At 36.5% G+C, this 57,671-nt stretch carries 50 protein-coding genes and 1 tRNA gene (2 of these 51 only partly in view); 26 read left to right on the forward strand and 25 right to left on the reverse strand.

Translation table 11 applies throughout. The features are described from left to right. On the reverse strand, positions 1 to 122 hold the beginning of the coding sequence (locus LC814_RS02025) for a DUF3108 domain-containing protein (RefSeq protein ID WP_226064685.1). Its footprint begins 646 nt before the window's first position; the window shows 122 of its 768 coding nt (coding positions 1-122); the start codon lies at positions 120 to 122; its stop codon lies beyond the left edge, outside the window. A 141-nt stretch (positions 123 to 263) separates the two neighbouring features. Between LC814_RS02025 and LC814_RS02030 the strand changes: the two genes are divergently transcribed. The 4 genes from LC814_RS02030 to xth all read left to right on the forward strand — a co-directional run bounded on the left by LC814_RS02030 (position 264) and on the right by xth (position 5,186). After that, on the forward strand, positions 264 to 1,316 hold the full coding sequence (locus tag LC814_RS02030) for an NAD(P)/FAD-dependent oxidoreductase (protein WP_226064686.1): 1,053 nt from the start codon (positions 264 to 266) through the stop codon (positions 1,314 to 1,316). A gap of 41 nt (positions 1,317 to 1,357) precedes the next feature. Beyond that, positions 1,358 to 1,690: a 2Fe-2S iron-sulfur cluster-binding protein gene (locus tag LC814_RS02035; RefSeq protein ID WP_226064687.1), complete on the forward strand. Its 333-nt coding sequence runs from the start codon at positions 1,358 to 1,360 to the stop codon at positions 1,688 to 1,690. 125 nt (positions 1,691 to 1,815) lie between these two features. Continuing rightward, a complete protein-coding gene (locus tag LC814_RS02040) occupies positions 1,816 to 4,335 on the forward strand; it encodes a cation-translocating P-type ATPase (RefSeq protein WP_226064688.1) in 2,520 nt (839 codons plus the stop codon). 74 nt (positions 4,336 to 4,409) lie between these two features. Further along, complete coding sequence (xth, locus tag LC814_RS02045) at positions 4,410 to 5,186, forward strand: exodeoxyribonuclease III (RefSeq protein WP_226064689.1); 777 nt, start codon at positions 4,410 to 4,412, stop codon at positions 5,184 to 5,186. 95 nt (positions 5,187 to 5,281) lie between these two features. On the opposite strand, the gene LC814_RS02050 is transcribed toward xth, so the two are convergent. From LC814_RS02050 to LC814_RS02065, 4 genes are all read right to left on the reverse strand, one after another. Next, a complete protein-coding gene (locus LC814_RS02050; protein WP_226064690.1) occupies positions 5,282 to 6,406 on the reverse strand; it encodes a DNA topoisomerase IB in 1,125 nt (374 codons plus the stop codon). Positions 6,407 to 6,409: 3 nt separating this feature from the next. Beyond that, positions 6,410 to 6,574: a lipoprotein gene (locus LC814_RS02055; protein WP_226064691.1), complete on the reverse strand. Its 165-nt coding sequence runs from the start codon at positions 6,572 to 6,574 to the stop codon at positions 6,410 to 6,412. A gap of 34 nt (positions 6,575 to 6,608) precedes the next feature. Beyond that, positions 6,609 to 7,046 carry a DUF6526 family protein gene (locus tag LC814_RS02060; RefSeq protein ID WP_226064692.1) on the reverse strand — a complete coding sequence of 146 codons (438 nt, stop codon included), beginning with the start codon at positions 7,044 to 7,046 and terminating at the stop codon, positions 6,609 to 6,611. Positions 7,047 to 7,264: 218 nt separating this feature from the next. Next, complete coding sequence (locus tag LC814_RS02065) at positions 7,265 to 8,812, reverse strand: M20/M25/M40 family metallo-hydrolase (RefSeq protein ID WP_226064693.1); 1,548 nt, start codon at positions 8,810 to 8,812, stop codon at positions 7,265 to 7,267. Positions 8,813 to 8,941: 129 nt separating this feature from the next. Here LC814_RS02065 and LC814_RS02070 point away from each other — a divergent pair, with 129 nt between their 5' ends. The 4 genes from LC814_RS02070 to LC814_RS02085 are packed head-to-tail and all read left to right on the forward strand — an operon-like array spanning position 8,942 to position 13,765. Then, positions 8,942 to 9,286 carry a phage holin family protein gene (locus tag LC814_RS02070; RefSeq protein ID WP_226064694.1) on the forward strand — a complete coding sequence of 115 codons (345 nt, stop codon included), beginning with the start codon at positions 8,942 to 8,944 and terminating at the stop codon, positions 9,284 to 9,286. A 42-nt stretch (positions 9,287 to 9,328) separates the two neighbouring features. Beyond that, positions 9,329 to 11,218: a M1 family metallopeptidase gene (locus LC814_RS02075; protein ID WP_226064695.1), complete on the forward strand. Its 1,890-nt coding sequence runs from the start codon at positions 9,329 to 9,331 to the stop codon at positions 11,216 to 11,218. 10 nt (positions 11,219 to 11,228) lie between these two features. Next, positions 11,229 to 11,720 carry a PH domain-containing protein gene (locus LC814_RS02080; RefSeq protein WP_226064696.1) on the forward strand — a complete coding sequence of 164 codons (492 nt, stop codon included), beginning with the start codon at positions 11,229 to 11,231 and terminating at the stop codon, positions 11,718 to 11,720. A gap of 47 nt (positions 11,721 to 11,767) precedes the next feature. Beyond that, positions 11,768 to 13,765 (forward strand): S9 family peptidase, encoded by a 1,998-nt coding sequence (locus LC814_RS02085; protein ID WP_226064697.1) that lies wholly within the window; start codon positions 11,768 to 11,770, stop codon positions 13,763 to 13,765. Between the two features lie 114 nt (positions 13,766 to 13,879). Here LC814_RS02085 and LC814_RS02090 read toward each other — a convergent pair whose 3' ends face one another. After that, positions 13,880 to 14,428 carry a hypothetical protein gene (locus LC814_RS02090; RefSeq protein WP_226064698.1) on the reverse strand — a complete coding sequence of 183 codons (549 nt, stop codon included), beginning with the start codon at positions 14,426 to 14,428 and terminating at the stop codon, positions 13,880 to 13,882. A 130-nt stretch (positions 14,429 to 14,558) separates the two neighbouring features. On the opposite strand from LC814_RS02090, the gene LC814_RS02095 reads away from it, so the two are divergent. The 7 genes from LC814_RS02095 (at position 14,559) to LC814_RS02125 (ending at position 20,633) form a co-directional block, all read left to right on the forward strand. Next, positions 14,559 to 15,206 carry a hypothetical protein gene (locus LC814_RS02095; RefSeq protein WP_226064699.1) on the forward strand — a complete coding sequence of 216 codons (648 nt, stop codon included), beginning with the start codon at positions 14,559 to 14,561 and terminating at the stop codon, positions 15,204 to 15,206. Between the two features lie 193 nt (positions 15,207 to 15,399). Further along, on the forward strand, positions 15,400 to 16,449 hold the full coding sequence (gene queA / locus LC814_RS02100; protein WP_226064700.1) for a tRNA preQ1(34) S-adenosylmethionine ribosyltransferase-isomerase QueA: 1,050 nt from the start codon (positions 15,400 to 15,402) through the stop codon (positions 16,447 to 16,449). 98 nt (positions 16,450 to 16,547) lie between these two features. Beyond that, the gene (locus LC814_RS02105; RefSeq protein ID WP_226064701.1) at positions 16,548 to 16,895 is read left to right on the forward strand and encodes a four helix bundle protein; all 348 of its coding nucleotides are present in this window, start codon (positions 16,548 to 16,550) and stop codon (positions 16,893 to 16,895) included. Between the two features lie 41 nt (positions 16,896 to 16,936). After that, positions 16,937 to 17,971: a dual-specificity RNA methyltransferase RlmN gene (gene rlmN / locus LC814_RS02110; RefSeq protein WP_226064702.1), complete on the forward strand. Its 1,035-nt coding sequence runs from the start codon at positions 16,937 to 16,939 to the stop codon at positions 17,969 to 17,971. Continuing rightward, entirely contained in the window at positions 17,971 to 18,687 is a 717-nt protein-coding gene (locus tag LC814_RS02115) for a YoaK family protein (RefSeq protein ID WP_226064703.1), read from the forward strand. The genes rlmN and LC814_RS02115 overlap by 1 nt, the downstream gene beginning before the upstream one ends. Continuing rightward, positions 18,687 to 19,562: a YjiK family protein gene (locus LC814_RS02120; RefSeq protein WP_226064704.1), complete on the forward strand. Its 876-nt coding sequence runs from the start codon at positions 18,687 to 18,689 to the stop codon at positions 19,560 to 19,562. Before LC814_RS02115 ends, LC814_RS02120 begins: the two co-directional genes overlap by 1 nt. A gap of 93 nt (positions 19,563 to 19,655) precedes the next feature. Continuing rightward, on the forward strand, positions 19,656 to 20,633 hold the full coding sequence (locus LC814_RS02125; RefSeq protein ID WP_226064705.1) for a polyprenyl synthetase family protein: 978 nt from the start codon (positions 19,656 to 19,658) through the stop codon (positions 20,631 to 20,633). A 21-nt stretch (positions 20,634 to 20,654) separates the two neighbouring features. On the opposite strand, the gene LC814_RS02130 is transcribed toward LC814_RS02125, so the two are convergent. From LC814_RS02130 to LC814_RS02145, 4 genes are all read right to left on the reverse strand, one after another. Then, positions 20,655 to 23,168, reverse strand: a complete 2,514-nt coding sequence (locus LC814_RS02130; RefSeq protein WP_226064706.1) for a copper-transporting P-type ATPase — start codon at positions 23,166 to 23,168, stop codon at positions 20,655 to 20,657. Positions 23,169 to 23,225: 57 nt separating this feature from the next. Next, a complete protein-coding gene (locus tag LC814_RS02135) occupies positions 23,226 to 23,624 on the reverse strand; it encodes an acyl-CoA thioesterase (RefSeq protein ID WP_226064707.1) in 399 nt (132 codons plus the stop codon). Positions 23,625 to 23,638: 14 nt separating this feature from the next. Beyond that, the gene (gene yaaA, locus LC814_RS02140; RefSeq protein WP_226064708.1) at positions 23,639 to 24,397 is read right to left on the reverse strand and encodes a peroxide stress protein YaaA; all 759 of its coding nucleotides are present in this window, start codon (positions 24,395 to 24,397) and stop codon (positions 23,639 to 23,641) included. 124 nt (positions 24,398 to 24,521) lie between these two features. Further along, a complete protein-coding gene (locus LC814_RS02145) occupies positions 24,522 to 25,133 on the reverse strand; it encodes an L-threonylcarbamoyladenylate synthase (protein WP_226064709.1) in 612 nt (203 codons plus the stop codon). Between the two features lie 89 nt (positions 25,134 to 25,222). Here LC814_RS02145 and LC814_RS02150 point away from each other — a divergent pair. Then, positions 25,223 to 25,295, forward strand: a tRNA-Met gene (locus LC814_RS02150). Positions 25,296 to 25,526: 231 nt separating this feature from the next. Here LC814_RS02150 and LC814_RS02155 read toward each other — a convergent pair. The 3 genes from LC814_RS02155 to LC814_RS02165 all read right to left on the reverse strand — a co-directional run bounded on the left by LC814_RS02155 (position 25,527) and on the right by LC814_RS02165 (position 28,437). Continuing rightward, positions 25,527 to 25,895 (reverse strand): glyoxalase, encoded by a 369-nt coding sequence (locus LC814_RS02155; protein ID WP_226064710.1) that lies wholly within the window; start codon positions 25,893 to 25,895, stop codon positions 25,527 to 25,529. Between the two features lie 119 nt (positions 25,896 to 26,014). Further along, the gene (locus LC814_RS02160) at positions 26,015 to 26,899 is read right to left on the reverse strand and encodes a Rieske (2Fe-2S) protein (protein WP_226064711.1); all 885 of its coding nucleotides are present in this window, start codon (positions 26,897 to 26,899) and stop codon (positions 26,015 to 26,017) included. 146 nt (positions 26,900 to 27,045) lie between these two features. Next, positions 27,046 to 28,437, reverse strand: a complete 1,392-nt coding sequence (locus LC814_RS02165; protein ID WP_226064712.1) for a mercuric reductase — start codon at positions 28,435 to 28,437, stop codon at positions 27,046 to 27,048. A 376-nt stretch (positions 28,438 to 28,813) separates the two neighbouring features. Here LC814_RS02165 and LC814_RS02170 point away from each other — a divergent pair, with 376 nt between their 5' ends. Next, complete coding sequence (locus LC814_RS02170; RefSeq protein WP_226064713.1) at positions 28,814 to 30,586, forward strand: ABC transporter ATP-binding protein; 1,773 nt, start codon at positions 28,814 to 28,816, stop codon at positions 30,584 to 30,586. Between the two features lie 137 nt (positions 30,587 to 30,723). On the opposite strand, the gene LC814_RS02175 is transcribed toward LC814_RS02170, so the two are convergent. The 3 genes from LC814_RS02175 to LC814_RS02185 all read right to left on the reverse strand — a co-directional run bounded on the left by LC814_RS02175 (position 30,724) and on the right by LC814_RS02185 (position 34,434). Next, positions 30,724 to 31,401 carry an SDR family NAD(P)-dependent oxidoreductase gene (locus LC814_RS02175; protein ID WP_226064714.1) on the reverse strand — a complete coding sequence of 226 codons (678 nt, stop codon included), beginning with the start codon at positions 31,399 to 31,401 and terminating at the stop codon, positions 30,724 to 30,726. Between the two features lie 588 nt (positions 31,402 to 31,989). Next, complete coding sequence (locus LC814_RS02180) at positions 31,990 to 33,963, reverse strand: DUF2075 domain-containing protein (RefSeq protein ID WP_226064715.1); 1,974 nt, start codon at positions 33,961 to 33,963, stop codon at positions 31,990 to 31,992. 258 nt (positions 33,964 to 34,221) lie between these two features. Further along, positions 34,222 to 34,434, reverse strand: coding sequence for a hypothetical protein (locus LC814_RS02185; protein ID WP_226064716.1), 213 nt, complete (start codon positions 34,432 to 34,434; stop codon positions 34,222 to 34,224). A gap of 350 nt (positions 34,435 to 34,784) precedes the next feature. On the opposite strand from LC814_RS02185, the gene LC814_RS02190 reads away from it, so the two are divergent. Beyond that, a complete protein-coding gene (locus LC814_RS02190; RefSeq protein ID WP_226064717.1) occupies positions 34,785 to 35,435 on the forward strand; it encodes an SOS response-associated peptidase in 651 nt (216 codons plus the stop codon). Positions 35,436 to 35,826: 391 nt separating this feature from the next. Here LC814_RS02190 and LC814_RS02195 read toward each other — a convergent pair whose 3' ends face one another. The 4 genes from LC814_RS02195 to LC814_RS02210 all read right to left on the reverse strand — a co-directional run bounded on the left by LC814_RS02195 (position 35,827) and on the right by LC814_RS02210 (position 41,706). Further along, on the reverse strand, positions 35,827 to 37,221 hold the full coding sequence (locus LC814_RS02195; RefSeq protein ID WP_226064718.1) for a trimethylamine monooxygenase: 1,395 nt from the start codon (positions 37,219 to 37,221) through the stop codon (positions 35,827 to 35,829). A gap of 456 nt (positions 37,222 to 37,677) precedes the next feature. Next, positions 37,678 to 39,255 carry a glycoside hydrolase family 10-like protein gene (locus tag LC814_RS02200; RefSeq protein WP_226064719.1) on the reverse strand — a complete coding sequence of 526 codons (1,578 nt, stop codon included), beginning with the start codon at positions 39,253 to 39,255 and terminating at the stop codon, positions 37,678 to 37,680. Positions 39,256 to 39,402: 147 nt separating this feature from the next. After that, entirely contained in the window at positions 39,403 to 41,208 is a 1,806-nt protein-coding gene (typA, locus tag LC814_RS02205) for a translational GTPase TypA (protein ID WP_226064720.1), read from the reverse strand. A 261-nt stretch (positions 41,209 to 41,469) separates the two neighbouring features. Then, complete coding sequence (locus tag LC814_RS02210) at positions 41,470 to 41,706, reverse strand: HP1242/YdcH family protein (RefSeq protein WP_226064721.1); 237 nt, start codon at positions 41,704 to 41,706, stop codon at positions 41,470 to 41,472. Between the two features lie 466 nt (positions 41,707 to 42,172). On the opposite strand from LC814_RS02210, the gene LC814_RS02215 reads away from it, so the two are divergent. From LC814_RS02215 to LC814_RS02245, 7 genes are all read left to right on the forward strand, one after another. After that, positions 42,173 to 42,724, forward strand: coding sequence for a ferritin (locus LC814_RS02215; protein WP_226064722.1), 552 nt, complete (start codon positions 42,173 to 42,175; stop codon positions 42,722 to 42,724). 147 nt (positions 42,725 to 42,871) lie between these two features. Next, entirely contained in the window at positions 42,872 to 43,963 is a 1,092-nt protein-coding gene (gene ychF / locus LC814_RS02220) for a redox-regulated ATPase YchF (protein ID WP_226064723.1), read from the forward strand. Between the two features lie 121 nt (positions 43,964 to 44,084). After that, complete coding sequence (locus LC814_RS02225) at positions 44,085 to 44,633, forward strand: NADPH-dependent FMN reductase (RefSeq protein ID WP_226064724.1); 549 nt, start codon at positions 44,085 to 44,087, stop codon at positions 44,631 to 44,633. Positions 44,634 to 44,756: 123 nt separating this feature from the next. Further along, a complete protein-coding gene (locus LC814_RS02230; protein WP_226064725.1) occupies positions 44,757 to 46,655 on the forward strand; it encodes a DNA topoisomerase IV subunit B in 1,899 nt (632 codons plus the stop codon). An 18-nt stretch (positions 46,656 to 46,673) separates the two neighbouring features. Then, the gene (locus LC814_RS02235; protein WP_226064726.1) at positions 46,674 to 47,141 is read left to right on the forward strand and encodes a hypothetical protein; all 468 of its coding nucleotides are present in this window, start codon (positions 46,674 to 46,676) and stop codon (positions 47,139 to 47,141) included. Positions 47,142 to 47,160: 19 nt separating this feature from the next. Further along, positions 47,161 to 49,773: a DNA gyrase/topoisomerase IV subunit A gene (locus tag LC814_RS02240; protein WP_226064727.1), complete on the forward strand. Its 2,613-nt coding sequence runs from the start codon at positions 47,161 to 47,163 to the stop codon at positions 49,771 to 49,773. 322 nt (positions 49,774 to 50,095) lie between these two features. Next, positions 50,096 to 50,836, forward strand: a complete 741-nt coding sequence (locus LC814_RS02245; protein ID WP_226064728.1) for a DUF3891 family protein — start codon at positions 50,096 to 50,098, stop codon at positions 50,834 to 50,836. A 113-nt stretch (positions 50,837 to 50,949) separates the two neighbouring features. On the opposite strand, the gene LC814_RS02250 is transcribed toward LC814_RS02245, so the two are convergent. After that, entirely contained in the window at positions 50,950 to 53,172 is a 2,223-nt protein-coding gene (locus tag LC814_RS02250) for a M20/M25/M40 family metallo-hydrolase (protein WP_226064729.1), read from the reverse strand. Positions 53,173 to 53,241: 69 nt separating this feature from the next. After that, the gene (tamL, locus tag LC814_RS02255; RefSeq protein ID WP_226064730.1) at positions 53,242 to 55,809 is read right to left on the reverse strand and encodes a translocation and assembly module lipoprotein TamL; all 2,568 of its coding nucleotides are present in this window, start codon (positions 55,807 to 55,809) and stop codon (positions 53,242 to 53,244) included. Here tamL and LC814_RS02260 point away from each other — a divergent pair. Next, entirely contained in the window at positions 55,795 to 56,520 is a 726-nt protein-coding gene (locus LC814_RS02260; protein ID WP_226064731.1) for an RNA methyltransferase, read from the forward strand. The two genes, tamL and LC814_RS02260, sit on opposite strands and share 15 nt — an antisense overlap. Before the next feature lie 26 nt (positions 56,521 to 56,546). On the opposite strand, the gene LC814_RS02265 is transcribed toward LC814_RS02260, so the two are convergent. The 3 genes from LC814_RS02265 to LC814_RS02275 form a co-directional block, all read right to left on the reverse strand. After that, a complete protein-coding gene (locus LC814_RS02265; RefSeq protein WP_226064732.1) occupies positions 56,547 to 57,044 on the reverse strand; it encodes a phosphoribosyl-ATP pyrophosphatase in 498 nt (165 codons plus the stop codon). Positions 57,045 to 57,047: 3 nt separating this feature from the next. Then, the gene (locus LC814_RS02270) at positions 57,048 to 57,356 is read right to left on the reverse strand and encodes a hypothetical protein (RefSeq protein ID WP_226064733.1); all 309 of its coding nucleotides are present in this window, start codon (positions 57,354 to 57,356) and stop codon (positions 57,048 to 57,050) included. 77 nt (positions 57,357 to 57,433) lie between these two features. Further along, positions 57,434 to 57,671: the 3' portion of a YtxH domain-containing protein gene (locus LC814_RS02275; protein ID WP_226064734.1), read on the reverse strand. Its footprint extends 146 nt past the window's final position; 238 of the gene's 384 nt are visible here — the last part of the coding sequence; the start codon falls outside the window, past its right edge; its stop codon occupies positions 57,434 to 57,436.

Genomic DNA, 57,671 nt, shown 5'->3' on the forward strand with positions numbered 1-57,671 from the left:
GCGTTAAGTAATCCATAATGGATTCTATATCGAAGAACTTCACCAGACTGAATATCATTTAGCTTCTGGCCGTACGTATGAGAGAGTAAAATAAGGCCGAAGAACAAAAAAATCTTTTTCATGGTCATGCATTTGCAAATTATTTGCCATACTGCAGAAATTTAGAAATGTGGACGAAACTCTATGAGAATAATCATTTATGCAGCGCTTAAGATTCTTTTAATTTTCGTAAATTTGTGCCATTATTCTCTAAAAAATTTTTAATGATTACAACTGATATATTGATTATAGGAGCTGGTCCGACGGGACTTTTTACAGTTTTTGAAGCCGGTTTACTAAAATTAAAATGTCACCTCATCGACGCTCTTCCGCAGCCAGGTGGTCAATTAACTGAACTTTACCCTAAAAAACCCATTTTTGATATTCCAGGATTCCCCGCAATAAATGCAGGTGCATTGGTTGATAATTTAATGGAACAAATTAAGCAGTTTCAGCCTGGTTTTACATTAGGCGAAACCGCACAAACATTGACCAAACTTGAGGACGGAACTTTCGAAGTCATCACCAATAAAGGAACTGTACATCATGCTAAAGCGGTCGCGATTGCAGGCGGATTAGGAACTTTTGAGCCGAGAAAACCTGTACTGGACAACTTGTCAGCTTATGAGGAAAATGGGGTGGAGTATTTTATAAAAGAACCTGAGCATTTGCGTAATAAAAAAGTAGTGATCGCTGGAGGTGGTGACTCCGCTTTAGACTGGAGTATTTTCTTGGCAGATATCGCCAGTGAAGTAACTTTGATTCATCGACGTAATGAATTCCGTGGAGCATTGGATTCTGTAGAAAAAGTTCAGGCGTTGAAAGATCAGGGAAAAATACACATGATGACTCCGGCAGAAGTAAGAGGTTTGAAAGGCGACGGAAAACTGAGCGCCATCACCATTGAAAAAGAAGGGGAAATTTTCGATCTCGAAACCGATTATTTTATTCCACTTTTTGGTTTAACTCCAAAATTGGGAGATATTGCCAATTGGGGTTTAGAAATTGAAAAAAATGCAATTGTTGTAAATAACGCTCTGGATTATCAAACGAATATTCCTGGAGTTTACGCCATTGGAGATGTTAACACCTATCCTGGGAAATTAAAACTGATTTTATGTGGTTTTCACGAAGCTACATTGATGTGTCAAAGTGTTTACAACATGCTGAATCCTGGTAAAAAGTTCGTCTTAAAATATACCACCGTGAGCGGAATCGATGGTTTTGACGGAAGTCGCAAGGAAGCAGAGAAAGCAGTGGTAATGAAAATTGACTAATAAAGAGGAAGTAAAAAGTAAAAAGAATCAAGTACAAGACAATGCAGGACATTACGCTCAAAATTACTGACCGAAACGGAGATTTACATGAAGTGGTTGCGCCCACCGATATGTCGATGAATTTGATGGAAGTTATCCGGTCTTACGAATTGGCAGAAGAAGGTACAATTGGTGTTTGTGGCGGAATGGCGATGTGTGCATCATGCCAGGTTTATGTGGTGGAAGGTTCAGATAAACTGACCGAAATGGGCGCTGAAGAAGACGCGATGCTGAGTGAAGCATTTTATGTTCAGGAGAACAGCAGACTTGGCTGTCAGATACATATTACAGAAGATATTGACGGTTTAGAAGTTGCCATTGCACCGTATCCATAAAGGAAATCGTTTTTACTAAAAGTTTAAAGGGAAGGAAATTGAGGTTTTCTTCCTTTTTTATTTTCAGTCCCTAAATCGGAATTGAGCAATACTTTTATTATCTTTAGTTGACAAATATTCAACGTATGTTTTTTCATATTCCCGAACATTTAAAAGGTTTAACGGACGAAGAAGTTCAACGCTCTCATCAGAAATTTGGTTATAATCAAATGAAGCAAATTGAGAAAAGCAGTTGGCTGAAATTGCTATTCGACATCTTGCGCGAACCGATGTTGATTTTATTAATCATCATTGCAATTATTTATCTGGCTGTTGGAAATTACGGTGAGGCACTCTTCATGTTGGCGGCGATAATTCTAGTTTCCGGGATTTCTTTTTATCAGGACAATAGAAGTCAGAAAGCGCTGGAAGAATTAGAAAAACTCAACGAACCTTTAAGCCGAGTCATCAGAAATTCAAAGATTGTAGAAATTCCTACGCACGAAATTGCAGTTGGAGATCTGTGTATTACTGAGGAAGGAAAAATGATCAATGCCGATGGAAAAATCGTTCATAGCAATGATTTCTCTGTGAATGAATCCTCACTTACGGGTGAAAGTTTTTCTGTCTTTAAAGATAATACTTCGGAAGATCGGCAGGTTTACAATGGAACTTCCACCGTTTCTGGTCTGGCTGTTTTTGAAGTCGAACATATTGGTAAAGAAACCAAACTTGGTAAAATTGGTGAATCTATTTCCGCCATAAAAGATGAAAAATCTCCTCTACAAAAGCAGATTGAGCAGTTTTTGAAATACATGGCGATTATAGGAGTCACCGTTTTCCTTTTAGTTTGTGCCGTTAATTATTACCATACCCGAAATATTGTTGATTCCTTATTAAATGGATTGACTTTGGCAATGTCGATTTTGCCTGAAGAAATTCCCGTTGCTTTTACAACCTTCATGGCTCTCGGCGCCTGGAAATTAATGCGGGACGGCATCATTATTAAAAAAAGTAATATCGTTGAAACCTTAGGAAGTGCCACGGTTATTTGCACTGATAAAACGGGAACTATAACGGAAAATTCCATGCATCTAAAAGCCGTTTATGATTTTAGAGGTGACAAAGTTTTTAATGACCAGCAATTTAATGACGAATCGGTGACAGAACTGATCCAATATGCGATGTGGAGTAGTGAGCCCGTTCCTTTTGACCCGATGGAAAAATCCCTTCATCAGGTTTACGGCGAAACTCAAAAAGTAGATCTTCGTCCGGAATTTGAGATGTTTCATGAATATCCATTAGATGGAAAACCACCGATGATGACGCATCTTTTTAAAAATGAAAAAGGCGAACGAATCATTGCGGCAAAAGGTGCTCCTGAAGCCATCATTAATGTTTGTCAACTTTCTGAAGAAGATCAGATTAAAATCAGAAAAGAAATTGATGAGTTTGGAAAGCAAGGGTATCGACTTTTAGGAATTGCTAAATCAAACTTTCAAGGAGATGATTTTCCAAAAAAACAACAGGATATTCAGTTTGAATTTTTGGGAATGGTGGTTTTCTACGATCCGCCAAAGAAAGGAATCGACGAAGTTTTTAGAAAATTTAAAGAAGCCGGAATTAAGATAAAAGTAATCACCGGAGATAATGCTCAAACAACAAAAAGTATCGCTTTACAAGCCGGAATTAGAGGAGTTTCAAATCCAGTTAATGGTGTTGAAATCAGTCATCTGAGCGAAGAAGAATTAATGAAAGTAGTCGATCAAAAAGTATTGTTTACCAGAATGTTTCCGGAAGCAAAACTTTGCGTCATTAATGCTTTAAAAAAGAATAATGAAGTAGTAGTCATGCTTGGCGATGGCGTTAATGATGGACCAGCCTTAAAAGCCGCACACATCGGAGTTGCGATGGGCGAGAAAGGAACTGAAATCGCAAAAGCCGCTGCAGTAGTTATTTTGACAAATGATGATTTGGGAAAATTAGTGACTGCGATTGCGGCCGGACGTAGGATTTATACCAACATTAAAAAAGCAGTTCAGTATATTATTTCGATTCATATTCCAATTATTCTGACGGTTTCCTTGCCCTTATTTTTAGGTTGGGCTTTTCCCCAAATTTTTACGCCGGTTCACGTTATATTTTTAGAATTGGTGATGGGTCCAACCTGTTCCATCGTTTATGAAAATGAACCGATGGAAAAGAATACGATGACGCAAAAACCGCGGCCAATGTCGGAAACCTTCCTAACGATGAGGGAATTGATCATCAGTATTATTCAGGGATTAGTGATTACCGCCGGAGTTCTGTTCATTTACCAGTTAACGTATAGAAATGGAGGTAATGAAGTTATGACGAGATCGATGGTTTTTACCACTTTAATTTTCGCGAATATCTTACTGAGTTTTGCGAACAGATCGTTTTACTATACGATGTTTGAAAGTTTCAGGAATAAGAACAATCTTTTAATTTATATTACTTTAGGAACCTTAGGTATGTTAATGATTATGCTGTATGTTGGTCCGGTTACTCAATTCTTTAAGTTGAACTCATTGAATCTGAACCAACTTTTAACGGCAGGTTCTGCAGCAATTATTTCGGTCATGTGGTTTGAAATCTATAAACTGTTAAAGAGGATATTTAATAGTAAGAAAGATGAAATTTAATTCGCGTTCGACTACCTTTTTTAAGTGGAATTTAAATCAAGATTTTTTTAATAATTTTATATAAAATACGAATCATGAAAATCGCAACTTATAATGTAAATGGAGTAAACGGTCGACTGCCGGTTCTTATAAAATGGCTCAGTGAAGAAAAACCTGATGTCGTTTGTTTGCAGGAATTGAAAGCTCCGCAAGAAAAATTCCCTGAAGCAGAAATTTTAGAAGCAGGTTATCATGCTGTTTGGGTCGGACAAAAAAGTTGGAATGGAGTTGCGATCTTAACGAAAACGCAAAAAGCAACAGTTGTCAGAACTGCCTTACCAGGCGATGAAACCGACGAACAAAGCCGTTACTTAGAAGTGAAGATGAATGATTTAACAATCGTTTGTGTTTACGTACCTAACGGAAATCCAACTCCCGGTGAGAAATATGATTATAAATTGAGATGGTTGGAAAGACTGGATGCTCAGGCAGAACTTTTAATAAGTTCGGGAAAACCGGTCATCATCACGGGAGATTTTAATATTATTCCAACGGAGAATGATGTTTATAAACCGGAAAAATATAAAAAAGACGCTCTTTTTCTACCTGAAGTTCGGACTTCTTTTCAGAATTTAATTGCGCAAGGTTGGACCGATGGTTTGCGCCATCTTTATCCCGAAGAAACAATTTATACTTTTTACGATTATTTCAGAAAAGCCTACGAAAGGAATGCCGGAATGCGGATCGATCATTTTCTGCTTTCTCCTGATATTTTACCTCATTTAAAAAATGGTGGAGTAGATAAGGAAGTTCGCGGCTGGGAAAAATCAAGTGATCATGTTCCGACGTGGATTGAGTTGGAGAACATTTAGTTCCTGATCTTTCACATAAAACCAAAAAAAATCTCTTTTTTAAAAGAGATTTTATATTTTCAAAAATTGAAGTTTGGTGTTTTTTCTGAAATCTTCTAAATGGTTGGTTTTTCTGTTTTCAAAATTTTCATGACGATAAGTTCTTCTTTGGTCAGTCCAGATTTTCCGTCATCAACTTCAAGGTCATCCAATTCTTCAAGGTATTTAGTGATGGAATTGTTTTCATATAAATTAATCATGAGCGGATGAATATAGTATTTTCTACACACCGTACTCGTATTTCCCAGTTCACAAGCCACGAGTTCTATCGCTTGTTTTATTTTAGATTTCTGAGTTAATTTTTCTTCAGGATCGGTGGCAGCGTCAATTTCTCTAAAGGCAATTAATGCATTTACGGTTCCAGACCATGTTCGGAAATCTTTTGCTGTAAAATCTTCACCACTAATTTCTTTTATGTATTCGTTTACCATTCCGCTTTCTATAGCATGGCGCTTCCCATCTTCATCGTAATATTGAAATAATTCCTTACCAGGAATGTCGCGACAGTTTTTAACCGCCTTTGCAAGTTTTCGATTTTTGAGGTCGATATCATGGTAAATTCCTTTTTTACCTTTGAAAGAAAATTTAATTTTCTGTCCCGTAATATCAACATGTTTGTCCTTCAAAGTCGTCAGGCCAAATGATCCATAAAGTTTTTCATATATATTATTTCCAATCCGAATATTGGTGCGTTCCATCAAACTGACAACCAGCGCCAAAACTTTCTTCTTATCTAGATTTCTACGAGATAAATCCTTTTCCAGTTGCAGGCGAATAACAGGTAATGTTTCCCCGAATTGCAGCATTCGGTAAAATTTTGTATGATTTCTCAAAGCATTCCAAACGGGATGATAGCGGTATTGTTTCCGTCTTTTCGCATCAATTCCCGTAGCTTGTAAATGGCCGTTTTGTAAGGCACAAATCCACACGTCTTCCCAGGCAGGAGGAATTGCAAGCTTTTTAATTCGCTGCAATTCTTCCTTGTCTTTAATGCGTTCATCTCCCAGAAAATAAAAAAAATTCTTTCCTCTTTTCTTGCGCAAAATACCGTCAATTTCACTATCATTTGTATAAACCAGTTTTACTGCTTTTGCAGATTTTACTGGGTCCTTCATGATTTTAATAATTTTTGCCGGACTTATTTTCGCGATGAGATCTACGCTGGGAATATCTGTGTTCATTTGCTAATTTTTACCCCGGGTAAATAACCAGATAATTACGGCGATAACTGCACCTATTAAAAAGAATGCCCACCACATACCGGCTTTAAAAATGGTACCAATGGCATCACATCCAGTTAATGTAAATAGTGCAAAAATAGCTAATGTTAGAAAGGTGAACTTTTTCATAATGTTAAAATTTTAATGTTTATAATGTTTTAAATTAAACTCTCTGGTGATCGGGACGCCAGTTGGTTATTGATTTTTTGATCTCATCTCCGCTTATATTTTCGGTAAGTGCCTTTTCTAAAAGAATAGAAAATTCATCATCATATGCGAATCGAAGTGCTGCGATCTGACCGAAAGAAAGTTTGTTTTCGACATCATCAGATCTTTTTCCAAAGATTTCAAAATACCTCTGTTTAAATTCAAGGCGTATAATTCGATCCTGATTTCCCAACGCGTAGTGCTGCCTAAGCATTAATGTTAAATAAATAAAAAGAAAAATAATAACTGAAAATAAGGTCCAGATTAACTCGTTGGATTCATCAGTTAAGATCTTACGAATACCTAAAATAAATAAAAATCCGAGAATGGGCAGAAAGATAAAATGGTGCGGTGGATAGAATTTTCGATGGTTTTTGTAGTTTTGATTTTGCATTTTTTAAGCACATCAAATTATTAACCATACTGCATTACTTCGCTGAAAAAAAGTAATATTTGAATGTCTTTTAGAACTATTATTTTAAATTAAGCCGAATTATTAGTTTAAATTTGAGCTGGTATTCATCAAAACTAAATAAAAAAACCGTTACTGATTGTTAGATAAATACCTAATTATCAGTAACGGTTTATATTTTTTCTTCCTAAAAATACGTCCTAATCAAAGCCACCATTACGAGTGGGTTCTTTAACTTCCGGCCATTTCATGGGTTCACCATTTCGGTCAAGTGGAAGTTTTATTTTTTCAGCCGATGCTTTTTCTGGATCTTCACTTGCCATATAAGTTAAGATGGCGATTGTTGCCACATTGCTTTTTACATCATCAAATACTATTTTGTCATAAGTATCTCGATTCGTGTGCCACGTATAATTGCCATAACTCCAGCTGAGAGAACTCATACTAAAAGCTGGAACACCTGCTGAAACAAAAGAAGAATGGTCAGATCCTCCGCCGCTAGGAAAGCCTGGATAAGAAGTCTCTATATCTTTAGTAAGTTCTTTTGGAACAGCGCGTAGCCATCTTCCCATATAATCATAGGAATTTAAAAAACCTTGGCCGCTGATATTTGCAATTCTTCCCGTTCCATTGTCCTGATTAAAAACAGCTTGCACATTTGGCATTTGATCTTTGTGCGCCGAAACGTAGGCACGCGATCCATTCAACCCCTGTTCTTCACTTCCCCAAAGTCCTACGATAATTGTTCGCTTCGGATTTGGATAATATTTTTTCAAAATTCGGGCTACTTCCATCATTGTAATGGTTCCTGTACCGTTGTCTGTAGCGCCAGTTCCACCGTCCCAAGAATCCAAATGGGCTGAAAGAATCACATATTCATTCGGTTTTTCGGAACCTTTGATTTCAGCTACGGTATTGAAAGTAGGAGCAGAACCTTTATCTTTTGATTGTGCATTCACTTTTAATTTTGGCGTTGTAGCGTGCTGAATCATTCTGTATAACTGACCGTACGCTTCCAGAGAAACATCAAAAACGGGGATCTTTTTTGTGCCGGCAGCAAAAATTTTATTCACTCCAAATCCACGGGACCAATAAGACGACAGAATTCCCGCAGCACCAGCATTTTCTAATTTCGCATTTAAAGTTCGGGAAGTTTCTCCAGTGGTAGCGATTGATTTTCTCCACTCTTCAGCAGCCTCTGCAGATTCCTTTTTCATTTTTTCAAATGATTCCGGCGTGGCATATTCTTTCCAGTTATAATCGGGTCTACCGCTGGGTTGATATTGGGAAACCATGACCAATTTACCTTTCACTTTCGGTAACCATTGGTTGAATTCTTCTTTATTTTTAAAAATAGGCAGCATCACTACATCTGCAGTAAGGCCTTTGGTTGATGTGGCAGGACTAAATGCCAACTGCATTCCTTCAATTGATTGTACATAAGGATAAACCATTTCAATCGTCGATGTTCCTCTTTCCCAGGATTTCCAATCGCCCCATTTTTCGTTTTTCGCCGCAATTCCCCAGTTTTCAAAACGTTTCACCGCCCATTCATGCGCCTGCTGCATTTTTGGACTGCCGACTAATCGGGGACCAATCCCATCCATCAGTTCATACGCCAGCGTTTCCAGCTGTGAATTTTTGTACGTTTCATCCATGATGGATTGTACCATTTGGTCTTTGGTCTGCGCGTTTAAGCTGATTGCAAAAACGGTTGAAACCATCAATAACTTAGCATAATTCTTCATTGAAAATAAATTTCGGATGAAGATAATAAAATTTCAATGATAATAGTGCCTGACAGCGCGGAAAAGAAAAAGAGCCTTCCATCGTGATAAATCATAAATATTTTATATTTTTATAAAAAATACAGAATTATGAACTTAATTATCAGATTACTCGTAACCGCAATCGTCGCGTTTCTTCTTACCAAAGTTTTAACCGGAGTCCATATCGACGGATTTTCTACAGCGTTAATTTTTGCCCTTATTTTAGGACTTTTGAATTTAATTGTAACTCCAATTCTGAAGATTTTAGGGTTGCCGTTAACGATTCTTACGCTCGGTCTTTTTTCATTGGTCATTAATGCATTGGTTGTTTTATTGGCGGCAAAATTTGTTTCAGGAATGTCGATTGACGGTTTTGGCTGGGCATTTATTTTCAGTATTGCACTTTCATTGATAACTTCTTTGCTTAGCAGTATTATTTCTCCGGGGAAATAATTATGTAATTCAGTAAATTTCAAATCATTAATTAGTATACTTATGGCGTTTTTAGGCTGTCCAAGATTTTGTAGAAGTGCAGTTTTTAGCGCTGTCTTTTTAATGTTGAGCAGTTTACTATTTGCGCAGGAATTATACATTCCTAGGAATATTGTTGAAGCCTATAATAATAAAACACGCTCCCTGGATGGAAAGCCTGGTGCAAATTACTGGCAGAATGGTGGAGATTATTCCATTAACTTTCATATTGATACTAATAAAAAAATCGTTTCTGGAAATGAGACGATCCAGTATCGAAATAACGCTCCGGATGTCTTAAAAACAATGGTTCTGAGATTTGTAAATAATGTTCATAAACCAACTTCCCCACGTGCTGCAAAAGTTTCTCCGGAGTTTTTAAGTGAAGGTTTACTGATAAAATCACTTTCTATAAATGGCGATAAATACGACATCAATTCTAAATTTTGGGAGACCTTTTATGAATTGAAATTAAAGAATCCGCTTCTGGCCAAATCAACCAATATTATAAAAATAGAGTGGGAGTTTCCTTTATCAAAAGAAAGTGGAAGAGAAGGCCAAATTGATGATAAGACCTTTTTCTGTGCTTACGCATATCCGCGAATTTCGGTCTATGACGATTATAACGGCTGGGACAAATTACCACATAACGGACGGCAGGAATTTTATAATGATTTTAATAATTACGAGGTATCCATCACGGCTCCGAAAAATTTCATTGTTTACGCAACGGGTATTTTTCAAAATCCTGAAGAAGTTTTGCAACCTAAAATTCTGGAAAAGTTTAAATTTTCGCTGACTTCAGACCAAGTCGTTCATGTCGCCACGAAAGACGAAGTCAATAACAATAAAGTCACGCAACAAAAACCTTTCAATACCTGGAAGTTTACAGCACAAAATATAAGCGATTTTACATTTGGTCTTAGTTCATCCTATAGTTGGGATGCGTCAAGCATACTTTTACCAACAAAAAGAGTCAGCACTCAGGCAGCTTATAATGCTGGAACTGCGGATTTTGAAAAATATGTAGAATGGGAAAATTACAGCATTCACTGGTTTTCCACACACTGGCCTGGAATTGAATATCCCTTCCCAACCATGACGGCGTTTCAAGGGTACGCAGATATGGAATACGCCATGATGGTGAACGATACGGCAATACCCGATAATTTTGCAGATTCCCGACAAACCGTAGATCACGAAATCGCACACACTTATTTCCCTTTTATGATGGGAACCAACGAAACGCGGTACGCCTTTATGGATGAAGGTTGGGTCACTGCCTTCGAATATTTGATTGGCGAAGCTGAAAATGGGAAAGCTTTTAATGATAAAATGTTTACCGATTTTCGTGTAAAAAGATATACCAGTGACACTTCGGCAGAAGAGGATCAACCTATAATTTCCATGAGCAGTCAATTGTCTGGAATGGGTTATGGCAGCAATGCGTACATTAAACCAGCGCTCGCTTATTTGGCTCTGAAAGATTTGCTTGGTGATGAAGTTTTTAAAAAATCGCTTCATTATTATATGAATTCTTGGAAAGGAAAACATCCAACGCCTTGGGATTTTTTCTACAGCATGAATTTTGGTAGTGGTCAAAATTTAAATTGGTTCTGGAACAACTGGTTTTTCAGTAATCATTATCTGGATTTAAAAATATCTTCCGCTGAAATATCAGATGATGATATCAATTTATCTCTTCAAAATGTTGGTGGATTTGCAATACCTTCGGATCTTAAGATTACGTATGAAGATGGTAGTTTTGATACCAAGCATTTGTCGCCTGAAATCTGGAAAAATGGGCCATTCTATCAGACAAAATTTGAAATCAGCACGAAAGTAAAATCGATAAAAATCGATGGTGGAATTTTCATGGATTACACGCCGGCCGATAATGTAATAAATTATTAAAACCTTACAAATGCAGGAATTTAAAACAGCAAAAATGGACGGCAAAACAAAAACCATCACCATTATTTTGATTATTTTTTTGATTTTCTTTCCAATAAGTTCTTTTTTCTTTCAACCACCTAAACCTACCATTTCCATCCTCAGTATCATCATCATGTACGGCGGAATCATTGTTGCTTATGGCTTTATTCCGAAAAGAATTGCACTTTCTGAAGACCAGATTTTAATAAAAAATTTATACGGCTCTATTCTTATCGACATTAATAATGTTACAGAAGTCCAGGCTTTTCGCAACCGCAGTTTAAATTTTCGGACTTTCGGCGTTGGAGGATTATTTGGCTATTTTGGTTTATTTAATGGTACCGATACCTGGTATGTGACGAATACGCAAAAACAAGTGAAGATCACGCTTAATAAAGGCAAAAATTACATGATCAGTCCCGAAAATCCCGATGAATTTATAAGTTCTCTCCTTAAATTAAGGGATAAAGAAGCGAATTAATTTCCTGGACAATTCTCTATATTTGTACGACTCAAAATAAATTTCTAATGAAAATAAAAAATACATTGATTGCTCTTGCAGCACCATTTCTTATGAATGCACAGCATGTTATGACTCCTGAAATTCTTTGGACTTTGAATAAAATTGGAGTTTCTGCAGTATCACCTGACCAAAACGCTTTAATTTATAGTATTGGTAAAACCGATCTGAAAACTGAAAAAACCAACAAGAAGAATTACTTTTTCAATATCAAAAATTCTGAAGCCACAGTTCTTGATTTGGGTAAAAAGTCTTTAATTCAGTGGGACGATAACGGTATTTATGCGCAGGAAGGTGAAAAGCTTTATATTTCTAAAGATGCTGGAAAAACATGGGCTGAATTTTATACGATTGGTAAAGTTGATAATATTGTGATTTCTCCCGATGGTAAAAAAATCGCCTTCAGCAAAGAAGTTTTAATCGAAAAAGTGATGGGCAAAGAGAAGTACGACGACGTGCCGAAAACAACTGCTCAAATTTATACCGATCTTAATCACCGACACTGGGACTATTTCAGCGAAGGAAAATACAATCACGTTTTTGTAGTCAATGTTTCTGAACCGGTTGATTCAGCCAAAGATTTATTGGAAGGGAAACCGTATGATTCGCCCCAAAGACCATTTGGTGGCAGTGAAGATTTTGTCTGGAGTCCTGATTCTACACAATTGCTTTATGTAACAAAACCACTGAGTGGAAAAGAGTATGCAACTTCAACCAATACTGATATTTTTGCTTATAATTTATCTTCCGGAGCAGTAAAAAATGTTACCGAAAGTAATAAAGGTTATGATGTTTCACCAAAGTTTTCGCCAGACGGAAAATATCTTTCCTGGTTATCGATGGAGCGGGAAGGTTATGAAGCCGATAAAAACGATATTAAAATTTTGGAATGGAAAACGGGCAAAGTTTCTAATCTTACTTCAAAGTGGGACGAAAGTGTTGCTGGATCTTTTTTCTGGGCAAAGGACTCCAAAAATATTTTCTTTACAACGGCGTGGAGAGGCACCAATCAACTTTTCTCTTTAAATCCAAAAACAGCTAGAGTTAATCAGATCACCAGTGGTAATTTCGATGTGAATGATATTTACGCCCAGGATAAAAACACTTTATTGGTTTCCCGAACCGACATGAATCACAATGCTGATTTATTTAAAGTTGATCTCAGAAAAGGAACAATGACGCAAGTGACTGAGGTGAATAAAAAGAACTACGAAAATTTGACGCCGTCGAAAACCGAGCTGAAAATGGTGAAAACTACAGATGGTAAAGAAATGGGCGTGTGGTTTATTTACCCACCGAATTTTGATCCGGCGAAAAAATATCCAACCTTACTGTATTGTCAAGGTGGTCCGCAATCTGCGCTCACCCAGTTTTTTAGCACGAGATGGAATTTTGCTTTGATGGCAGCAAACGATTATATTATCGTTGCACCAAACCGCCGAGGAATGCCGGGTTGGGGCACGAAATGGAACGAGGATATTTCCAAAGATTGGGGCGGCCAACCGATGAGAGATTACCTTTCTGCTGCTGATTTTGCCAAAACATTGCCTTACGTAGATGGTGACCGAATGGGCGCTGTAGGTGCGAGTTATGGTGGTTATAGTGTATTTATGTTGGCAGGAATTCATGAAAACCGTTTCAAAACATTTATCGCTCATGACGGACTTTTCGATATGAAATCCTGGTATTTAACGACCGAAGAATTGTGGTTCGCGAAATGGGATTTGGGTGGCTCTCCTTACGATATCCCAACGCCGAAAGCCTACACCGTGTTCGATCCATCACAATACGTTAATAAATGGAACACTCCAATAATGATCATTCAAGGTGGAATAGATTATCGCGTTCCTTATGAGCAAGGTCAGGAAGCTTTTCAGGCGGCACAGTTGAAAGGTTTAAAATCTAAATTTCTTTATTTCCCGAATGAAAATCACTGGGTTTTACATCCACAGAATGGCCTGGTCTGGCAACGTGAATTTTTCTCCTGGTTGAAGGAAACATTTTAACAAAAAGAAGTTCAGATTATTCTGAACTTCTTTTTTTTTGTAATTTTTAAATTTGAATTTGTCTAATGAATCAGCCGCCAGATATTTTATTTTTAGCGTTTAAGCTTCTATAAATTAAAGTTCCGCTTTAACTTTAAAACCTGCATTTATTTTCATTTTGATTTGATCGGCGCTTACTTTATTTCCCTGAATTTCTATTATTAGCGAGTTTCTATCGCTTCGGAAATATTCTGCGATTTCCGCATCTGTAGTCGTGAAAATAATTTCATTAGGATCCGTATTATTTTCTGCAGTCGCGATGAGTTTGTCTTGAAGATTACTGCCTTTAATATAAATCCGCGCATTTTTAATGACATCTAGTTTGTTTCCCAAAGTGGAACTTACGTAACTCACGCTCAGTTTGCTCAATTTTACAGACTTTAAATTTACAATTGAAAAATTGGGATTGTTAGCCTTAATTTCATTGTTAAGATTAATATCCATATGGATTTCCGGCGCTTTCGTGTAAGAAGTTGTACTTACCGTCGCGAAGGGAACTTCAATCTGGGAACTGAAAGGAACCTCAAAGGGAGGCAAAACTTCCAATACTGAGTTTACGATTTCACGGCAGCTCATTACAAAGAACATTGTCAGTACACTGCTAAGAAGAATTAATTTTTTCATATTTCAATTTTTTTAGTCCTCTGCATTTATCATTCCATTCAGATTTTTATTCGTAAAATTATATATTTGTTTAAGATCTCTCTTTTATTTTAAAGGAAATGGTATACTATAAATTCATAAAATATTCTCAATGACAAAAATTTATGTGCTCTTTTTATTGTTGCTTTTTAGTAGAAGTTTTAGCCAAACTTATGAATTCGATTTTTTAACAAAGTATTCCATGGAAAATTTTAAAAATAAATCCACCTACGATTTTGTGAGTTATCATAATTCAGATGATTTTTCTTATGTGTTAAGGTTAAGAAAAACGGACTCAGATTTCACAGCAACAATTTATGATAGTCAAAGAAATTTAGCCCATGATTTTGATGTTATAGAATCAAAAGTTTCGGGAGAAATTCAGTTTCAATTTAATTATATCACCAGTTCTAAAATGGAAAAAATTAAAGCTCCCAAAAATTACCGATATGAATTTTCTGAAATTTCACCCAATATACCCAAGATTATCGCTTTAAAAGTTTATCCTTCTAAGAGATCCAATAATCCAATAGCTGAATGTACCATCACTTTAGCGAATGCCAATAAAAATTTGATGCCAATATACGGATCAGAAGTGTGTCATATTTCTAGAAATGACAACAATCCTATTTCAAATGCAGGTAATTATATCGTTTCAAAAACTGTAGCAAAAAATAAGAACTATCAGTACGAAACTAAGCTGACAGAGTATAAGAATGTTAGTTTCAAAATCGTGGTTGGTGAAAAAACAGAATTGTAAGTCAGCTAACTTTCTAAATTATTTTAGATGGGTAAACGTTTTATTTTCATTTTAAATATCCTTAAAAATTCTTAAATAACCCTCAATAGTATTAAAGAGCGCATTTACTTGACTTTGCCTTTTCAATGTCGTATATTTGCAGACCGAAATTTCACAGGTTCGGACTTAATTTTTAAACCGTAATTTAAAAAGAATGAAAACATCCCATTTTGACTTTGATCTTCCAGAAGAACTTTTAGCAGAACATCCATCCGTACATAGAGACGATGCTAAATTGATGGTTCTTAACCGCAAGACGCAAACTATAGAACATAAACTATTCAAAGATGTCGTAGATTATTTCGATGAGAAAGATCTCTTTATCTTCAACAATACCAAAGTATTCCCTGCAAGATTGTACGGAAACAAAGAAAAAACCGGTGCAAAAATCGAAGTTTTCTTATTAAGAGAATTGGATAAAGAAACCCGCGTTTGGGACGTATTGGTAGATCCAGCAAGAAAAATCAGAATCGGAAATAAATTATTTTTCACCGAAGATGAAGGTTTGGTTGCAGAAGTAATCGATAATACGACTTCAAGAGGTAGAACTTTAAGATTTTTATACGATGGTTCTTATGAAGAATTCCGTACGAAATTGAAAGAATTGGGTGAAACTCCACTACCGAAATATTTCAAAAGAGAAGTTGAGCCCGAAGATGCTGAACGTTACCAAACGATTTATGCAAAACATGAAGGTGCCGTTGCGGCTCCAACAGCAGGTTTGCATTTCTCCAGACATCTCATGAAAAAATTAGAAATCAAAGGAATCGATTTTGCAGAAATTACACTTCACGTTGGTTTAGGTACTTTCAATCCAATCGAAGTTGAAGATTTGTCAAAACATAAAATGGAATCTGAGGAAGCCATTATCGATCAGAAAAACGCAGATATCATCAACAAAGCTGTAGCAGAAGGCAGAAGAGTGTGTGCTGTAGGAACTACAACCATGAGAACGATTGAAACATCAGTTTCTTCTAACCGAAAAATTGGACCGTATCACGGCTGGACGAATAAATTTATTTTTCCTCCGCACGACTTCGGTGTTGCAAACTGTATGATCACCAATTTCCACATGCCAAAATCTACTTTAATGATGATGGTTGCAGCATTTGCAGGAAAAGATTTCCTAATGGAAGCTTACGCAGAAGCCATTAAGCATAAATATAAATTCTATTCTTACGGTGACGCCATGTTGATCATCTAATTAAATAAAAGAGCCAGGTAAAAGCAAAAAGGATACTTGGAAACAAGATTATTTTTTAATTTCGAAAGGTTTATTTTAATCGGTCAAAATTTTTTATAATGAAAAAGAATGATTTATTAGAGCGAACCTTTTGGTCTGGAATTAATTGTCTTAAGTTTTTAAGAAAACTTCCAAATGATTCTGAATATAGATTAATCAGATATCAATTGGGGAAATCTGCAACTTCAATTGGTGCTAATTATGAAGAATCTCAAGCTGGATCTTCCAAAGCAGATTTTAAAAATAAGGTTAAAATTTCTTTACGAGAATCAAGAGAATCCAACTATTGGTTGAGAGTAATTAAAGCACTCGATGAAAAACAAAATCAAGAATTGGATGACTTACTTGCTGAAAGTACAGAATTAAAAAACATTTTTGGTGCGATCGTAAATAACACGAAGCTCTAAAACTTTTACCATTTACCTTTTTACTTGGCTCTTATTATATTATGAAGGATATTCGAACTTTAACACTTGATCAACTCCAGGAATATTTTGTCTCTTTAGGAGAGAAACCTTTTCGGGCGAAACAAGTGTACGAATGGTTATGGAGTAAGAATCTACATTCCATCGAGGAGATGACGAATCTTTCAAAAGATTTGCGAGACCGTATTTCGCAGGAATACATGATTAACCCAATTTCGGTTGATCAGCTCCAAAAATCTACAGACGGCACGATTAAAAACGGGGTAAAATTACACGACGGACTATTAGTAGAATCGGTATTAATTCCCACAGAAACACGAACCACAGCTTGCGTTTCCTCCCAGGTTGGATGTTCCTTAAATTGTGAATTCTGCGCAACGGCCCGACTGAAAAGAATGCGAAATCTTGAAGTCGCAGAAATTGTAGATCAAGTTGCATTGATCGACCGGCAGAGTAAACTGTATTTCGACCGACCACTCTCAAACATTGTTTTTATGGGAATGGGTGAGCCGATGATGAATTACAAAAACGTGGTTGAATCCATCAGAAAAATTACTGAACCTAAAGGAATGGGAATGTCAGCACGACGAATTACTGTTTCTACTTCTGGAATTCCGAAGATGATTAAGATGTTGGCTGATGAGAATTTGCGCGTTAAATTAGCGCTATCTTTGCATTCAGCGATCGAGAAAAAAAGGAATGATATCATGCCTTTTTCTGATAAATTTCCTTTAACTGATATTATGGATTCCTTGAAATATTGGTATGAAAAAACTGGGAATATCGTCACTTTTGAATACTGTGTCTGGAAAGGTATTAATGACGAAGATGAAGACATTAAAGCTTTAATTCGTTATTGTAAACAAATTCCCAGTAAGGTAAATCTCATTCAATATAACCCGATCGGTGATGGAAAGTACGATCAGTGCAATAAAGATGCAGAAGAAAATTACGTCCGTCAACTGGAAAAAGCTGGAATTACCGTTTTAATTCGCAGAAGTCGAGGTGGCGATATTGACGCAGCCTGCGGACAACTCGCTAATAAAAGCAGTGAGTAATGTTTTCGCACATCGGGAAATCCAGAACGCCCAACCATAATCTGGCAATTGCGTCCTTACTTTCTTTTGTAGCTGGTCTGGTAAATGTAGTCGGATTTTTTGCCGTGGGAAAGCTAACAACCAATGTTACCGGTCATTTTGCCTTTTTTGTGGATGAGGCTTTCAAGGTGAATTTTCGTGATGCATTTCATGTAGCACTTTTCATTTTCTTCTTTTTTTTAGGCGCATTCAGTGCCAATTTCATGGTTGAAACCTTTTCCCGAATACGGGAAAGTCAAACCTACGTGTTACCTATAGTTACAGAAGCTTTTATATTAGCGGTAATTGCCTTTACCGGCAGTTATCTGATCCAAACAAATCCAGATCTTATTGCATACAGTTTACTTTTCGCGATGGGAATGCAAAACTCCCTGGTAACCAGTATTTCAAAATCAGTGGTGAGAACTACGCACTTAACAGGAATGTTTACCGATATGGGAATTGAGTTTTCCCAACTCTTTTTTTATAAAGATAGAAATCACAAAAATAAACTTCTCCGGTCAATTGGTTTACGTTTGACTATTATTTGGCTCTTTTTTGGTGGTGGAGTGTGCGGCGGAATTTTATTTGAACGATTTGGAATAAAAACCCTTTTTTTAGGAACTCTTATACTGCTTAGTGGTGTACTTTATGACTTTATAAAAATTAGAATTCTCGTCCGCAAACGCAAACGATAATGAAGAAAATACTTGTCTTTCTTTCTTTTTTTTATGTTCTGAATATTTCAGCGCAGCAAAACTATGAATGGCTGAAAATAAACCAGTTTCGTACGGCTACACTGGGAGATTCTCTGAAAGAAAATTCATCGCTGGATTTTTTTAAGGGAAAACTTTTAACGTTAAATGACGGTGGAAATCCGGCAGAGTTATTTGAAATTGATAAATCCTCCGGCAAAATAAAAAAGAGTTATAAAACAAATCTTCAAAACGTAGACTGGGAAGCACTCGCCTCAGATTCTGTAAATATTTATATCGGTGATATTGGCAATAATGTGGGCGCCAGAAAAGATTTAGTTATTTATAAAGTTCCTCACAGCGATTCTTTAGAACTTGATTCAATCTATAAAATTCCTTTTTTCTATCCTGAGCAAAAGAATTTTACTCCTCAAAATCTCAACACTGATTTCGATGCAGAAGCTATGATTTTTTTGAATGGTAAAATTCACCTCTTTACGAAAGAATGGATTTCAAAATCCACCACGCACTACGTAATCGATCCGCAAATATTTGAAAACCAACCCGCTCAAAAAATTGAAACGTATAATATCGGATTTTCAGTTACAGACGCGGCTTATTTTGATGGAAAGCTTTATCTGGTCGGGTACACAAAAAAAGCAGAAGTTTTTCTCACCATCTTCACAGAAACAGATCCCGATCTATTTTTCGAACAAAAACCTAAAAACTATTATCTCGGTAGCGCTTTAAATATTGGTCAAATTGAAGGTATTACTGCCGATGAGGAGGGAATTTATATTTCCGGCGAAGAATTTATTATTCCTTTATTTAACGTAAAACCTTATCTTTATTTTATACCCTACGAAAAAATCAAATAATAGTCCTTCATGCCTCTGCTTTATGGGGGAAAGTGTTTTATTATAATTATATTTGTTCGTATTTACAAAATATTTAACTTTTATTAATAATTCGTGGCCAATATTGTAGCAGAAATAAAAAAACCTATCGATGCAGAGATGAAACTTTTTGAGCAAAAGTTTTATGAATCAATGCAAAGCAATGTTGCGCTTTTAGACAGGGTCACGCGGTTTATTGTAACGACAAAAGGTAAGCAGATGCGCCCGATGTTTGTATTTCTCTGCGCAAAGTTAACAGGAGATGTTAACGAGAAATCCTTTCGGGGTGCGTCTATGATTGAGTTGATACATACCGCAACCTTGGTTCATGATGACGTTGTAGATGAAAGCTTTAAACGTCGAAATTTCTTCTCGATTAATGCATTATGGAAAAATAAAATTGCCGTTTTAGTAGGTGATTATCTATTATCCAAAGCCGTTTTACTGTCGACAGATCACAAAGATTACGATTTACTCGCCGTCATTTCACGTACCATTCGGGAAATGGCTGAAGGAGAACTTTTGCAGCTTGAAAAAGCCCGTAAACTGGATATTACCGAAGATGTTTACTATGAAATTATTCGTCAGAAAACAGCCACTTTAATTGCGGCGTGTTGCGAGATTGGCGTGTTGTCAACCACTAATGATGAAACGCTGTCAAAAAAAATGATGGAATTTGGTACGTATACGGGAATGGCATTTCAAATTAAAGATGATCTTTTCGATTATTTAACATCAAACATTATCGGTAAACCTGTAGGAATTGATATCAAAGAAAAAAAGATGACTTTGCCGCTAATTCATGCGCTTCGGATTGCCAGTGATAAAGACCGCTCTTATTATTTCAATACCATTAAAAGGTATAATAACGACAGCAAACGCGTTAAAGAACTTATCGAATTTGTGAAGAAATCCGGAGGTTTGGATTATGCAGTTTCAAAAATGAAGGATTTCCAGCAAAAGGCCAAAACCATTCTGGATGAATTTCCGGAATCGGAAGCAAAAAAATCTTTACAATTGATGTTGGATTATGTGATTGAAAGAAAGTTCTAATTTCGTTCAACCTTCACTTTATTACTTAATTTTCAGGTTCGTATTATTCAATCGTAGCGAATTTAGTATTACTGAGACAGAGCTAAAACTCATTGCGGCCGCGGCAATCATCGGACTCATCAGTATTCCAAAAATAGGGTAGAGCAAACCCGCTGCTACCGGTATTCCCAAAGTATTGTAGAGAAAAGCAAAGAACAGATTTTCTTTAATATTCTTTAATAATTTTTCACTTAGAATTTTTGCTTTTGCCACTCCCAAAATATCGCCTTTCAACAACGTAATTTCGGCACTTTCGATGGCAACGTCAGTTCCAGTTCCCATCGCAATTCCTACGTTTGATTGCGCTAGAGCAGGCGCATCATTAATTCCGTCTCCAGTCATTGCCACGATTTTTCCTTCGGCTTGAAGTCTTTTGATTTCCGCCATTTTTTCCTGTGGAAGGCAGTTCGCAAAATATTTTTTTATCCCCAATTCATCTGCGACTGCTTTTGCGGTATTTTCGTTGTCACCCGTCATCATAATGACTTCCACATCATTTTCCTGCAGAAACTGAATTGCTCGTTTCGAACTTTCTTTAATATTATCTGAAAAAGCCAACAGTCCGAGAACCTCATTTCCTTTCGCTAAATAGGAAATTGTTTTTGCCTCGTCTTGACTGGATTTTACCTTCTCTGCAAAATCGTTTGGAATTTGGATCTTAAATTGCCTTAAAAGTGAAGCGTTGCCTAAAAGTATTTGCTCATTTCCAATCGTTCCTTTAACTCCTTTTCCAGATATATTTTCAAAATCTGTTACTTTTTCAAACGCTGATTTTTCATTTTTAAATTCTGCCAATACCGCATTAGATAGTGGATGGTCGGAGTTTTGATTTAAAGATGCTGCCAGTTTTAGTACCGAAGATCTATCAAAATTTTCGGTGGTAATCACTTCATCTAGTTTTGGTTTTCCTTGAGTTAAAGTTCCTGTTTTATCGGTAATTAGAACATTTACTTTATGCATTTGTTCAAGTGCTTCCGCGTTCTTAATCAGGATTCCGTTTTTTGCTCCTTTTGCAATTCCGACTGTTAAAGACATTGGCGTTGCCAAACCAAGCGCACATGGACAGGCAACGATTAAAACTGCGACAGCATTTACAAGCGCGTAAATTAATGCATTTTCTCCGCCAAAAATTCGCCAGAGGATAAAGGTTAGTATTGAAATTCCAATCACGGTTGGAACAAATATTTTTGATATTTTATCTGCTAATTTCTGAATAGGCGCTTTACTTCGGCTGGCTTCATTCACCATTTTAATAATTTGAGAAAGCAACGTTTCATCGCCAACTTTCTCCGCTTTCATTAAGAATGTTCCATTTCCGTTAATGGTTCCGGAAGTAACGATTCCGCCGCTTATTTTCTCTACAGGAATGGGTTCGCCTGTAATCATACTTTCATCCACCGAGGAATTACCTTCGATTATCTTTCCATCAACTGGAATTTTTTCGCCTGGTTTTACCCGCAAAATGCTGCCAATTTTAACTTCAGAAAGAGGAACCTTCTTTTCTGTTTTATCAACTATTAAATTAGCTTCAGCTGGAGAAAGATTCATAAGTTCTTCAATCGCCTTTCCGGTTTTTTGATGCGCTCGAGCTTCTAACATTTGGCCCATGATAACCAATGTGAGTATGACACAAACCGATTCAAAGTATAAAGGTATATTCCCGTCATGTCTTATTTCGTGCGGTAAAATATCGGGAAAGAACATGGCCAATAAACTAAACAGAAATGCGGCAGCTGAACCAAGTGCGATGAGTGAAAACATGTTCAGATTCCAGGTTTTAAAGGAAACCCAGCCTCGTTTTAATAAAAACCAACCCGCATAAAAAATAACGGGTAGCGAAAGTGCCAATTCAAAAATCGCTTGTGTCTGATGGGAGAATGGAAAGTCAAACCACATTCCACCCATCGATAAAATGAAAACTGGAATCGTAAAAATTAAAGCAATTAGAAACTTATTTCTTAACAGTTTATACGTATCATCGCCAGCATTTTCTTCTCCTTTACTGGGAATTTTGACCAGATCCATTCCACAAACGGGGCAACCAACGTTGGAATCATACACTTTATCACCTTCGCAAAACATAGGACAATAATATTTCCCCGCATTACTTTCCTGATTAATAACGACAGGTTTTACCTTTTCTCTGTCATGATGATGCGTTGACGAATTCACCAGTTCTTGGGTAATTTCCTCTAAATGCATATGGCAAACAGGACAACCTACATCGGAAGCATAGGTTTTATCGTTCTCGCAAAACATTGGGCAAAAATATTCGCCGATTTTATCTTCGAAACTTTCCGGCAGATTGGTCTTTGAAAAAGTTTGTGGTCTGTTTTGATAATCTGCCCTTTCCTCAATAGGAACTAAAAACATATTGCAGACTGGACAGCGCTTTCCCGGTTCGAAATATACTTTTTCGCCTTCACATTCCATGGGACAATAATAAACGGAACTCGGGGAAATCCTCTCGGCTGGAGGAATATTATTTTGAGACATTTTTCTTTGATTTAACAGGATTTTTCCTGTTGTTAATTAAACAGACACTTTGGGAGTTTATTTATCCTGACCGTCTAAACGATCGGAAATAAATTCGATTTTCGTTTTACCGTGGCGGGTTGGTTTACCATCGAGATTTACACCTACGAATATAATTTTGTCAATGGTAATAATGGTTTGGCGTGTCATCATATTCCGAACTTCACAAGTTAATGTAATGGAAGTATTTCCAAAATCTGTTGCTTCAATTCCAATTTCGATAATATCACCTTGTTTTGCAGAACTTATAAAATTAATCTCCGAAATATATTTGGTCACGCAACGTGGCGTTTCAAGCTGTACAATGGCATAAAGCGCTGCTTCTTCGTCAATCCACTGAAGCAGTCGACCACCAAATAAGGTATGATTGGGATTTAAATCTTCAGGTTTAATCCATTTTCTAGTATGATAGTTCATGTTTATTTTTTTAATTATCTTGTAAATACAAGTTTTTTTTCTGTGGAAAGATCGTCTGCGATATAGTATTTTTCCAGGTTGAACGCTTTTACTTCATCCAGCGTTTTTACTTTGTTTTCTGCGCAAAAACGGGCAACCAATCCACGAGCGTGCTTGGTGTACACTACGATTTGTTTCAGTTTTCCTTCTCGGTATTCGTAGAATTCGAAATCGATGACCGGTGCTTTAATCTTGTCTTTATCCAACACTTTAAAATATTCCTTGCTTGCTAAATTCAACACAAGATCTTTTGATTTTAATTCGCTGTTCAGTTGCTCCGTTACTTTTTCTCTCCAGAATTCATAGAGGTTTTTATGACCGTCAAATTTAAATTTCCGGCCCATTTCTAAGCGGTAAAGCATAATTCGATCGGATGGTTTCAGCAAGCCATACAGTCCAGAAAGTATTCTAAAATTTTTCTGAAGATAATCAATCGCTTTTTCATCCAGAGATTTTGCATCTAATCCGCGATAAACTTCCCCCGTAAAAGCCATCAATGCCGGCGCTGATTCTTTGTTGGAAGGTTTGGCTTTCCAGTTTTGATTTCTTTCCCAATTTTCATCGGCGAGCTTGGAAGAGATTTCCATGAGTTCCGACAAATTTTTGGGTGATTTATGTTTGAGCGTTTTTTGAATTAATTCAGCTTGGTCAATGAAATGGGGTTTGGTCGATTTCAAGAAAGGACTTGAATTTTCGATATTCATCAATTTGGCCGGAGAGGTAAGGATTTTCATATTTTGAAATATTTGAAAATTAAAATTTAAAAATTAAGATTTGAAAGCAGCGAATTTTCCATCCCGATCTGAGTGGATCCCGATGTAAAATCGGAAGGAACGGAGCGAATTATGGCCAAAAAATTTATAACTCACCTTTTCCTTGCCTGATAATTTCTGGCTCGCCACTGGTTAAATCCACGATCGTAGAAGCTATATTATCGCCATAACCGGAATCAATTACGATATCGACCAAGTGGTCATATTTCTCGGCTATCAATTCCGGATCGGTAGAATATTCAATAACTTCATCATCATCTTTAATCGAAGTAGACGCAATCGGGTGGCCTAATTTTGCCACAATCAACTGCGGAATAATGTGATCTGGAACGCGTATGCCGACGGTTTTATTTCCTTTGTAGGCGAGGGGCAAACTTTTGTTGGCCTCGAGAATAAATGTAAATGGTCCTGGCACATTATTTTTCAAATACCGAAAAGTACTGGTGTCTATCGGGCGTGTAAATTCTGAAAGATGGCTCAAATCGTTGCAAATGATGGAAAAATGAGCCTTTTCTAATTTTATTTTTTTTATTTGGGCCAATTTTTCCATGGCGCGAATATCGAAAATATTACATCCCAGCGCGTAAACCGTGTCGGAGGGATAGATAATTAAACCACCGTTATTCAGTGTTTTAACGACTTCTGCAATGAGGTTTTCCTGCGGATTTTCGGGATATATTTTAAGGATTTTAGCCATACCCAAATTTAAGAAAAAATAGGTGAATAAAGAATTTCTACAGAAAATTTGGAACTTTATGAAAAAGTTGTATATTTGCACCACAATAACGCGGGGTAGAGCAGTAGGTAGCTCGTCGGGCTCATAACCCGGAGGTCGCACGTTCGAGTCGTGTCTCCGCTACTAAGTAAAGAGAATCATTTTAATGGTTCTCTTTTTTTGTGCATCATGGTGAAGGTTTTGGGGGATTATAATGTTACATGCCCTTACAAAAAATTTACAAAACCAACATTGAATGAAAAAAGACATCCTTCTTGGCATGTCTTTTTATCAATTGATATAACGCCGTCACAATATTTTTTAATCATTGAAAATGAACGCTGAAAATTTTATTTCACTTACTTCTTCCAGACGCTAAATTATCTGACTTCTGATTCTTTCAATAAGCATCGTGATAATCCTTTTATTATATGCTTTAGTATCCAGGAAATAGGTTTCCAATTCTTCTAAAGTTAACATTCCAATCGTCATTCCAATGAAGGTGTTTTTCAAAACACTGTCTTTCTGTAAACTGGCCTCAATAAAGAGCGTCTTTTTTTGTTTTGATAAAGTTTCCAAATCTACTTTCTGACGTGAAGCATAGTTTAGAAAAACAGATTGATAGAAATCATTTTGCAATTTTAAGATGGGTCGTAAAGTTTCATTTTGAAAATTTTCTGCCTCGCTACTATTTTCTAATTTGGGAATCTCCAGCGATTCTCGTAAGTCTAATTTATCGGACATATTCCTTTTTTGTCTTTTTTATTCGTGAATTTGATATCATATTAACTTGTCGAAAATTTAAATTTTGATCTTTTAGCAGATAAGAAGTTCTTTTGATGCTGTAAAAGGTTACCATTTATTTAGTTGGATTTTTTCACTTCGATCTGGCCATTTCTCAGGCGGATTTCAAACTGCGGTTGTTTCTCCGACGCAGGTCCATTAATAACACAGCCATCTTCCAGAGAAAATACCGAATCATGCCAAGGGCATTTAACTTTACCACCTTCCAATAATTCGCCTTCATTGAGCGGACCGCCAAGATGAGAACATGTATTAGCGATTGCGTAAATTTTGTTATTTTGCTTTGCCAACAATACGGAAATTTCTCCGGCCTTTACCGACTTCATACTGTTGTTTTGTAATTCGTTTTCTGCCAGGACTGCTACGAAATCCGTCGGATATTCCTCTGAAGTAGCAGTATGATCCACACCGACTTGTTCTCCGAAAACCAAATGTCCACCTAGATAAGCTGCGAGGGAAACCACGCCATAACCTGCCATGGACAGTGCGATCGCGGTGCCTCTCGTTTTTTTATTTTTCCGGAGCACATAAGACGTGGCGTATAGAGCGGTGGCTCCAATATTGAGCATCCCGTGCATAAGTCCAATTTTGCGCTTCTTCGTAGTGGTGCCTGTCCAGTCGGTTAAACCGGTGACTGCAGCACCAAGAGCGCCAACAATTCCAATTGCAACGGCTGCATCGGCACCGTTCTTATATTTTCTACTTCCGGTTAACTCTGCTACATCTAAAATCGCCGTCATGGTCCACGCGCCAATGGGAACGTCCTTTATCACAGGATGTAAGGGATGTCCTAACCAGGTTCCATGTAAAAAGTTTTTAATTTTTTGTCCTGCGTCTCCGCCTGCTTCAAAAGTGTTGATGATTGCGGGTTGTAGCGCGTCGCCCGCAGTTTCTAACCATTCCTGTTCTTCGATAAGCCTAATTGCGTTTTTCTGGATCATCATTTTATATTTTTATGTTAAAAATTTTTTTTTACTGATTGAGTTGATCATCAGTTTCAGGAAAATTTGTAGCAACAATAATTTGTCCAAAATTTTTTACGAGGTCTGAATTGATCTATAATCGTTGTAAGGTTTTTTGAATTGTCATCTTACTTTTTATAAATTTCTGTAAAGAGCGTGTTCAAAGATTCGGAATAGGTGGGATGAGAGAAAATAGCGGTAGCCATATCGTTCGCAGGTATTTTGCCAAGCATCGCCATTTGAATGACCGACGCAATTTCGCCCCCTTCAGAGCAGATGATTGCGGCTCCTAAAATCTGTCCCGAATCTTCGTCAACAAGAGCTTTCCATAATCCCTGAGGCTCGCCCGTTTCTATTCCTCTCGTAATTCTTTTACCTTCGATTTTAAGGACTTTAAATTTTAATCCTTTTTCCCTGGCTTGACTTTCCGAAAGACCCACACGCCCTAATTGAGGATCCGTAAACATGGTGTAAGGAACAATTCTACCTTTCGTAGATGCATGGCCTTTTTGCAGAATATTTTCCCGCAGGATAACAAAGTCATTGTAAGCAATATGCGTGAACTGCGGTCCGCCATTAATATCACCTAATGCATATACGTTTTCGATATTGGTTTGTAGTTGATCGTTGACTTTGATATATCCTTTATCGTCTAATTCAATTCCGGCTGCTTCTATATTTAAACCATCTGCATTGGATTCCCGACCCGTTGCCACTAAGAGATGGGTTCCGGTCACTTCTTTATTTTCACTCTGTGATTTGTAAGTTACTGTGATTTCCTTTCCAGCACTTTCCACTTTCTTTACTGACGAATCCAGGATAAATTTCAATCCGTCCTTTTCTAAAAGTTTCTTTAATGATTCGGCAATATCATGATCTTCAGTACCCATGATCTGATCAGCAGTTTCGATAATCGTTACTTCGCTACCGAAACGACTGTACATCTGACCTAGTTCCAAACCAATATAACCGCCACCGATTACAATGAGTTTTTCCGGAATTTCATCCAAGGCGAGAATTCCTGTAGAATCATACCATTTAACATCATCCATCCCTTCTATCTTCGGAACTGCAGGACGTGAACCTGCATCAATAAAGATATAAGGTGCCGTATATTCATCCTCTGTACCATCCTGTTTCTTGATCACGACGATTTTTTCTCCACTGAAAGAAGCGGTTCCATAAATCAATTCCAGATTTTCAGCCTCCTTCGTTCTTTTTAGGAGTCCGTCTTTGGAATCATCTACAATTTTATCTTTTCTTGTTTGTGTCGTATTGAAATCAATTGCCAGATTTCCAACAGAAATTCCGTGTTTTTCTGCGGTTTTAATAGCGTGCATCACCTTCGCAGACGCAATTAGCGTTTTGGTCGGTGTACAACCAACATTCAGGCAAGCTCCGCCGAGTTCAGCCTCAGACTTTTCGATCATGATGGTTTTCCATCCGGCATCCGAGAGTTTTTGTGAAAGTGGTTTTGCGGCTTGACCTGAACCGATAATGATGGCATCTACTTTTTTCATTGTAAAAATTTAAACCTGAGTAATTTGGATAGGATAATGATCTCGACCAGAAAAAAGATTCAAATTTGCGAGCTGAAATCTTTTTAACGACGCGATCATCTCTGTTTAGGATAATGAAAGTTAAGTCTTTTTTAAACAGCTGTAAATTGGTCCTATTTCAGAAAGTAAAAAAACAGACTTTAAAAGAATTTTTGAGCTGAAAGGAAAAAATAATTTTTAAAAAAAATGGTGAGTTGGTGGAGAGGAAAAGGTAAAATAATTTGACTGAGTCGATAAATTGGTCAAAATCAAATCACTACAATAGGAAGTTTAAAATACGATCTGTCGATTAACCTTTTCGCAATGCGTATTTTTGCACCTTTATTACGAAAAAACAATGCAGCATTATAAAGAAAAATCTACCAGCAAAAAGCACCAAGAACCCAAAGTCACCATGTTATCGGCTTTCAAAACCATAATTTGGCCCCGCCGGAATTTGGTTTTCATTGGTTTATTGCTCATCATTATAAAAAGCGCCTCAGGCCTTGTGTTGCCCTGGCAAAGCAAAGTGCTGCTGGATCAGGTAGTGCCGAATAAAGACATGTCTCTTCTGTATTCACTTATTGCGATCGTAATCGCAGCGATTACGGTGCAGGCTGTTACTTCCTATTTATTGACCAGAATTTTGAGCGTCCAATCCCAGTTCTTAATCAGCGAATTGAGATCGCAGGTCCAGAAAAAAGTACTGTCCTTACCGATCAGTTTTTTTGACAATACAAAATCGGGTGCCTTGGTTTCCCGTATTATGAACGACGTTGAAGGGGTGCGGAACCTCATCGGGACTGGTTTAGTACAATTGGTGGGTGGAACATTTACCGCCGTAGTTTCCTTGATTATCTTAATAAAACTAAATCCCTGGATGACGCTTTTTGTCTTCGTGCCGTTGACTTTATTTGGTTTAATTGCCCTGAAAGCCTTTAAATTCATCCGTCCGATTTTCAGAAATCGTGGAAAAATCAGTGCAGAAGTTACCGGCAGATTAACCGAAACACTCGCAGGCGTTCGCGTCATCAAAGCTTTTAATGCAGAAAATCAGGAAAATATAGTTTTTGAGGAAGGCGTGGATAAACTCTATCAAAATGTGAAGAAAAGTTTGACCGCCACCGCTTTAATGACGAGCTCCTCAACGTTTTTAATTGGAGTCGCTACCACCGGAATTATGGGAATGGGCGGTTACTATATGATGATCGGCGAAATGACGACGGGAGATTTTCTCTTCTTTACTTTGATTCTGGGCTTTATGATCGCGCCCATTGTGCAGATGAGTAATATAGGAAGTCAACTTACAGAAGCTTTGGCAGGTCTGGACCGAACGGAAGAACTCATGAATATGACCGCAGAAGAGGACAATCCAAACAGAACCATTGAACTGAAAACCTTAAAAGGCGACATCGAATTTAAAGAAGTATCATTCTCTTATGAAGAAGGAAAAGAGGTCTTGCACCATATCAATTTCAAAGCTGCAGCGGGAAGTGTCACCGCACTTGTGGGAAGTTCCGGCTCTGGAAAATCTACAATTGCAGGGTTATCCGCAACTTTTTTAACACCAGTTTCCGGCGTGGTCACCATTGACAATCAGGATTTATCGAAGGTCAAATTAAGCACGTATCGTCAATATTTGGGCGTCGTTTTACAGGATGAGTTTTTATTTGAAGGCACCATTCGCGAAAATATTTTATTTCCACGGCCGAATGCGACCGAAGAAGAATTACAAAATGCCGTCAAAGCCGCCTACGTCAATGAATTTACAGACCGATTTGAAGAGGGTTTAGAAACATTAATCGGCGAACGAGGCGTGAAATTATCTGGCGGTCAGCGGCAGCGTTTGGCGATTGCACGTGCGATTCTGGCCAATCCAAAAATCATCATTCTGGACGAGGCCACGTCGAGTTTAGATACCGAGAGTGAAGCCCTGATTCAAAAGAGTTTAGCCGAGCTGATCAAGGACCGAACCACCATTGTCATTGCCCACCGTTTGAGCACCATTCGCCAGGCGGATCAGATTTTGGTCATCGAAGCCGGCCATATCGTCGAGCGCGGAAATCACGAGGAACTCATCGCAAAAGAGGGCAGGTATTACGAATTGTATACCTATCAATCGAAAATTTAATTGTAGAAATATTCATTTGAAGCTTAATCCTGCTTTTCGTTGCAATCTTTTTTCTGCCGATTTACATCGGCAGAAAAAAGGATTTTCACTGCAATCAGGGCTAGGGGAGTTTCGCTAATTTTTAAGCGATGATGATTTTACCACAAAATAGTTGATTCTTTTTCAGCATTCCAAAAGGTGCCGCTTTCAAAATCATTCGTAATAAACCGATAAATATTTTCCGCAGATTTTTCTGGAGTTAAAGTTCCATTCACCAAATTACTTTCCCGAATCGTTGTTTTCACCCAACCTGGATGAACTGCGGCAACTTTTACTTTACCTTTTAATCTGTTCGTTAAAATCTTGGTGTACATATTGAGCGCACTTTTAGACATTCGGTACGCCACGGAATCCGCTGTTTCGCACTCATCGAGCGAACCCATTCTGGAGGATATATTGATGACTTTTCCCTGATCAGAAATTAAGTTGATCAAAGGTTCCGTAAAGAAAACAGTTCCAGAAACATTTACTTCAAAAGTTTGGGCAAACGATTTTCGGTCCGGTTGTTGCGTGCCTAAATCTGGTCCAACTCCCGCATTATTTATCAGAATATCAAGATGGTCAAATTTTTCTAAAATGGTTTTTTGGGCCTCATCAATACTTTGCGGACTGGTTAAATCCAGCGCCAGTGCATAAAAGTTGTCACCTTTAAATTCCTTGATTTCTCCCGTTCTACTTGTTCCGATAACGAAATAATTCTCCGCTAGCATTTTCTCGGCAAGCGCTTTTCCTATTCCTTTGCTGACGCCGGTGATGAGTACGATTTTCTTTTTCATCTTGATAATTTATTATGATTATACAGTTTCTACTTTCGAAGGTAAGATAATCGATTAATTAAATGTGAGATAAATTTCTTCAAATTTTCATCCTTATTCAACTTGCATTAATTTATACAGAAAGCTAATCTATATCCCTATTAGAATTCACAATTCCGAACCATCCAATTTCCTTTAGCTTTAGTAATCTGTCACATTAGAAAATACTAATCAATTTTGTAATTACTATTAACTTAGGTATTTTTATAGAATTTCTGCTATTTAATCCATGATTCTTAAAATATTACTTATTGCAGCTAACGGTGATGAAATCTTAACTGGAGGTTCTGATTACAGGATATGTTTGGTTCTATTCCTTTTACCAATAATCGAAGGGTAAAGCTACAATGTTGAGTGTTTTAATTATTGAAACTGTGACTTTTTTGCTTTACATTTTAGATGTAAAGAAGGTTATTCAACTGGAGTTTTTGTGCCTGAATTCGATCGGGTGTTCGTCTATGATTGGTGTTGCAAGTTTGTTAGAGCCGTTTACGAAAAGGTAATAATATAAAACTTACGATTTTGTTTCTTCAATTTTACTAATAATCACTACAATATTTTGAAACCAACATTTGAAAGATAATTAAAAGTGTCATCATAAAATTCTGGAAGTCGAGTTTTATCTTCAATATTACCTTCAGGAACTACAATCACCATTCCTTGCCTTGCTCTTGTTAGCAAAACTCGATATGCATTAAGCAAATATTTTTTCCGAGATTCTTTATGAACATTTTGCCATTTAGTCCCAACAAAAGAATAACTTTTCCAACCATCTTTCGAAAATCTTAAATCTCCATCCCAAGTTACACATGCCCAATCTAATTCTAGACCTTGAACCTGAAACTCTGTTGCAACATCCTCTAAATAAAAAGAAGATCTCACGTCATCCTTTCCATCTAAAAACCAATTCACATGATTTATCGGTGTCTTAACATCAATAGCCATCGGTTTTAATCGATATGCTTGAGAAGAAACTACAATTCCATATCGTTCACTTCCACGCGCTTTTTCCTTCAACCAACTTTTTGCTTTATCCAAATTTCGAGTAATAACAATTGGATATTTATCTTGAAGTTCTTTCAAAGTTTCCTTCGCATTTGCATCAATATCTAAAATTTCCTTTATTAATTTTGATAAATATTCTGCTCTAAAAGACCTCATAGAAACAGAAAGATGTAAATCTGGATTGAAAACAACAACACTGTCTTCTTCCAAAGATTTAATTGCTGAAATAGCTGCATATTCACTTTCATATAAATTTGGAGAAATATGAGTTTCCCAGTTTTGAAAATTATTCATTATTGCATGCAACCATTCAGAAATTCCTGCTTCTCCTGTATTTATTTCTTGCCCACCACCAACTAAGCAAATTACAACTGCCCAATCTTGGTGTCTATCTAAACATGAAATTAAAAACTCGGGTTCTGAATATGGAAAATTTGGAAAATTTTTCTTTCTCGCCATAAAGTTTACTGTCTGCTCCTTGGTCCAAGCTCTTTGTGCTTCGTCAAAAATAGCAACATGATCATATGGCGCTTTTTTATCTCTTAAGTATTCATCTCGATAATGATGAATAATTTGTATAAAAGATTTCACACTTTCTCTAGCAACTTTTTTAGTTAATTTCACACCTCTTGTTTTCTCTTGCAAAACTCTATCTCTTACTAAAGCTTCTTGCAAAATATCTACTAAAGGTTTATTTCCAGAAAGAAAGACACTTGAATCTCCCTTACTTTGATCCAAATGTTCCGTTGCAACTTTTAAACCTACTAGTGTTTTTCCAGCTCCTGGAACTCCTGTTACAAAACAAATAATTTTTTTATTTTCATTTTTTGCCAACTTAATGACCTCAGAAATATAACTGGTAGTTTGTTTTAAATTTTTAGCATCAGCATCACTTCTCGTAATTTCATCAACATTATGATTATTGTATAAACTGATAGCTGCCTCAATAATAGTGGGTGTTGGAGAATAACTACCTGCTAAATATGCTTCGTCATCAATCAAATTTTCACTAGAAAAAAAGTTTAAAACTTCAGAAATTACTTGACCTAAATTAGTTGCGTTTGTACTGATCGGATTTACCAAATTATCATCATGACTTGTGGTAATAATTTCCATTGTAGAATTTTTCGCATGAGTTGCTATTAAAATAGGAACAAGCATTAAGTCATGACTTGGTTTATGAAAATTTTTCAAGTCTAATGCATAGTCCCAAACTTGCTCAACATTGTGATTGAGAAAATTTTTCTCACCAACTTTAAATTCTAATACAAAAACAATATTTTGAATGATTAAAAGGCAATCGACCCTTTTACCCATTCGAGGAATAGAAAATTCGAAAAATATCTTTCCAGAATAAGGCTCTAAAATTTCCTTCAATATTTGAATTTGAAATTCCCAAGCGTAAAGTTCAGTATTTATGTGCCCTGTTCTGCTGTTGATAGCAATTTCACCTATTATGGTTTCTGCTGATTTTTTTTTGAAATCGGTAATTTTATCAGAGTAGTAGAAATTCAGCATACAATTATCATAATTTCAAATTAACGATAAAAATATAGAAAATTCAACATAATTAAAAACTAATTAGTATAATCGAAAAAGATTGATTGAGAATTGTAAAATTTAAAACCAAACTCATAAATTGAAATCCGAAATTTGAAACTTTCATATTTACCACAGAAATGTTCGCATATTTGAAAATGGCTGGATTTATATTGGTGCTAGTTATTAAATTAATTACCATAAACGTTAAATAAACAATCTTTTCCTGTAATTAATTTAATACTCTTCGGTATTGTCTATTATTTCAAGATTTGAAACTGAGTAATCTTGGAAAATTTCTTCTGATAATTTTTTACTAAAATCTGAATTTCCAATAAGAATTGTTCTAAAGATTTCAATTCTATCATCAGCTGTTAGTTCATTTAATTTTTCATCATCACGAAAGAATTTTACAAAATCTTCTCTACTTATTTGTTGATAATTTTCCATATTATACTAGGTTTTGCGTGAGGGATTGCAGAGGAAATCCTTTTAGAAAAAAATAAACACCTCAAATATAAAAATCCAACACTATAAGATTTTTTTGACTGCTGTCCAAATCAATACCTTTGTTTGAATTCGCAATCCCGCGCAAAGGATCGCAGCGGCATCCTCCGCGAGCGCCAGCGAGCGGAGATACAGCGGAGAGCCTGACTTGAGCCTGACGATCTTCTTCTAAGGAGAAAACTTTCCAGGCGGGCGAAGGATGCGCCCAAAAAATTCTTACGCGTATAATTTAAATGTACATCCGCTAAGTTTAAAGGCAATTCCCTAAATTTGAATAAACCCTAATCAAAAATATGTGCTACTACGTTTCCAACCAACTCACCCGCAAAGAAATGAAAGATACCTTCGGCGTTACCTACGAAGGACCGGATTTTCAGGGCTCTGAATTTACGAATGGTTTTTCTTACCCGAAAACTCCAATTGTCTTGGACGACAATCCGGATGAAGCTATTTTGGGCGATTGGGGATTAATTCCGGTTTGGGCAAAAGACCGAAATATGCAGAAAAGTACGCTGAATGCCAGAATAGAAACTTTGGTGGAAAAACCCAGTTTCAGAGATTCAGTGTCCAACCGATGTCTGGTTTTGGTCAAAGGTTTTTATGAATGGAAATGGCTGGATTCTAAAGGAAAGAAGAAAGAGAAATATTTTATTCATCTTGATAATGGCGAGGAACCTTTTGCCTTGGGTGGAATTTACAATATCTGGACCGATGAAGAAACGGAGGAAACCCTCACCAGTTTTTCAATTGTAACTTCCAACGCGAACGAACTCATGGCCGAAATTCACAATACAAAAGACCGAATGCCTTTGGTCCTATCAAAAGAAGCGGAAGAAGCCTGGCTTTCTGATCGATCTATCGACAATTTTGCTTTCCCAAATTACAGTCCGGACCTGATCGCCATCAACCTGGATGTGGCTGGGTCGCAACCGACTTTGTTTTAGGAGGGAATTAGAGGTCAGAAGTAAGAAGTATGAAGTAAGAGGTCAGATGTAAGAAGTAAGAGGTCAGAAGTAAGAGGTCAGAAGTAAGAAGGAAGAAGTCAGAAGGAAGAAGTATGAAGTATGAAGTCAGAGGTCAGAGGTCAGAGGTGAGAAGTCAGAAGGAAGAAGTATGAAGGAAGAAGGAAGAAGGAAGAAGTAAGAAGTAAGAAGTAAGAAGTCAGAAGTAAGAAGTCAGAAGTAAGAGGTCAGAAGTTAGAGGTAGGAGGTCAGAGGTCGAGATTCACAATTCATAATTTAAAATTTAAAATTTAAAATTTCCGAGTTGAAGAGTTGTACCAGCAAAAACCCCTAAGCTGAGCTCAAGGGTTTTTTGAATTTGTAAAATTGAAATTTAAAGTCGTTCGGGAATCATTTCTTCTTCCTCGGCTTCGAAAAGATAGCGTTCCTTGCTGTCATCCAACTCATCCATCCAGTCGGTGTGATGTTCCGCGGCCATGGTTCCGGTCACCACACTTTGATAGGTTTTATCGCGGTAGGTGAGGATATTGTCGTCTTTATCCTGCAGCCACTCCTTAAACATTTCAGCTACTTTATCCAGATTAAAATGCGGATAATCAGAGTGCGCCAACAAATCTTTAATATAATCGGTCTGGAAATCTACATTTTCCCAACTCGTTTTCAGTTGATCATTTCGCTCCAACCATTTATTAATATCAACTCGTCTTTCGCCTTCAGAAGGAAGTTCTAAACGGTTTATCATAAAGTCCCGCGCCACCCAAGCCTGCGTATCAAACATGTTGAAGGTGTAATACTGATCATGCATTCCCAGATAGATCAGTTGCGGCAGATCATTGAAGAATATGCCTTTGTATAAATTATCCGGGTATAAATTATTCTTGGTTTTTAAACGAAGTTCGTCTGGCAAGAATGGGAATTTGTGCTGGTAACCTGTACACATAATCACCGCGTCGTAATCTTCGCTCGTGCCATCTTTAAAGTACGCCGTGTCGCCATCGAAATGCGTAACTAAAGGAACTTCTTTTACGCCTTCCGGCCAGTCGTGCCCAATAGGATTGCTTCTGTAACTGAGTGTAACCGCTTTCGCGCCATGTTTGTAACATTGAATTCCGATATCTTCCGCGGAATAACTGCTCCCGATCAATAGGAGTTTGCGGTCTCTAAACTGATCCGCTCCCCGGAAATCGTGTGCATGCATTACGTTTCCACTAAAGGTTTCAATTCCTTTAAAGTAAGGCATATTGGGCGTTGAGAAATGTCCAGAAGCCACGACTAAATAATCGAACTCTTCTGAATAAGTTTTATTAATTTTTAAATCATCCAGAACAACAGTGAATTTCTGGGTGTCTTCATCATAACTCACCCAACGAACCGTGGTATCGAAGCGAATATAATCCCGAGCGCCACTTTTTTTAATCCGACCTTCGATATAATCAAAAAGTACAGGTCGCGGTGGATAAGAAGAAATGGGTTTTTTAAAGTGGTCATCAAAAGAATAATCGGAAAATTCCAGACATTCTTTCGGACCATTGGACCAAAGATATTTGTACATACTGCCATGAATAGGCTCGCCATATTTCCCTACACCCGTTCTCCAGGAATAATTCCACATACCGCCCCAATTACTCTGCTTTTCAAAACAAATGATTTCGGGCATATTTTCACCTTGATCTTTCAAGGCTTCAAAAGCTCGAATTTGCGCCAAACCACTTGGGCCTGCACCAATAATACCGATACGTTTGTTTTGTAAATTGTCTTTGTTTTTCATGAAAAATATTTAAAAGTTAAATAAGAATCCCACTTAAAAAAGTGTATTCTTTTAAATTAATGTGCCTGTGAAATTTTCTGCGAATTGCAGAAGATTGAGTATTGAACTCAATGTTGGATTTTAATTGAAAATATCAATGAATTGACTATCCAACGAATATTATAATAAGCAATAACGCTAAAATAGGGGTTTTTTTCCGTAATTCCAAATTTTGAGAACTTTTAAAGTATTGAAAAAAGTGGAGATTAACAATTTCAGCGGATTTAATGGCTTAGAATTACAAACGTTGACATTTAAAAATAATTGAAAAACCAGAAAAAGACTACTTTCAAAATAATTCGGATTATTAGTCAAAAATATTAATCTATAGAAAAGTACATTTACTTCATCTTGAAATTTATTTATAAAAAAATCCTGAAAATATTTCAGGATTCGTTGATTGATAAGTCGGTATTTCTAATTGATTTTTTTCGCTTCATATTCACTTTCATTTCCCAAACGGTCTACCGATTTCACGGCAATGGTGTTGAGTTTTTTTCCATTTTGAATTAAAGGAATATTTCGGGTAATAAGATCTTTTTCTAAAATTTCAGTTTCCCAGGTTTCGCCATATTTCAGGTATAAAATCCATTGGAATACACTTGGCGAGTCGCTTGCGTTCCATTTTATCTTTGCTAAATTACCGCCAGTTTCTACAAAAAGAATGGGTTTGTTTAAAGGTTTTGTTTTGATCCACGGTGTTTCAGGGATCAAAGCCGGTGTTTGATAGGCACTTTTCACCGCATTGTACATGGCAGTACTTTTAGATAAACCATCAACACTGTAATGAATGGTGCCGGCAGAGTTTTTTAAAATGTTTCTCGTAGAATTGATTTGACTTACAATTTCACTCGGCCGATCTGCAACATCACGAAGTCCGATGGTATTTAAACCCGGCCAAAGATGGCGTTTTTGTGTATTTTCACTTTCCCACCATTTGAGAAGAGCGGGGAAACTTTGCGGACCGTCATTTTTCCAGTAGAGTTGGGGCGAAAAATAATCTAGCCAACCTTGGTTCAACCATAATTTCGCATCGGCATACAATTCATCATACTGCGAAGATCCTTTGATTCCTTCCGGAAAACCCGGTTTCCAAATTCCAAAAGGACTAATTCCAAACTGTACGTAACTTTTTTCAGCTTTAATTTCATCGTGAATTCTTTTGATAAATTTATTCACATTTGCACGTCGCCAATCAGCACGGGAAAGGTTTCCACCTGATTTTTGATAAATATTCCACGTTCTGTTGTCCGGGAAATCTTTGCCGCCATTATATTCTCGATAAGGATAAAAATAATCATCAATGTGAATAGCATCAATATCATATCTTTTTACCAAATCCTTGATGACTTTGGAGGTGTGATCTTGCGTCGCTTCATCGGATGGATCCATCCAATACATTCCATTTTTGAGTTTGATGATTTGGTCCGGCATTTTCTTCACGATAGATTCGCTATTGATCGGTCCGCCAGTTGTATGGTGTGCGCGGTACGGATTTAACCAAACATGCAATTCCATTCCGCGTTGGTGCGCTTCTTTAATCCAAAATTCCAAAGGATCATAAAATGGAGTAGGAGCTTTGCCAATTTCTCCTGTTAAAAAATAAGACCAGGGCTCCAGATCACTGTTATACATGGCATCTGCAGACGGACGTGCCTGAAAAATCACCGCATTGAAATTGGCATCTTTCAACAAATCCAGAATTTTTATGGCTTCGTCTTTCTGTTGTTGGGTCGATAAATTGTTCTTTGATGGCCAGTTGATATTGGCGACTGTAGCAATCCAGGCAGCGCGAAATTCGCGGTTAACCTTAGGAAGATTTAAGTTGGAAACAGGTTTCTCCGTTTCCGTTTTTGGAAGGGAAGGTTTAGTGACTGGTTTTGTGGTCGTTGGTTTTTTAGTGCTTTTGGAGACCGGCTTTTTTGCGGTACACGAAACAACTAATAAAAGAAATAGAAAAAGGGCAGAAATTACTTTGACAAAAGTGGAACTCATAGATAGAATTTGAATAGAAAAAATTTTTAGAAAAACATCAAGGGCAAATATATTAAAAGCTTCCTGAAAAATAGAGTGGTATTAGGGCAAAAAAAAATCTTTAAAGTATTTCTACTTTAAAGATTTTTTATATTAAATCAAATCTACTTATGCTTTCGCGCCTCTTTCGATTCTTTTTCTTTCATCTTCTGACAAAACTTTCTTACGCATTCTGATAAAGTTAGGTGTTACCTCGATCGCTTCATCTTCCTGGATGTATTCCATACATTCTTCTAATGAGAAAAGTTGTTTTGGAGCGATGTTACCATCTTTATCTTTTCCAGAAGCACGCATGTTGTTCAACTGTTTCGCTTCCACGATATTTACAACCAAATCTCCCGGCTTGTTTTGCTCACCGATGATCATTCCTGCGTAAATTTCTTCACCTGGATCAACAAAGAACTTGCCTCGATCCTGTAATTTTGCGATAGAATATTCAGTTGCCGGTCCTTGACCTTTACTGATCAATACTCCAACCGATCTACCTGGAATCGCACCTTTGAAAGGTTTGTAATCTGTAAAACGGTGAGCCATAATCGCTTCACCTGCAGTTGCTGTCAACATTTGAGAACGCAATCCGATCAAACCTCTGGAAGGGATTTCGAATTCTAAATGTTGCATTTCACCTTTAGTTTCCATGATGTGTAAATCACCTTTTCTTTGTGTCGCCAAGTCGATTACTCGGGAAGCATATTCTTCCGGTACATCAACTACCATCGATTCATAAGGCTCACATTTAACACCATCGATTTCTCTGATGATTACTTGTGGCTGACCAATGGTCATTTCATAACCTTCTCTTCTCATCGTTTCGATCAAAACAGAAAGGTGAAGAATCCCACGTCCGAATACTAAAAACGTATTGGCATCTTCGGTTGGTTCAACTCTAAGTGCTAAGTTTTTCTCTAACTCTTTCATCAACCTTTCTTTCAGGTGATTTGAAGTTACATATTTACCATCTTTTCCGAAGAAAGGTGAGTTGTTAATGGAGAATGTCATGTTCAAAGTTGGCTCATCAATCGCTGTTCTTGGCAATGGATCTGGATTTTCAAGATCTACAAATGAATCTCCAATTTGAAATTTGTCGAATCCTACGATCGCACAAATATCTCCAGCTTTTACTTCCTGAACTTTCTTTTTTCCAAGACCTTCAAAAACGTATAATTCTTTAACTTTTCCTCTAATAATTTTGCCATCTTCCTGAGCAAGACCAATCCATTCTGATTCTTTTACAGTACCTTGATTGATTTTCCCGATTGCAATTCTCCCCAAGAAAGAAGAGAAATCCAAGGAAACGATTTGCATTCTCAATGGTCCTTCTTTAGCTTCTGGAGCCGGAACGTGTTCCAAAATTCCATCTAATAAAGGAAAAATATTTTCTGTTTGTTCTAATGAGGTGTTAAACCAACCTTGTTTAGAAGATCCGTAGAATGTTGGGAAATCCAATTGTTCTTCGGTCGCATTTAAGTTAAAGAATAAATCGAAAACTTGATCATGAACTTCATCCGGACGACAGTTTGGTTTATCAACTTTATTGATCACAACAACTGGTCTCAAACCAAGTTCTAAAGCTTTCTGAAGCACGAAACGCGTTTGCGGCATTGGTCCTTCAAAAGCATCTACTAAAAGTAAAACACCATCTGCCATTTTCAAAACTCTTTCTACTTCACCACCGAAATCGGCGTGACCAGGAGTATCGATTACATTAATTTTGGTGTCTTTGTAGGTTACCGAAATATTTTTTGATAAAATGGTAATTCCTCTCTCACGTTCCAAATCATTGTTGTCCATGATAAGGTCACCTGACTCTTGATTTTCACGGAAAACACTGGTAGCGTGAATGATTTTGTCAACCAAAGTCGTTTTCCCGTGGTCAACGTGCGCAATAATTGCGATATTTCTAATGTTTTGCATATTCGTTTTTTGACCGTGCAAAAGTAATCTTTTTTCGGGAAATATGTTTATAAGTTTTTGAATTTAATAAATTTTTATGTTAATTTTTGGTGAAAGTTTAATATCTTTTGAATACAATGCCGTTTTTCTGACTTATTCTAATCAATCATATTATATTCCAGACGTTGTCATTTTCTTTAATTTGATGAATTTTTCTAAAATGGTTCCAAATAAAAAAGAGACTATGAAGTCTCTTATGATATGGTCTGATAAATATTTATTTTAAACCTCTTTTAAATAGGTGTACAGGTTGTCTTTTAAATGGACTCTTTTTTTACGAAGTTCAGTTAAGTGCTCATCAGTCGTATGATTTTGTTCGCCGTCTTCGTAATGCTGAATGAGCGCGTTTACTTCTTCATAGTTTACATACATTTTTCTGAAAACATCGTCCTTCAATTTATATTCGGTAATCTTAGACTGCAATTCGGGAAACTCTAGGGTAAGACTGTGATTTTCCATGACTTTAAATATTTAAATTTTAATACATTAAAGTTACTCAAAAACTTCTTAGTTTTTTTTTAAAAAATCAGTTTTTTAACCACCGAAAGCCTGACATTAATCATACAAAAGTATATTTGGATCAACTTTATTAATTTGAACAGTAATACTTCCAGGTCCTTTTTTTACAAATAAAATTGCGGGTCGATTCAGCTGATTCAATTTGAGTAACCTGCAATCGTTGTTGTATAAATTTTTCAGTAAAAATATTGGTGAGCGATTGCTCCAAAATAAATATGAGTTTCGGTTTAAAGGAAGACAAGTAAAATTACTTAATTATTAATTATTCGCAGTAATTTCAGTAATGTTTATGTGACAAGTACTAAAAATTAAGATATTGTACAAATCAGGAATTTCTTCAGTATACTCATATTTATAATTAGGAATCATTCTTGCTGTAAATTATTCACATTTAAATCTTTAAATTATGGACACAAAAAGACTTTCTTCTTCCCTCGAAGAAGCACTAAGCACCCAAATGAATGTTGAACTTTCCCAATCACACACCTATTTATCTTATGGAATCTGGGCGACCGATAAAGGTTATGGTGGAATAGGAAATTTTCTTTTCCGGCACTCTCTTGAAGAAAGAAATCACGCAATAAAATTCATGCAGTATATTTTAAACAGAGGTGGTAAACCCACGGTCACAGCTTTGGGGGCGCCAGCTCCCGATCCTCAAAGTTTACAGAATTGTTTTAATCAGGTTTTTAAACATGAAGTTGATAATACCGAGAAAATCTACAATTTGGTGAACATGGCGATGGAAGAAAAAGATTGGGCGACCTGGAATTTCCTGCAATGGTTCGTAAAAGAACAGATCGAAGAAGAAACTTTAGCCATGGATCTTATCGACAAATTAAAAATTGCGGGTGGAGACAGAGCTACCGACGAATCATTATTTAATTTAGATAAAGATTTAGGTGCCGCAGAAGATGACGCGGAACTTGCGAGAAACGCAACATCAGAAAATCCGTAAAATTTATTTTATATTCTCCCAAAATCTGCTTTTATAAAGGCAGATTTTTTTCTGGAATTACTCAGCCAAAAACTTTATCTTTGCACACTTGTAAATTAATAACTTAAAAGTCATTTAAACATCAATTTTAACCTTTGAACTAAAGATATGAAATGTGGAATCGTAGGTTTGCCCAATGTAGGTAAATCAACCCTTTTTAATTGTTTAAGCAATGCCAAAGCGCAGTCTGCCAATTATCCTTTCTGTACCATCGAACCGAATATTGGAACCGTTTCTGTACCTGATGAACGTTTGTTTATATTAGAAAAGTTAGTGAAACCAGAACGCGTTTTACCAGCAGTAGTAGAAATCGTGGATATCGCTGGTTTGGTAAAAGGAGCCAGCAAAGGAGAAGGTTTAGGAAATAAATTTTTGGCAAACATCAGAGAATGCGAAGCGATTATTCATGTGTTGAGATGTTTTGAAGACGGGAATATAATTCACGTTGAAGGAACGGTTGATCCCATCAGAGATAAAGAAATCATCGACATTGAACTTCAGTTGAAAGATATTGAGACTTTAGCAAAGGCGGTTGAAAAAGCGAAGAAATTCATTAAATCTGGCAAAAAAGATGATGTGATGACTTACGAAACACTTTTGAAACTTCAGAAATTTGTGGAAGAAGGACAAAATGCCCGTGAATTTCCGATGGATGATTTTTCAACTCCCATTATTTCCGAAGTTCAACTTTTGACCAATAAACCTGTTTTGTATGTTTGTAATGTGGATGAAAATTCCATTAAGAACGGAAACGAATGGATCGCTAAAATCGAAGAGATGGCGACAAAGGAAAATGCAGAAGTTGTAGTTTTAGCAGCTCAAATTGAAGCCGATATTAATGAGTTAGAAACTTTCGAAGAACGCGAAATGTTTTTAGACGAATTAGGACTCACAGAACCGGGCGTAAATCGCCTGATACGAAAAGCCTACGATTTATTGCATTTACAAACTTATTTTACGGCTGGAGTTAAAGAAGTTCGCGCCTGGACAATTGGTAAAGGCTGGACTGCGCCACAAGCAGCTGGTGTCATTCATACCGATTTCGAAAAAGGATTTATTCGTGCAGAAGTCATTAAATATGAAGATTTCGTAAATCTCGGTTCCGAAGCGAAAGTGAAAGAAGCCGGAAAACTTTCCGTAGAAGGTAAAGAATATATCGTTCAAGATGGCGACATGATGAATTTTAGATTTAATGTTTAGAAATTATAAATATTAGAAATAGTATACAAAGCGGACTTCGGTTCGCTTTTTTTGTGATAAAAATTTCGAAGTTGGACTTTTGTATTTATAATTTTTATGTAAATTGGGGTCAAATTATTTTATGGAAATTAAAAAAGTAGCAGTTATAGTAGGAAGTTTACGTAAAGAATCCTTTAATCGAAAAGTGGCCAACGAAATGATTCGTTTGGCTCCGGAAGGTTTGGAACTTAATATTGTTGAAATTAAAGATCTTACCTTTTTCAGTGAAGATATTGAAAACGATCCGCCACAAGAATGGCTAAATTTTAAGCAAAAAATATCAGATTCCGATGCAGTAATATTTGTTTCGCCAGAATACAACCGAACAATTCCAGGCGTGCTGAAAAATGCCATGGAAATCGGTGCGCGCCCACCGAAACTAAATTCCTGGAAAGGTAAACCTGGTGCCGTAGTAACTGTTTCTCCTGGTGCTATTGGCGGTTTGGGAAGTAATCAAACCATAAGAATCGCTGCATCTAACGTACATATTTCGGTAATGGCTCAACCTGAAGCATACATCGGGGGAATTAAAGATAAATTGCTAGAAGATGGCGTAACTGTTGACGAAAAAACCGAAAAATTCCTGGTTACTTTCTTAGAAGCCTTTAAAGCCTGGACAGAAAAATTTTAGCTTTAAGGCAGGTTATTTTTTGAAAGCGGAGCAGTTTTAAAACTTTTCCACAAAATTTTTAAAATTGCTTTGCTTTCCCTATTTTTGTGAGTTGCCGAAAATGAGGCACTTTCCCGATAAAACATGAGCGACAATACGGTAGTAAATTATTCCGAAGACAATATTAGAACCCTCGACTGGCAGGAGCATATCCGAATTCGTCCGGGAATGTATATTGGTAAATTGGGCGACGGTTCTTCAGCTGACGACGGAATCTATATTTTACTTAAAGAAATCATCGATAATTCTATCGATGAATTTGTCATGAAATCCGGTAAGCGAATCGAGATAAAAATAGACGAAGGTAAAGCGACAGTTCGTGATTACGGCCGCGGAATTCCTCTGGGTAAAGTAGTTGACGCCGTTTCGAAAATGAATACGGGTGGTAAATATGATTCTAAAGCTTTTAAGAAATCCGTCGGTTTAAATGGAGTAGGTTCTAAAGCGGTGAATGCGCTTTCAGAATTTTTCCGAGTAAAATCTATTCGCGACGGCAGAGTAAAAATTGCAGAATTTTCTAAAGGTTTAATTACCGAAGATTTTCAAGAAGCAGAATCTACCGACCGAAACGGAACGGAGATTACTTTCGTTCCCGATACGACTATTTTTACCCATTTTAAATTTCGGAAAGAGTACATCGAAAAGATGTTGAAAAATTATTGCTACCTGAACCCAGGTTTGAAAATAGTTTTCAACGGTGAAACGTATTTCTCGGAAAACGGATTGCGTGATTTACTGCAGGAGGAAATTGAAGGTGAAATTATATATCCGATAATTCATTTAAAAGACGAGGATATTGAAGTCGCCATTACCCATTCCGACAAGTCACAGTCTGAAACGTATTTTTCATTTGTGAACGGACAAAATACCACTCAAGGTGGAACGCACTTGAATTCCTTCCGTGAAGCGTATGTGAAAACGATTCGGGAATATTTTGGTAAAAACTTTGAGGCTGCAGACATTCGGAAATCAATTATTGCAGCGGTTTCAATTAAAGTGATTGAACCCGTTTTTGAATCTCAGACCAAAACCAAATTAGGTTCTAATGAAATGGAGCCCGGAAAAGAAACGGTACGTACATTTATTACTAATTTCTTAAAGAATAAACTGGATAATTATCTGCATCAGAATTCTGAAATTGCAGATGCGATTTATCGGAAAATTATAATTTCTGAACGTGAACGTAAAGAACTATCGGGAATTCAGAAACTGGCGCGGGAAAGGGCAAAAAAAGTTTCTCTTCATAACAAAAAGTTGCGGGACTGCCGTCAGCATTATAACGATCAGAAAGCTTTAAGAAAAGGAGATTCCATGATTTTTATAACAGAGGGTGATTCTGCCTCGGGTTCTATTACGAAATCCAGAGATGTAGAAACGCAAGCTGTCTTTTCATTGAAGGGAAAACCATTAAACTGTTACGGACTTACGAAAAGAGTCGTGTACGAAAATGAAGAATTTAATCTTCTGCAGGCTGCCCTAAATATCGAAGATTCTTTGGAAGATTTGCGCTACAACCACGTGATTATTGCGACAGATGCCGATGTTGATGGAATGCACATTAGATTGTTAATGATTACTTTCTTTCTTCAGTTTTTCCCTGATTTAATAAAAAACGGACATCTTTATATTTTGCAGACGCCATTATTCCGTGTTCGAAATAAAAAGGAAACGCGCTATTGTTATTCTGAGGTAGAACGTTTGAAAGCGTTAGAAGATTTAGGAAAGAATCCCGAAATTACGCGTTTTAAAGGTTTAGGAGAAATATCACCAGATGAATTTAAACATTTCATTGGCAAAGATATTCGTCTGGAGCCCGTGGTTTTAGGAAAAGATCAGACGATCGAGCAGATACTTGAATTTTATATGGGTAAAAATACACCAGATCGGCAGACATTTATTCTGCAAAACCTGGTCGTAGAAAGTCCAGATATCGATAAAAAAGAAATGATTACGGAAGTCGAAGTTGAAGTCGACATTGAATGATAAAAGCAACAGCTTACAATGAGGTTAAATAACAGAAACAAGGCAGGTTATTTTCAGTTTTTAAGTATTTTAGTCGCAATGATTTTGGCTGGCGGGATCATAGCGTTTTTTCTGGAGAGAAATTTTTACGATCTTATGGATTCTAGCGCCATACTCTTACTCATAGTACCACTCATCATCGCTCTTATTTTTTATTTAAGAGGCAACCAGATTTTCGAATATGACAGTGATGGCGAAGCGTTGCATTTCAGAAGTAAAAATGTAGTTTTTTTTCTGGATAAAACGACCAATGATGAATTCCCCAAGTATAAATTGCTGAATTATGAAATTGTAAATATGTTATTTTTAAAGAGACTTTATATTACCATCAGCAGTAAAAAAAACAAGTCGATGATTTTAAAATATGACATCTCTTACTTGTCGGGGAAAGAATTAGCAGATTTAAATTCATCTCTTAAAAATGTCCTTCACAACAACAAAGAATAAAGAGCGCGAACGCTAAAAAATGGATGAAAATAACACGCACCACGAAGAATCTCTGCGAAAAGTAAGTGGCTTATATAAAGACTGGTTTTTAGATTATGCCTCTTATGTGATTTTGGACCGCGCGATTCCTTCTATTTTTGATGGTTTTAAACCGGTGCAACGTCGTATTATGCATTCCATGCGAGAGCTGGAAGATGGCCGATATAACAAGGTTGCCAACGTGGTGGGAAATACGATGAAGTACCATCCACATGGTGATGCCTCGATTACGGACGCAATGGTTCAGTTGGGTCAGAAAGAATTATTAATCGATACTCAGGGAAACTGGGGAAATATTTATACTGGAGATTCTGCAGCCGCCGCCCGATATATTGAAGCGCGATTAACTCCCTTTGCATTAGAAGTTGTTTTTAATGCGAAAACCACACACTGGGCAAAATCTTACGACGGGCGAAATAATGAACCCGTTGATTTACCCGTAAAATTTCCGTTGCTTTTAGCGCAAGGTGTTGAAGGAATTGGAGTTGGTTTGTCGACGAAGATTATGCCCCACAATTTCAATGAACTCATCGATGCATCTATCGCGCATTTGAAGGGCAAGAAATTTCAAATATTTCCAGATTTTCTGACTGGCGGAATGCTCGATATTTCCAACTATAATGATGGTGAACGTGGTGGTAGAATTCGTGCCCGCGCAAGAATTATTCAAAAGGATAAAAATACGCTTTGCATTACCGAATTGCCTTTTGGTAAAAATACGGGAGATCTCATAGATTCGATTATTAAAGCAAACGAAAAAGGAAAGATTAAAATCAAGAAAATTGAGGATAATACATCGGATACGGTAGAGATCAATATTCACGTAAATAACGATGTTTCTCCCGATAAAACAATTGATGCGCTTTACGCCTTTACAGATTGCGAAATTCCCATTTCTCCAAATGCCTGTGTGATTGTTGGTAATAAACCCATGTTCCTCACGGTTTCCGAAATTTTACGTCAGAATACAGATCATACCGTTTCTTTGCTCAAAAAAGAATTGCAGATTGAACTTCATGAGCTGCAGGAAAACTGGCATTTCAGCTCGTTGGAACGAATTTTTATTGAAAACCGGATTTACCACGATATTGAAGAAGTTAAATCTTGGGATAAAGTTATCGCAACCATTGATAATGGTTTGAAACCACATACAACTGATCTTTTAAGAGCCGTAACAGAGGAAGATATTTTAAGATTAACAGAAATTCGTATTAAGAGAATTTCTCGTTTTGATCTTGATAAATTCAAAGAAAATATCGTCGCATTGGAAGGGAAAATTGAGCAGGTTAAATATAATTTGGAACATCTCATTCCGTATGCGATTGCTTACTATACCAATATTCAGAAAAAATACGGGAAAGGAAAAGAGCGAAAAACAGAACTGCGTATTTTCGATACCATCGATGCCAGTAAGGTTGCAGTGGCCAATGAAAAATTCTATGTAAATAGGGAAGAAGGATTTGTTGGAACTTCGCTGCGGAAAGATGAATATTTATTTGATTGTTCAGATATTGATGATATCATTACTTTTCAGAAAGATGGAACCATGAAAGTGGTTAAAGTAGAAGCGAAAACTTTTATCGGGAAAAACATCGAACATGTCGCGGTGTGGAAGAAAAATGATAAACGTACCGTGTACAATATGATTTATCGTGAAAGCAAAGACGGCCCGTACTACATGAAAAGATTTTCAGTTACTGGCGTTACGCGAAATACTGATTATAAATTAGCTTCTGATAAAAAAGGCGCCGAAATGCTCTATTTTTCCGCAAATCCGAATGGTGAAGCGGAAAAAGTTTCAGTTCTACTCAAATCAAATGCAAGAGTTCGCAAAAGTAAGATTGATATTGATTTTTCTGAATTAGCCATAAAAGGTCGCGATTCAAAAGGTAATCTGGTCACCAAATATCCGGTAAAGAAAGTTGATTTAAAAGAGGAAGGTCATTCCACATTGGCACCGCGGAAAATTTGGTTTGATGATACTGTTCGTCGATTAAACGCTGATGCAAGAGGTACCTTACTTGGTACTTTTAAAGGTGATGATAAAATTTTAACGATCAATTCACAGGGAGAAGCAAAGCTGGTCAGTTTCGATCTAAGCAACCGATTTGATGGTGATTATTTGGTTTTTGAAAAATGGAAACCGGAACAGGCAATTACGTGTATTTATTTTGACGGAGAAAAACAGATTTATTTTATAAAAAGATTTCTGCTCGAGAACACCACAAATGTGCAGTATTTTATGCCGTCTGATCATCCTAAATCTTTTATTGAAAACATTATAGTCGCAAATCAGGCGACAGCGGAAATAATTTTTGCGAAAGAAAAAGGAAAAGAGCGGGAATCGGAAACGATTAATATCGACGAATTTATAACCATTAAAGGCATTAAAGCCCTTGGTAATCAATTTATTAAAGATAAGGTAAAAGCCATAAATATTACCATTCCTGAAATAGCGGAAGAAATAAATGAAGGTTTTGATGTTGTAGAAACGACGGAAGGTCACATCAGTTTCATCGATGAAGATGTAAAAGATCAGGATTTTCCGGAGGAAGGAACGATTGGGGATTTGTTTGAGTTTCCGGAAGAGTAATTTTCAGAGCAATTAGCTTTAAGCTAATATTTTTTAAAACCCAATAAATTACGAATGCTTTCTCGGCATAAAATAGTTAAAATCTCAGTAATATTTCTACAATTATAGCGCTATAGATCAACCGTGTCAGGAATATAATTCTTGACACGGTTTTTTAATAATGATTTAAACCGCAGTTATTTATTTCTATAGAATCACCTTTTTGATAGGATTATTAACCTGAATTAAATTTATTTTTTTGATAGCATTACATTGGTAAAAATATTGATGAAGAATAATGGCTTGCAAAAGTGTTTCCATTAACAAATTAAAAAATCCTATTATGATCGTTGCATCTCATCAAAAAGGCTGGAAAATTATTAATCAGCGCTCGCACGGTCTCCTTGCCGCCATGTTAGCGTATGAATATGATATTGATCTTCCGATTGATATTATGGTTCCCACACTTATTGCAATTGCAGAACACGACGACGGTGCCGCAGAAACTTTACAAAATAAAAATCTTACCGAGGCTGGTGCGCCAAGACATTTTATGGTCGGTGACGAAGCAAATAAAACTGAACTGAAGCAGAAGATAAATGTGATGGAAATCGCGACCGCTAAAAGTCAGTTAAACGCTTTGCTTACTTCGATGCACTTGAATTTTATTTTTGGAAATGATAGCGATGGGAAGGATAAGAAGTTAGAGACTTTTTTAAAAGACCAAGAAAAAAATCGGAAAGAAATTCTAAAACGTTTAAATATCGATAAAAAATATGCGGATAATATTTATCGATTTGTAGAATGGTGTGACGCCTTTTCGTTGCTGATTTGTATGGATAAAATTCAACCTGAAGGGCGAAAGATGGAAATTTCTAAAAGTCCGGACGGTGATATGAACCAAACTTATTACAAGTCTGAAAATGTAATTACGGTTGAACCTTGGGTATTTAAAAGTGACAATTTTAAAGTATTTTACGAATATAAAATTATTGAACAGTTAAAATTTAAATCCATCCAAGAGTTTAATGCGATCTGTGAAAAAACAGTGGTGCAAAGACAAGAATTTACTTTTTCAAAATAACTTTAAAATCTTTTTAGAATAAACTGTGTTTATTTTTTAGTCAAATCGAAAATCCCCATCAAGCTTTAAAAGGTCGACAAGTTTCCTTTAAAATAGCTCTTAAACTTTTTTTATCAAAATTTTACTTTTAAGATTATTTCCTTACCATCACGCAAAACTGTTACTGGAAGTTCTTCCCCCGAATTTATTTTGGCAAGACATTCCATATAAGAATACACTTCTTTAATTTCACAAGTTCCAATTTTGGTTAAAACGTCACCAGCAATCATTCCAGCATTTGAACCCGGACGATTTTCCGTGACACCATCGATATGAAGTCCGTCTTTGGTATCAGCATAACTCGGCATAATTCCTAAAGTCACTTTATATTTTGGAACCGATTTACTTTCAGACATTTTAGTTTTGGTGAACGGAATTTTCTCATTTCGTGATAAAGCATCGACTAAACCAAAAACGTAAGTTGTGATCATTCTCACGCCGTTAAAATTAATTTTATCGGTATCATCAGTCGGTTTATGGTAATCGCTGTGGTTTCCGGTAAACATAAATAACACCGGAATATTCTTTAAATAAAAACTGGTATGATCAGATGGTCCCACACCTGAACTGTCTATTGCCAAGTTTATTGCAGCAGGTTTAAAGCGATGAATATAATCTGGAAAAAGAGGAGAAGTTCCCACGCCACCCACGGACAAATCTTTATCTTTATTTAACCGACCAATCATATCTAAATTAATCATTAAATCGATTTTCGTTCCTTTGGGCAAATGATCAGCCATGAATTTTGAACCCATCAAGCCATCCTCTTCACCCGAGAAAAGAGCAAAAATATAATTGGCATTTTCCTGAGATTTATTTTGAGAAAACATTCTGGCTAATTCTAAAACTGCGGAAACTCCAGACGCATTATCATCTGCACCGTTATGAATTTGTCCGTCAGAGTTCATCAAAGTAGAGTTGTGGTGTTCATTTAAACCAAGATGGTCGTAATGTGCGCCGATGACGATTGTTTTTGTAGCATGATTATCCAAATATCCGATGACGTTACGGGCATTTATTTGTATAGACGACCCATCTTCGTGCGGATTTAGTTTTACAGAATATTCAAAAGGCTGGATAAAATTTTTGCCGACAAATGGTTTCAACTTCAGTTTTGTAAATTCCTGTGCGATATATTCTGAAGCTTTCTTTTCGCCCAGACTTCCGGCTAATCTGCCTTGCAAATCATCGGAGGCCAGAAAAGAAATGTGATTTTTCAAATTTTGTTCAGAAACATTTTCAGCAATATCCGTTTCAACCCAATCTGCAATAAAAACATTGGTTTCGTTCGGTTTATCACCATTTCGATTGCTGGCAAACACAAGCTTTTTCCCGTCTGGTGAAAACATTGGGAAGGCATTGAACATACTTTCATACGTTACTTGTCTTAAATTATTTCCATCAAGATCTACCGAATAAATTTGAAAATCGTAACCACGGGTTGAGTGATGATTAGAGGAAAATAAAATCTTTTTATCAGAGGGATGGAAATAAGGCGACCAATTTGCTTTTCCTAAATGAGTAACTTGTTTTAAATTACTTCCATCAATGTTCATGGTATAAATTTCCATTTCCGTTGGCGCCACCAAATTTTGCGCGAGTAAATCTTTATAATCTTTAATCGCTTCAGGACTTGTAGGTCTAGACGAACGGAAAACCAATTTTTTAGAATCGTGAGAAAAGAAAGCTCCACCATCATATCCTAATCCGGAAGTTAATTGCTTTAAATTTTTTCCATCAATATCCATTCGCCAAAGTTCCAAGTCGCCAGTTCTGTTCGAGGTAAATGCAATATATTTTCCATTGGGAGAAACTACGGCTTCTGCATCATAACCGGGAGAATCAGTTAGTTTTTTGACAATTTTACCGTTTAAGTCAGCAATGTAAATATCGAACTCAGAATATACTGGCCACAGGTATTTTCCGTCTGCACGAGGTGCCGGTTTTGCGGGACATTCTTTATTTGCTTCAAAAGTAGAGGCGTAGAGAATGTGTTTGCCATCAGGCATAAAAAACGAACAGGTTGTTCTGCCTTCACCATTAGAAACCATTTTCAAATCTTTGGTACCAATATTTTTTTTGGTTAGATCTAAAAGATAAATCTGATCGCAATGTGCGCCAATTAAAGGATTGGTGACCTGCATGGTTAATTTATTTCCATCAGGTGAAAAATACGCTTCAGCATTATCACCACCAAAAGTCAGTTTTCGGATGTTTTGAAGATTACTTTCCTGGGAAAAAAGAAAAGCTGACGCACTCAAGAATGCAATTTTGAAAATAGATTTTGACCAATTCATAGGAAGAAGTTTTTGTACACTAACAAATATAAGTAAATAAAAAATCGCAGAATTACTGCGATTTAAATATTAGAATGGGTATCCGAAAGCAAAATTGAGGACCGGTTTCAGCGGTTGCCATTTGCTGATGACCCAGCGGTCGCCCATTGGTTTATTTGGATCATATACCTTGTAAGCCGCGTCTAACCGAAGCGTAATGTAAGCCACATTTATACGAATTCCTACACCAGTACCCACGCCCATTTGAGAAATAAATTTATTGAATTTAAAATCATCTCCAAATCCATTATCTTTCAAACTCCAAATATTTCCCGCATCTACGAAAGCAGCGCCTTCAAACATATCGGTGAACGGAACACGATATTCCACATTTGTAGTTAGCTTTACATTATCCATAATATAAGCGCGTACTTTCTCATCCAACTGAGAATCCGCAGGTCCTAAACCACCGAAAACGCGCCAGGCCCGAATGTCATTAGAACCCCCGTTAAAATACGAACGTACAAAAGGCATTGTGTTCGAATTGCCGTAAGGGATTCCTACCCCAACAAATTGACGAAGCGCCAAAGTATGCTTGTCATTGAAAAAACTAAAATATTTTCTGACATCAAAATCAAACTTCACGAACTGTGAAAAAGGAATATTAAATATTTTTTTTGTGGGTTCAGATATGACGCCATCTGCTTTTTGATTTTTTGTAAACAAGTCGAAGGCATTCCCTGCTACTTCAAATTTTGCATTGACATAAAAAGGATTTCGACGGTCTTTTTTACCGATTTCATTGTATACAAAATTATAAATCATCGATGAAATTAGAATATTCTGCGTTTGCCGATCCTTATTTATTAAGGACTGACGGAAGGTATTAAAACCCCCTAATTCATCGCCAGACAAAGAATCTTGAAAGTTTTGATCAGCTAAAATAATTGATGAAAGTTCATCAGATGTTATTCTGCCAGCAGTAAAATCTTCATAACGTGACGGAGAATACAATTTAAAAATATCATTTCTTATTTCACCGTCGCGCGGAAAATAGTCATAATAACGTTCTTTATTTCTGGTAAAACTTAACTGCGTGTTGAAGATGGAAAGTCGATGAGAAACAATATCATTCACATTGGCAAAATAATTCAAGCTTCCATTAAAACCTACACGACCTAAACCTATATTATTTTGAATGCTGGTTCCTAAAATTACGGACGACGTAGGTGAGTAGCGTTTTGGAATTAATTTCCAGGTTTTGAACGGCATTAGCAAACGCGGAACATTCAGTGAAGCCTGCGCTGAAACTTCATACGCTAAAGCCCGTTTATCTGTATTTTTTGAACTTACTACTGAACCGAAAATCCCAGAAAGACTGGTCGTAAGGTTTTCTGCACCTCCAAAAACATTACGTGTCGTAAGATCCACAGAAGGTGAAATACCGAAATTCAAAATTTGAGAATAATTAATATCGGTGGCAATTTTAAGATCAAATTTTGGGAGTGGTGCAAGATAATAACTCACATCTAAAACACTGTCATTTTCCTTTTGAAGTATTTCATCATATTTAATAATGCTGAAGTTATTCATTGAAGAAATATTTCTTTTGGTAAGATCTAAATTTTTCTGATCGTATATTTCTCCTTTCTTCAGAATTATTGGTCTCCACAGTGACATGGTCTTGTACTGATCGTCTAGTTTATAAAAATTAATTCCAAACAAGGAGTCTCTTTCAGTTTCTGCAGTATCTGCCACTTTTTCTAAAATATGAACTTTAATATCACCAATGGTTGTCAGTTTATAAGGCGAATCTGTACTGTCTTTATGAATATCCATCGTCAATGGAACATCTTTCCGGCTTTGTAAAGTGTCTGCGGTAAAATATATATCTTCGTTGGAGTTGTTAAATTTATAGTACCCGGTGCTTTTCATCAAATCATTGATTCTTTTCACTTCTTTCTCCAACACGTCCTGATCTAAGATGTCTTTACCCCGAATAAGACTTTTGGTGAGATTTCGCTCATAGATATTTTTAATTGCAGGATCTGGAATATTGTAATAATAGTCGCTGATATAAGTTGGATCTCTGTGCGTGATTAAATAATTAACCTCTGCTTTCTTCGCGGCAGAATCAAGGTCATGGCTAAATTTTACACTTGTATCCCAATATCCCCGGTAAACTAAATATTTTCTAATTGAATTGGCACTTTGTTCGGTTCGTCCCTGATCCAGAATTACAGGAGGTTGCCCAATATTTTGCAGAAACCTTTCAAAGAAAAGACTTTTACCGATATACTCAGGATGATTAAATTTCACAAAAAGGGAGTCTCGAAGTTTTTGATCTCTAACTTCATTAGGATACGTCATATATTCTGCCAATATAGAATCGTATTTAGGATCGGTAGCATTATAGAGCCACAAGCCGAGCGGCAGAATAAACAGCTGTTTTTTATTCGGTTTTTGACCTACATGACTTGGAACTTCATCCTCATGAACTTTACCATCTTCATAGCGGTAATTATTTTTAGTCAAAAGATATTCGCCGTCGGGTACCTTTTTCGTCGTACTGCAGGCGTACAAAAAAAGTACAGTGATTGCAGATGCGAAAAATAAGTAATACTTTTGAAAATATTTTGATAAATGCTTACTGCTCATAAAATAAAAATTTTTCAATCTCTTGATAAGAGGAAGTTCAGACAAAAATACAATTTGTTTTTGGTTGAAGGGAATAAAACCATTAAAGAAATACCTACATCTAAGTTTAAAATTCAGGAGGTATTTTCGGTCGATCCATCAGCTCTTACATTAGATGCGAAAGCTTCAGAAATAAGTGCGGCTGAGCTAAAAAAAATTAGTTTTCTACAAAATCCGAAAGATTCCGTCGCGGTATGTGAGATTCTTGAAAATATTGAACTGCCGCAGACCGGCGTTCAGTTGGTTTTAGATGGAATACAAGATCCAGGAAATCTGGGTACAATTATCCGACTTGCCGATTGGTTTGGTATTTCCCAGATTATTTGTAGTGAAGATACTGCAGATTTTTATAATCCCAAAGTCATACAGGCAAGTATGGGTTCATTTTTACGCGTAAATATTGTTTATACAGATCTAGAATTGTATCTAAAAAAAAGTACTTTCGATATCATCGGCACTGATATGCAAGGGGAGGATTTATATTCTTATCAATTTCCGGAAAAATTCAACTTGGTTTTAGGTAACGAAGGAAATGGAATGAGAGATACGACAGAAAAATTTCTTACCAATAGAATTACGATCCCGAGATTTGGGAAATCGCAGTCTACTGAAAGTCTAAATGTAGCAATGTCTGCAGGAATAATTTTAGGTCAAATTTTTGGCAAAAAATAAAGCCGATAAGACGACTTTTATTTTTATTAGATCAATTGTTCGAAACTTGAAGTAGTTCTTGATTTTTGATATTCCTCAATTTTTGTTCGAATAAATCTTAGAGCGATAGGAGCCAAATAAATTAGCGCTAATCCAATTAATTTCTTTTTCCAGCTCGATGCTTGCATATTCTTTCTGGCAAAATTTCCGACAAATGTAACCGCCCCGATTTTCAAAGCATTTTCGGCAATGTTAAATCCCGCGTCGCTTTTCGCAAATCCATAAAGCATATTTTTATTGAAAATAGTATCTTTTACACTATTACTAATTTCCTTTACTATCTCATTTGTCTTAATACTTACCTTGGTTTCGCCATCATCGGTCGGAACTTCTTGTAAATATTTATCTGTAAATCCGTGAGTAATCGCACTTAAACTCTCCTTGGTATTCTCAAAAGTCAAAAGTTCCTGCAAATCGGAAACTTCTTTCTTCAGCAGTTCTTTCTTTCTTCTAAGTTCTTCTAAGCTGTTATATTTTGTACTCATTTTTTACGAATTTATTAATTTAACAATTTTATCTGCCACGGAATAGGTGATGGATTTTCGTGCCAAAAAGACCACTATTAATATCAATAGATATAAACCTGCCATTATGAGTATTCCATAAGCGTAGTTTCCTAGCCAGTAGCCAATCAATAAACCGAGCCCAATGTTAAATAGAATGATAAAAAATAAAAAGGCAATGGCAACAATCGAAAAGAATGTTATAGTTCCTACCGTCAACGAAGACTTTTCAGTGGCCTCCATTTTAAGCAAATCTAATTTTTTAGAGGCGAATTCTTTGATAATTTCTACCATAATATTTTTTTTAAAGTTACAAAAAAAGGAACTTAAAATAAAGTTCCTTTTTTATTTTAGGAAGTGATGAGGATCAATTATGATCTCATTCCGCCTAATTCATTTTCTACATCTCCTACAACTTCTTTGGTTGTGTTCACTGCCTGATCTTTATATTTATCATAACCATCTTTCACAGAAGAGATTACTTTGTCTGCAGTTTCTTTCACTTGAGAAGATATATTGCTGTACTGATCTTTTACTTTTCCTGAAACTTCATCATATTGTTCCATTGCTTTTTCTGAAACTTTACCATATTGATCAACCGCTTGGTCT

Source organism: Kaistella polysaccharea (assembly GCF_020410745.1).
GTDB lineage: Bacteria > Bacteroidota > Bacteroidia > Flavobacteriales > Weeksellaceae > Kaistella > Kaistella polysaccharea.

Bases quoted from the DNA above. Each gene is read 5' to 3' on its own strand.
- LC814_RS02030 (WP_226064686.1), top strand. From the start codon at position 264: ATGATTACAACTGATATATTGATTATAGGAGCTGGTCCGACGGGACTT.
- LC814_RS02035 (WP_226064687.1), top strand. From the start codon at position 1,358: ATGCAGGACATTACGCTCAAAATTACTGACCGAAACGGAGATTTACAT.
- LC814_RS02040 (WP_226064688.1), top strand. From the start codon at position 1,816: ATGTTTTTTCATATTCCCGAACATTTAAAAGGTTTAACGGACGAAGAA.
- xth (WP_226064689.1), top strand. From the start codon at position 4,410: ATGAAAATCGCAACTTATAATGTAAATGGAGTAAACGGTCGACTGCCG.
- LC814_RS02050 (WP_226064690.1), bottom strand. From the start codon at position 6,406: ATGAACACAGATATTCCCAGCGTAGATCTCATCGCGAAAATAAGTCCG.
- LC814_RS02055 (WP_226064691.1), bottom strand. From the start codon at position 6,574: ATGAAAAAGTTCACCTTTCTAACATTAGCTATTTTTGCACTATTTACA.
- LC814_RS02060 (WP_226064692.1), bottom strand. From the start codon at position 7,046: ATGCAAAATCAAAACTACAAAAACCATCGAAAATTCTATCCACCGCAC.
- LC814_RS02065 (WP_226064693.1), bottom strand. From the start codon at position 8,812: ATGAAGAATTATGCTAAGTTATTGATGGTTTCAACCGTTTTTGCAATC.
- LC814_RS02070 (WP_226064694.1), top strand. From the start codon at position 8,942: ATGAACTTAATTATCAGATTACTCGTAACCGCAATCGTCGCGTTTCTT.
- LC814_RS02075 (WP_226064695.1), top strand. From the start codon at position 9,329: ATGGCGTTTTTAGGCTGTCCAAGATTTTGTAGAAGTGCAGTTTTTAGC.
- LC814_RS02080 (WP_226064696.1), top strand. From the start codon at position 11,229: ATGCAGGAATTTAAAACAGCAAAAATGGACGGCAAAACAAAAACCATC.
- LC814_RS02085 (WP_226064697.1), top strand. From the start codon at position 11,768: ATGAAAATAAAAAATACATTGATTGCTCTTGCAGCACCATTTCTTATG.
- LC814_RS02090 (WP_226064698.1), bottom strand. From the start codon at position 14,428: ATGAAAAAATTAATTCTTCTTAGCAGTGTACTGACAATGTTCTTTGTA.
- LC814_RS02095 (WP_226064699.1), top strand. From the start codon at position 14,559: ATGACAAAAATTTATGTGCTCTTTTTATTGTTGCTTTTTAGTAGAAGT.
- queA (WP_226064700.1), top strand. From the start codon at position 15,400: ATGAAAACATCCCATTTTGACTTTGATCTTCCAGAAGAACTTTTAGCA.
- LC814_RS02105 (WP_226064701.1), top strand. From the start codon at position 16,548: ATGAAAAAGAATGATTTATTAGAGCGAACCTTTTGGTCTGGAATTAAT.
- rlmN (WP_226064702.1), top strand. From the start codon at position 16,937: ATGAAGGATATTCGAACTTTAACACTTGATCAACTCCAGGAATATTTT.
- LC814_RS02115 (WP_226064703.1), top strand. From the start codon at position 17,971: ATGTTTTCGCACATCGGGAAATCCAGAACGCCCAACCATAATCTGGCA.
- LC814_RS02120 (WP_226064704.1), top strand. From the start codon at position 18,687: ATGAAGAAAATACTTGTCTTTCTTTCTTTTTTTTATGTTCTGAATATT.
- LC814_RS02130 (WP_226064706.1), bottom strand. From the start codon at position 23,168: ATGTCTCAAAATAATATTCCTCCAGCCGAGAGGATTTCCCCGAGTTCC.
- LC814_RS02135 (WP_226064707.1), bottom strand. From the start codon at position 23,624: ATGAACTATCATACTAGAAAATGGATTAAACCTGAAGATTTAAATCCC.
- yaaA (WP_226064708.1), bottom strand. From the start codon at position 24,397: ATGAAAATCCTTACCTCTCCGGCCAAATTGATGAATATCGAAAATTCA.
- LC814_RS02145 (WP_226064709.1), bottom strand. From the start codon at position 25,133: ATGGCTAAAATCCTTAAAATATATCCCGAAAATCCGCAGGAAAACCTC.
- LC814_RS02155 (WP_226064710.1), bottom strand. From the start codon at position 25,895: ATGTCCGATAAATTAGACTTACGAGAATCGCTGGAGATTCCCAAATTA.
- LC814_RS02160 (WP_226064711.1), bottom strand. From the start codon at position 26,899: ATGATGATCCAGAAAAACGCAATTAGGCTTATCGAAGAACAGGAATGG.
- LC814_RS02165 (WP_226064712.1), bottom strand. From the start codon at position 28,437: ATGAAAAAAGTAGATGCCATCATTATCGGTTCAGGTCAAGCCGCAAAA.
- LC814_RS02170 (WP_226064713.1), top strand. From the start codon at position 28,814: ATGCAGCATTATAAAGAAAAATCTACCAGCAAAAAGCACCAAGAACCC.
- LC814_RS02175 (WP_226064714.1), bottom strand. From the start codon at position 31,401: ATGAAAAAGAAAATCGTACTCATCACCGGCGTCAGCAAAGGAATAGGA.
- LC814_RS02180 (WP_226064715.1), bottom strand. From the start codon at position 33,963: ATGCTGAATTTCTACTACTCTGATAAAATTACCGATTTCAAAAAAAAA.
- LC814_RS02185 (WP_226064716.1), bottom strand. From the start codon at position 34,434: ATGGAAAATTATCAACAAATAAGTAGAGAAGATTTTGTAAAATTCTTT.
- LC814_RS02190 (WP_226064717.1), top strand. From the start codon at position 34,785: ATGTGCTACTACGTTTCCAACCAACTCACCCGCAAAGAAATGAAAGAT.
- LC814_RS02195 (WP_226064718.1), bottom strand. From the start codon at position 37,221: ATGAAAAACAAAGACAATTTACAAAACAAACGTATCGGTATTATTGGT.
- LC814_RS02200 (WP_226064719.1), bottom strand. From the start codon at position 39,255: ATGAGTTCCACTTTTGTCAAAGTAATTTCTGCCCTTTTTCTATTTCTT.
- typA (WP_226064720.1), bottom strand. From the start codon at position 41,208: ATGCAAAACATTAGAAATATCGCAATTATTGCGCACGTTGACCACGGG.
- LC814_RS02210 (WP_226064721.1), bottom strand. From the start codon at position 41,706: ATGGAAAATCACAGTCTTACCCTAGAGTTTCCCGAATTGCAGTCTAAG.
- LC814_RS02215 (WP_226064722.1), top strand. From the start codon at position 42,173: ATGGACACAAAAAGACTTTCTTCTTCCCTCGAAGAAGCACTAAGCACC.
- ychF (WP_226064723.1), top strand. From the start codon at position 42,872: ATGAAATGTGGAATCGTAGGTTTGCCCAATGTAGGTAAATCAACCCTT.
- LC814_RS02225 (WP_226064724.1), top strand. From the start codon at position 44,085: ATGGAAATTAAAAAAGTAGCAGTTATAGTAGGAAGTTTACGTAAAGAA.
- LC814_RS02230 (WP_226064725.1), top strand. From the start codon at position 44,757: ATGAGCGACAATACGGTAGTAAATTATTCCGAAGACAATATTAGAACC.
- LC814_RS02235 (WP_226064726.1), top strand. From the start codon at position 46,674: ATGAGGTTAAATAACAGAAACAAGGCAGGTTATTTTCAGTTTTTAAGT.
- LC814_RS02240 (WP_226064727.1), top strand. From the start codon at position 47,161: ATGGATGAAAATAACACGCACCACGAAGAATCTCTGCGAAAAGTAAGT.
- LC814_RS02245 (WP_226064728.1), top strand. From the start codon at position 50,096: ATGATCGTTGCATCTCATCAAAAAGGCTGGAAAATTATTAATCAGCGC.
- LC814_RS02250 (WP_226064729.1), bottom strand. From the start codon at position 53,172: ATGAATTGGTCAAAATCTATTTTCAAAATTGCATTCTTGAGTGCGTCA.
- LC814_RS02260 (WP_226064731.1), top strand. From the start codon at position 55,795: ATGCTTACTGCTCATAAAATAAAAATTTTTCAATCTCTTGATAAGAGG.
- tamL (WP_226064730.1), bottom strand. From the start codon at position 55,809: ATGAGCAGTAAGCATTTATCAAAATATTTTCAAAAGTATTACTTATTT.
- LC814_RS02265 (WP_226064732.1), bottom strand. From the start codon at position 57,044: ATGAGTACAAAATATAACAGCTTAGAAGAACTTAGAAGAAAGAAAGAA.
- LC814_RS02270 (WP_226064733.1), bottom strand. From the start codon at position 57,356: ATGGTAGAAATTATCAAAGAATTCGCCTCTAAAAAATTAGATTTGCTT.